This is a genomic window from Streptomyces sp. NPDC005722, from assembly GCF_040630935.1.
In the GTDB taxonomy this organism is placed as follows: Bacteria; Actinomycetota; Actinomycetes; order Streptomycetales; family Streptomycetaceae; genus Actinacidiphila.
The window spans coordinates 1-54,834 of the sequence record NZ_JBEXYN010000044.1; the positions used below are offsets into that span (position 1 = coordinate 1).

The window sequence follows — 54,834 nt, forward strand, 5'->3', positions numbered from 1 at the left end:
GTGGCGGGTGCCGTCTGGTTGTTTCTAGGGCTGAGGGCGGCGCCCCGGCAACGCCGCCGTTCGGGGGCCCCCCCGCCGGGATCCCCGGGGGCGGGCCACCACGCCGTCGTCGAGGTCCCGCCGGTTCAGCCCAGCGAAGCGCCCTGCGACGGCTGGGGGATGCCCAGGGCCGCGGTGTAGGTGGCGACGACCAGCTTGCCGATGGCCGGGTAGGGACCCAGCGCGTCGGCCGCGGAGCAGTCGGCCTCCTTGGCGGCGTCGTGCAGCACCTCGGGGGCGACCTCGGGACCGATCACGTACGGCGCGAGCGCCAGCGTGGTCGAGCCGGAGGAACGCAGCTGCTCGGCGGCCCCGGCGACCGAGTCCTCGATGTCCAGCGCGGCGGCCAGCACCGGCACCGCGAGGCGCGCGGCCAGCAGCAGACCGGTCACCCCGGCGGCCTGGACGGCCTCCTCGCCACCGACGGTGGCCAGGATGATGCCGTCGGCGGCCGTGGCCACCGTGAACAGGCGGGCGCGGTCGGCGCGGGCCAGGCCGGCCTCGGAGAGGCGCACGTGCAGCGCCTCGGCCAGCAGCGGGTGGGGGCCGAGCACGTCGGTGACCTCCGCCGCGGAACGGCTGTCCGCCACCGCCTGGCGCAGCCGGCGCATCACCGAGGCCTCGGGACCGGCCAGCAGCGGCACCACGACTGCCGCGGGCGTCTGGTCGCCACGCTCGGTCGCGGCCTGGGCCAGCACCGACTCCAGGGTCGGGTACTCCTCGCCGTCGCCGTCGACGTAGCCGATGCGCGGGTCGAGCCCGGAGAGCTCGATGCGGGCGATGCTGACGATCTCCTCCGCGAGACTGCGTATCGCGGGGGAGGGAGTGCCGGGCACGGCGAGGACCAGCGCGGGTGCACCCTCGGGCGTGGTCAGCGGCTCCGGCCGCCGGTGCCGCCCGGGCTGGCGGGGGCGGGGCATTCGAACGGGCAGGCCGGGTGCGGGGCCTTCGGCAGTGCTCATGGCGAGGCATGCTAGTGCCTTTGCGCGCTCTGTTGTTCGGGCGGGTCCGTCGCAGGGGTTACCTGTCCGGTTCTGTCCCGATACGGTGCCGGGTCCGCTCGTCCCGGCACCGTATGCGTCCCACGATCAGCCGAGTCCGCGCGAGTCCTGCTTGAGGGCGGTGTCCACGGTGAGCGCGGAGGCGACGACCATGCTCAGCAGGGGGTCCGCCAGTTGCCGGTGGATCTGCAGCACGTAGTTGTCGGCCGTGGTGAACATCGTCTTCGCCAGGCCCTCCCAGGTCTTGGTGATCCGGGCGACCTCGGTGTCGGTGTGGTCGACGATCGCGAAGTTCCAGGCCCGCCAGTTCTCGGCCTTGATCGCGCCGATCTTCTGGCCGTTCACCTCGAAGGAGAAGTTGATCTTCCCGATGGCGTTCTGCTGCACGATCTCGCCGAGGGTCGTGCCGTCGGCGCGCTGCACGATCACCTTGGACTTGATGAACTTCGCCGGCCGGGTCAGCAGCAACTGGGGCTGCCCGTGCGGGTCACGGACCTCCAGGCGCACCGACAGGAACTGGTCGACGCTCGAGACGAAGCGCAGCACCTTGCGCGCGGTGCTCTGACCGACCTGGAGCACCGAGCCGAGCTGGCGCCCGTGCTGGTCGAAGACGCTGTACTCGTTGTTCAGCTCGATGAGCTTGGCCTTCTGGTTGACCACCAGGACGGGCTCGCTGAAGAGCGTCCCCCCACCCGGGCCGGTGGGGGCGACACCCGCCTGCTGATGCACCTGGCGCTGGATGCGCGCGGGGTCGGGACCCCCGTCGACGCCCAGCTCCCAGGGGTTGTCCTTGGGCTGCGGCGGGACCTGCGCCCCGCCCGCGTGGGTGTGCTCCGTCCACTGGGAGCCGTCCCAGTAGCGCAGCAGGTTCTGCGTGCCGTGCGGGTCCGGGTACCAGCCCGCCGGGGTGTTCGAATGCGTCGTCACCCGGGCAGGGTAACGGCTGCCTCCGTCAGGGCAGCCGCCAGTCCACCGGTTCCGCGCCCTGTCGTGCCAGGAGGTCGTTGGCCCGGCTGAACGGACGCGAGCCGAAGAAGCCGCGGTCGGCCGACATGGGGGAGGGGTGGGCGGACTCGACGGCCGGCAGGTTCCCCAGCAGTGGGCGCAGCTTGCGCGCGTCGGAGCCCCACAGGATCGAGACCAGCGGCTTGCCTCGCGCGACGAGCGCCCGCATGGCCTGTTCGGTGACCTCCTCCCAGCCCTTGCCGCGGTGCCCCCCGGGCTTGCGCGGCGCGGTGGTGAGCGCCCTGTTGAGCAGCAGGACGCCCTGCCGGGTCCAGGGGGTCAGGTCCCCGTTGGAGGGCTGGGGGAGGCCGAGGTCGGTGTTCAGCTCCCGGTAGATGTTCTGCAGGCTGCCGGGGAGTGGTCGCACCTCCGGAGCCACCGAGAACGACAGCCCGACGGCGTGCCCCGGGGTGGGATACGGGTCCTGGCCCACGATCAGCACCCGGACGTCGTCGAAGGGCTGCTGGAACGCGCGCAGCACGTTCGCCCCCGACGGCACGTAGGTGCGGCCCGCGGCGATCTCGGCGCGGAGGAAGTCGCCCATCGCGGCGATCCTCCCCGCGACCGGCTCCAGCGCCTTGGCCCAGCCTTCTTCGACGATTTCGTTCAACGGTCTTGCAGCCACGGTGAGTCACTCTAGTGGCTCACACCGACAGTCAGACCACAGCCGCCCGGACGCACAGCACATCCGGCAGGTGCGAGGCCACGAGCCGCCAGGTGTCGCCCTCGTCGGCGCTGGCGTAGACCTCGCCGTTGCGGTTGCCGAAGTACACGCCGGCCGGGTCGGCGTCGTCGGTACGCAGTCCGTCGCGCAGGACCACGCCGTAGTGCTCGTCCGTGGGCAGGCCGGCGGACAGGGCCGTCCACGAGGCGCCGGCGTCCTCGGTGCGGTAGACGCGGCAGCGGTAGTCGGGCTGGTAGCGGTCGCTGCCGTCGTTGACCGGCGAGACGTAGGCGACGCCGCCGCGGCGGGGGTGGACGGCGACGGCGAAGCCGAAGTCCGCGGGCAGGCCCTTGCCGATCTCCGTCCACGACGCGCCGGCGTCGTCACTGCGGTAGACCCCGCCGTGGTTCTGCAGGTAGAGCCGGTCCGGGTCCACCGCGTCCCGGGCGATCTTGTGCACGCACTGGCCGAACTCCGGGTACGGGTCCGGCAGGAACTCCGCCTTGAGCCCGGTGTTGGACGCCTCCCAGCTCGCGCCGCCGTCGCCGGAGCGGTAGACCCCGCCGGAGGAGACGGCCGCGATCACGGCGTCGGCGTCACGCGGATCGGTGACGACCGTGTGCACCGCCTGCCCGCCGAACCCGGCGCCCCACAGCTCCCGCTGGGGGTGCTCCCACAGGCTCCGCACGAACTCGAAGGTCACGCCGCCGTCGTCGGAACGGAAGAGCGCGCCCGGTTCCGTGCCCGCCCACACCAGGTCCGGGGCGTCGGTCCCGGCGGGCTGGATCTGCCAGACGCGCTCCAGCGAGGTGTCCGTGTCCTTGGGGAAGCGCACCGCGGGCCGGGCCGGCTCCTCCCAGCTGCGCCCGAGGTCGTCGGAGCGGAACACCGACGGCCCCCAGTGCGAGCTGTCCGCGCCGACCAGCAGCCGGGGCACCGTCCGGCGGGTGTCGATGCCCACCGAGTACACCGCCTGCATCGGGAAGTGCGGGCCGGTCAGCTCCCACCCCCCGGCGGCTGTCCGCCGTCCGAGGAACAGGCCCTTGCGCGTGCCGATCGCGAGTACGACGTCGTCCATGACGCACCATCTCCGAGCTACGGGAATGTGTCCTGCATCACAGATTCTGCACCGCCCCACCGACAACGGGGGGTCGCGGCGCGCGTTCGCCCCGGCGACGGGTCCCGCCCCGGACCGCGGGACGAGGGGCCCCCGCGCGGACAGCTCGGCGGTGGGGCCGGACCGTCGTGCCGTCAGCCCCGGTGGAGCCCCGCTTCCTCGGCGCCCGAACCGGAACCGCCGGGCAGGTGGTTGAAGAGCAGGTTCAGCGCGATCGCGGTGATGCACCCCGCGCTGATGCCGCTGTCCATCACCGTCTGGAACCAGTCGGGGAAGGCGTCGTACACATGCGGCACGCCCACCGGCAGCAGTCCCACGGCGACCGACACGGCCACCACGGTCAGGTTGCCGTTGCCGTGGAAGTCGACGGTCGACAGGGTCCGTACCCCGCTCGCCGCCACCGTCCCGAACATCACCAGGCCCGCCCCGCCCAGCACGGGTGCCGGGATCGCCGCGACCACCGCGCCCAGCTTGGGCAGCAGCCCCAGGAACACGAGGATGCCGCCCGCGGTCGCCACCACCCAGCGGCTGCGCACCCCGGTCATCCCCACGAGGCCCACGTTCTGCGCGTAGGCGGTGTACGGGAAGGTGTTGAACACCCCGCCGAGCACGGTCGAGACGCCGTCGGCGCGCAGCCCGTCGGCGAGCCGCCGCGGCTCCACATGGCGTCCCGTCAGCTCGCCCACGGCGATGATGTCCCCGGTCGTCTCGGTCATCGTCACCAGGGCCACCACGAGCATGGAGACGATCGCCGCGCCCTGGAAGTCGGGCGTGCCGAAGTGGAACGGCGTGCTGATCCCGAGCCAGCCGGCGTCGCCGACCGCGCCGAAGTCGGTGAAGCCCAGCGGTACGGACGCGAGGGTGCCCACCACGATGCCCGCCAGGACCGCGACGCGCGCGACGACGGGGGGCGCGAAGCGCTGCACCAGCAGGACGACCACCAGCACCGCCGCCGCGAGGCCGATGTTCCGCGGCGCCCCGAAGCCGGCCGACCCCGCCCCTCCCGCGGCCCAGTTGCCGGCGACCGGCAGCAGGCTGAGCCCGATGACCAGGATCACGGTGCCCGTCACCAGCGGGGGGAAGAACCGCAGCAGCCGCCCGAAGACCGGTGCCAGTACGACCATCACCACTCCCGAGGCGATGACGGCGCCGTAGATCGCGGGGAGTCCGCCGCGCTGGCCGATCAGCACCATGGGTGAGACCGCTGCAAAGGTGCAGCCCTGCATGATGGGCAACCGGACGCCGAACCGCCACCATCCCACGCACTGCAGCAGTGTGGCGATGCCGCACACCAGCAGGTCCGCCGTGATCAGGTAGGCGAGGTCGGCGGGCGACAGCCCCAGTGCGTCGCCGACGATGAGCGGCACGGCCACCGCCCCGGCGTACATCGCCAGCACGTGCTGCAGCCCGAACGCCCCCAGCTGGACGGCGGGCAGGACCTCGTCGACGGGATGGACGGCGGAACGGTGCGGCGGCGTCGCCACGGGCGGCTCCTCGAACGCGGCGCGGGTGTGCGGTGGCAGGACGAAGCGGCTGCCCGGGACCTGGTGCTGCCGGGGGACTGTCCCACGGCCTCACCCCGTGGGGCGGGCGGCCGCCAACAGCCCTTCCCAGTCGTGGATCTTCACCGTCGTGCGGTCCAGCGACCGGCCCAGCGCGGCTTCGGCGGCCTCGATGGCCTCCCACCCGGTCCACTCCACCGGGTCCTGGCCGAGCGCGCGCAGCCCCTCCAGCGGATCGGCGGCCGCGGTGTGCCGGGCCAGCAGCAAGGGGGCGTCGGCGACCAGGGCAGCCGCCGTCTGCTTGGCGCAGGGGCGGTTGGTGCCGATCACCCCGGTCGGCCCGCGCTTGATCCACCCGGCGACGTACTCGCCGGGTGAGGGCGCGCCGTCGCGCAGCACACGCCCCTCCTCGTTGGGGACGATGCCGAGCCGGTCGTCGAACGGCAGTCCCTCCAGGGGGACGCCGCGGTAACCGACCGACCGCAGCACGAGCCCGGCCTCGATGTCCTCCAGGACGCCGGTGCCGCGCACCCCGCCCTGCCCGTCCGGCGCGGTCCGCTCGAACCGCACCCCGGTCACCGCGTCCTCACCGAGCACGGCCACCGGCCGCAGGAAGAAGCGCAGATGGATGCGGCGCCGCCGGCCCGCCGGCGGCCGGGCGGCCCAGCCGCGCAGCACCTCCACGTTGCGCCGGGCGACCGGGACGAGCCCCTGCGGGTCGGTGTACGCGGGGTCGAGCGCCAGTTCCGCGGGCCGGACGACGACGTCCGCGTCGGGCAGGTCGCCGAGCTCGCGCAGCTCCTTGGTGGTGAACTTCGCCTGCGAGGGCCCGCGGCGCCCCACCATGTGGACGTCCGTGACCCGGCTGTCCGCCAGGGCCCGCAGCACCTCCTCGGGCACATCGGTGCGACGCAGCTCCCCGGCGCCCCGGGCCAGGACGCGTGCCACGTCGACGGCCACGTTGCCGACCCCGATCACGACGGCGGAGCGGGCGTGCAGGGGGAAGGTGCCGGGAGCCTCGTCGGGGTGGGCGCTGTACCAGGAGACGAAGTGCGTGGCCGCGCAGCTGCCGGGCAGGTCCTCGCCGGGCACCCCCAGGCGGCGGTCGGTCGCGGCGCCGACGCAGTACACGACCGCCTGGTACAGCCCCAGCAGCGCCCGCGGGGACAGCCCGGGAGCGCCGACCGTCACATTGCCCAGGAAGCGGATCCGGGGGTCCTCCAGGACGCGCCGCAGCGTGCCCTGCAGGGACTTGATCTTCTCGTGGTCGGGGGCCACCCCGTACCGGACCAGCCCGTACGGGCAGGGCAGCCGGTCGAGCACGTCGACGGCGACGTCCGGCACCGACTCCTGGCGGGTCAGCGCCTCGGCCGTGTACACCCCGCTGGGACCTGATCCGACCACTGCCACACGCAGCACGGGCGCCTCCCCTTCGGCGAGGGTTGGGTTCACCTCGGCGGCCCGTGCGCCGCCCGGAACGGGCGGGACGGGCGGCCACGTCCAGCATCGCACCGAGGGACCACCGGGGGGAGGGCACCGGCGCGTGTCGCGGCCGGGGATGTCAGCCCATGGCCTGCATCCGGGCGATCTCGGCGCTCTGCTGGGCGATCACGTCGTTCGCCCACTCGCCGACCTGGACGTTGCGGCCGTGGGTGAGCTCGTCGGTGGCCATGGTCACCGCTCCGCGGTGGTGGGTGATCATCAGGTTCAGGAACTGCCGGTCGAACTCCGTGCCGCGCGCCGCGCGCAGCGCCGCCAGTTGCGCCGCGGTGGCCATCCCGGGCATCGAGGAGTGGTCGTGGTCGTGGGCGGCGCCATGGGAGCCGCCGTTGGTCTTGAGCCATGCCTCCATGACGTCGATCTCCGGGCCCTGTGCGGCGTCGATGCGTCCGGCGAGTGCGCGGACCCGCTTGTCCGAGGCGTGGGTGCCGGCGAGGGCCGTCATGACAAGCGCCTGCTGGTGGTGGGCGACCATGTTCGTCACGTAGGTGAGGTCCGCCGCGTTCGGTGAGTCGTCGGGCAGGGCCTCGGCCGCCTCGTCCCGGGACAGGGTGGTGGCCTTCTCACCCGGTGCTCCCGGTGCGATGACCGAGGGCGCGGCGGACGCGGAATCGCCTCCGGAACCGCCGTCGCAGCTGGTCAGGGCGAGGGTTAAAGCGGCGGCGAGGGCCAGCGCGGGCAGCGTCGCAACGCGATACGAAGAAAACACCAGTGCATTGTCATCTTTTGACGCGCGCATGAGAAGGGCCATACTGCCGGGGTCCGCATGAAGTTCAATCGCGAACGGACTCAAGGGAGGAACGCGGTGAAGCGCTTACGTACAGCCCTCGCTCGCCCCGGACGACTGGTGGCCCTGGCGGCCGCAGCCGTCGCGCTGCTCGGACTGGCGGCCCCGGCCCCCGCCACGGCCGACGGGAGCATCCCGGGTGTCGACGAGGTCGTGACGAGCGCCAACGTCGAGCACCTGGTGAACATACCCAAGCAGTCGCTCGGGGGATTCAACACCGACCTGGCGTTCCAGGGGAGATACGCCTTCGCCGGCAACTACGACGGCTTCGTCATCTGGGACATCAGCCGTCCCACCAGCCCCAAGATGGTCAGCCAGGTGCTGTGCCCCGGATCCCAGAACGACATATCGGTCTCCGGGAACCTGCTGGTCCTGTCCACCGACTCCTCGCGCTCCGACAACACCTGCGCGAGCACGAGCCAGTCCGCCACCGAGAAGTCCTCCTGGGAGGGCGTCAAGGTCTTCGACATCAGCGACAAGGCCAACCCGCGCTACGTCGCCGCCGTGGAGACCGCCTGCGGCTCCCACACCCACACCCTTGTACCGGAAAAGCGCGACCTGTTCGTCTACGTGTCCTCCTACTCGCCCAGCGCGAGCTTCCCGGACTGCCAGCCCCCGCACGACGGCATCTCCGTCGTGAAGATCCCGCGCAACCACCCGGAGAAGGCGGCCGTCACGGCCTTCCCCGTCCTCTTCCCCGACGGTGGCAACCCGGGTGTCCCGCCCACCGACACCCAGGCCCGGGTCAGTGAGACCACCGGCTGCCACGACATCACCGCGTTCCCGAAGATGAAGCTCGCCGCCGGTGCCTGCATGGGCGACGGCATCCTGATGGACATCTCCAACCCCGAGCGGCCGAAGGTCCTCGACCGGGTCCAGGACGACGTCAACTTCTCGTTCTGGCACTCGGCCACCTTCAACGAGCGCGGCACCAAGGTCGTCTTCACCGACGAGCTCGGCGGTGGCGGCGGCGCCGAGTGCAACGCCGCGATCGGACCGAATCGAGGCGCCGACGGCATCTACGACATCGTCCGCAAGCACGGCAAGTCCGAACTCGTCTTCCGCAACTACTACAAGATCCCGCGCCACCAGGCCGACACCGAGAACTGCGTCGCCCACAACGGATCGCTCATCCCCGCCAAGGGCCGCGACATCATGGTCCAGGCCTGGTACCAGGGCGGCGTCTCCGTGTGGGACTTCACCGACTCCTCCCGTCCCAAGGAGATCGGCTACTTCGAGCGCGGGCCCATCTCGACCGACACCCTGACCCTGGGCGGCTCCTGGAGCGCCTACTACTACAACGGCTACATCTACTCGAACGACATCGCCAAGGGCTTCGACGTGCTCCGGATCTCCGACCGGCGCACCGACAGCGCCCGCGGCGTCCGGATCGCCGAGCTCAACGTCCAGACCCAGCCCGACTACCGCTGAGCGGTCCCGGGCAGCGGCGTTCCGCCGGGCGGCAGGTCGCCCGGCGGAACGCCGAGTTCCCAGGACAGTCCGTACCGCTGGAACATCTCGGCCCGCAGCCGCGCCAGCGGCATCGCCGCGCCCGGGATCAACTGCGCGAACACCCCGCCCATGAGCTGCGCCCGCAGCATCCGGTAGTCCTGCTCGGGGTCCTGCGAACCCCATGCCCTGACGGCGCCGAGCAGCAGTTCGGCCAGGCGCTGCCGCTCCTCGCACTCGCTGAACCCGGCCGTCTGGAGGATGCCGGCCATGTGCGCCCGCATGACGACCGGGTGGTGCACGGGCAGCGCCAGGACGGCGTCGATCGCCCGGGCCAGCACCTCGCGGCCGTCGGAGGGAGCCGGTTCCCGCCCGAGGGCGGCGGCCACTTCGGTGTGCATCAGACGGTGCGCGGCCGACTGCAGCAGCAACCGCTTGCCGGGGAAGTAGTACGACACCAGACCGCGTGCCGACCCCGCGCGGTCGGCGATGTCCCCGAGGGTCGTGGCCTCGAAGCCGTTCTCCTCCACCAGTTCGACGGTCGCCTGCAGCAGACGCTCCCGAGAACGCCGGCGCATCGCTTCATTGACCGACGGTCGCCGAGGGGACATGCTTTACTCCTGCGTTGACTGGCTCGGAGCCAATATACTCAGGGCCGGCCCGCGGTGAGCGGCATGCTCACGCGGGTCCACGGGGGTGAGGTGCACGTACCCGGCGGCGCGGGGGACCGCCGGGTACCGCACCTCCGAGCAGCTCGCCCGGGCGCCCTCAGATCCCGGTCACGCGGTCAGGAACGTCACGCGGTCAGGTCCAGCACCGGCAGCAGCCCCGACGGCCGCTGTTCCACCGGCAGGTGGTCCACCAGGTGCAGCGTGCAGCCCAGCGCAGCCGCCCCGCCGTCCGCCCGCCGGTCGTCCCCGACCATCACGACCCGCTCCGGCGGCAGCCCCAGTCCCTCGCACGCGACGCGGAACAGCCGCGGATCCGGCTTCTGGACGCCGTGTTCGAAGCTCAGCACGAAGACGTCCACCAGCCCCTCCAGACCGTGCGCCCGGAACACCGGCCGCAGGTCCCACCCGATGTTGCTCACCACCGCCACCGGCACGCCCCGGCGCCGCAGTTCCTCGAGCACCTCCACCGTGTCCGGGTACGGCGACCAGGCGGCGGGCTCCATGTGCCGGTCGTACAGCGCCGTGTGGACGTCCCCCCACGGCAGCTCCACCTCCCGCGCCAGCGCGGTGAACGCCGCACGGTGGTGCTCCGCCGACAGGTCGCGTTCCCGGTACAGCCGCTCCAGCCGGGCCGGCACCCGCTCGGGTGCCGCCCCACCGGGAAGCCCGCCGGCCCGCTCCAGCCGTTCCGCGTACGCCGCCAACTCCTCCTCGCCGGGGGTGATCCCCATCCGCTCCAGAACGGCGCCCAGCCAGCTGCGGGCGGACTCGGCCCGCAGCAGCGTCCCGGAGAAGTCGAACATGCATCCCTTGATGGTCATGCCCGCCATCCTCCCCGCCCCGGCTTCCCGGTCAACACCCGAACCCGGCGCCGGCCGGACCCCGGTCAGGAGGCGTCGAACCAGGGCCTGCCGGCAGCCCAGTGCCCGACCCACCCCGCGAACCCCGCGTCGAACGGGCAGGCGCCCTCGCCGGTGACGCTCCACACGCGGCCACGCTGCGGTCCGGTGACGACCAGGTGCCAGTACATGCCGCAGCCGTCCGTGCCCAGCACGACCGAGCCGTGGTCGAACACCTGGGAGCGGAGCGGCGCGAGTTCCTCCTCGGGCCGGTCGTCGTCCTCCCAGAGCCACGCCGACGTCAGGGGGAAGGGCCGGCCGAGGTCGCGCTCGGGGCGCTCGTCGCCCCAGTCGTCCGGCAATTCCTCCAACCCCACGAGCCCGAAGTCGGGAGGCCCCTGGAAGGAGCCGTCGGTGATCTCGGCGACGAACGTCCGGTAGGGCTCGGGCAGGACCACCCCGTGCCGCGCCTCGAAGGCGTGGACGGCCTCCCATCCGAGCGCCGACTGACCGCCGTCGTCCACGTCGAAGGCCGCGCGGAGCACGGCGAGGTCCTCGGGGGAGGCGTGTTCGGTGTCCATGCCGACCATGGATACCAGCCGGTACCGACAGCTCGGGAGGGCAGCCGGCGGGCGGCCCCGATCTCCCCTGAACCTGCACGACCCCCGGCCCTGACCGGCGGGGTCACGAGGACGTACGGCCCTGCTCCGAGGAGCCCGCGCGCCACGGTTCGCAGAGCGCGGCCGTACCCGTGAGCACGGCCGCCGCGAGCAGCCAGCCCCCCAGGACGTCGGAAGGCCAGTGGACGCCGAGGTAGACACGGGTGAAGCCGACACCGGCGACCGACACGAAGGCGACGGCGCAGGCGGCGACGCACCAGGGGGAACGGGCCGGCACGCGGAGCAGCAGCAGCCACAGCAGGGCGCCGCAGACGAGCGCGGCGGTCGTCGCGTGGCCGGAGGGGAACGCCGCGAAGGCGGCCGAGTCGACGGGGTCGGGCCACCGCGGGCGTTCCCGCCCGACGAGGGCCTTGGCGGCCTGCTGGAGCACCCAGCCGAGGGTGCCGGCCACCACCAGCCACAGGGCCTGGCGGTTCTCGCGCCGTACGACCAGCCACGCCACGGCCGCGAGCAGCAGCAGACGCATCGTCAGCGGGTCCCAGACCCAGTCGGTGAGGACGCGGTTGAGCCGGGTCCAGCCGGAGTGCCGTACGGCGACGGCGTGCAGGTCCACGACGACGGCGCGGTCGGCGGCCAGCAGTGGCCCCCAGCGCGCCGCGACGAGCCCGAGCAGCAGCAGGAAGGCGGCGGAGACCGCGGCGCACTGGCTCAGGCACGCGGTGCGCGGGGCACGGTCGGGGTCCCGGACGTCGGAAGGTGCGGGAGGGGCGTGCATGCAGCCGAGGCTACGTGAGCGCCCCGATTCCGGGGCCGAAGGCCACGAGCAACGGCACGACGGGAATCAGCAGCGCGCACGCCGAGGCATGGGCGCGGCCGAGGCGGGTGAGGCGGGGCGCGGGGTCCAGCAGCCGGTTGACGCGGACCGGGACCTGCGCGTCCGGCGTGGGGCAGGGGCCGAACACGCCGCGGTCCTCGTTGAGTTCGACCAGGGCCAGGGCCGTGGTGAGCCGCCCGAAGCGGCGTGAGGCGATGTCGTCGGCGGCCAGCTCGACGAGCCGGTGCACCTGGTCGCGGAACCCGGCGAACACCGGCACCTGCGGGAAGCCCGAGGCCAGCGCCCCGGCGCAGTGCAGCAGGACGTCGTGCCTGGCCCGCGCGTGGCCCTGCTCGTGGGCGAGGACGGAATCGAGCTGACGGCCCTTCAGTCGCCGCAACGCGGCCGTGGTGATGACCAGCTGCGGCCGGGGACCGGTCAGCCACCAGGCGTCCGGACGCTCGGCCTCCAGGACGACCAGCCGCTCGTCCGGCGCGGCGGCCTCACCGGGCAGCCGGGGCGAGCGGGCCCGCAGTTCGGTGCGGCGCGCCCGCTGCCGGGCCCGGGCCCCGCGGATCTCGCGGGCCAGCATGGCCGCCGTCCAGGCGCCCCCGCAGGCCAGCAGCACCGCCAGGTAACCCGCCCAGGGGCCGTAGCCGGGCAGCTCGTAGGCCTCGACGACGTCATGGGGGGCGAAGGCGAACAACCCCTCGCGCAGCGAGGACCAGGTGGCGGAGGCGCTGAGGGCCATGGCCAGGAACAGGCACAGCAGGACCGCGCCGACCACGCACTGCCACACCCACAGGGCCAGCACCGGTTCCCGCTCGGGCCAGACGGCGCGGGTGAGCAGGCGCGGGGCCATGGCGGCCGCCACCGCACCGAGCAGGAGCAGCGCGAGCGGGACGGTCATGCCGCCAGACTATGAGGGTGCCGCTGCGCACGGGTACGTTCTCCGGCGGGAAAGTGACGCGCCTCACTGCCGTCACAGCGTGAGGAGCATCGCGAACATCCCGATCGCCATGGACACGCGGCACGCCGACGTCAGTTCGGGCGCGTGCGCCACCGGGACGACGCCACCCGCGGGCGCCGGGCCGGCCGCGGTCACGGCGGCTGGGACCGAGACCAGGCGGACGCCCGCCGCCAGGACGTACACCGCGAAGTAGGCCAGCAGCAGCCCGGTCGCCGCGGGCGTGCCCGCCGGGGTGTGACCGGCGTGGGCCGCGCCGCCGGCGGCACCCGCGGCGCCCGCCCCGGCCATGGCCACCGCCATGTAGACCATCGCCCCCGCGCCGACCGCGTGGTGCAGATGGTGCGGGTCGTGCCGCGCCAGCAGCAGCGCGCGCACCGCGGCGGCCCCGAAGACCATGCCGAAGGCCGCGGCGGCCCACCGCGGCGGATCGAGGACCGACACCGGCACCGCCATCACGGCCATGCCCATCCCCATCAGCGCCTCCGCGCGCGCCACCCGGCGTACGTCGGGCCCGGTGCCGGGGCAGCCCCGACGCGTGCGGAACAGGCAGTACGCCCCCGTGGCGGCGCCGAGCGCCACGAGCAGCCAGGCCACCAGCGGCGGTCCGTGCATGAGCGGCCCTCCTTCGGCTCCTTCGCGGAGGATGCCCGCCCGCGGCGGCGCACACTCCAGCGCACGGGCGTACCGGGGGAGCGCGGCACGGCCCGCCGCCGTCTCAGCTGCGGGCCCTCTGGGTGACGGCCACGCACACCAGGACCGCCACCGCCCCGGGCGCGGTCAGCGCGCCCAGGTCCTCGCCGAGCAGCGCGGCCGCCCACACCAGCGTCAGCAACGGCTGGGCGAGCTGCAACTGGCTGGCGCGCGCCACACCGACGACGGCCATGCCCCGGTACCAGACCATCAGCCCGAGGAACTGGGACACCACCGAGACCCAGAGCAGCCCCGCCACCGCCTGCCCGCCCAGGTGCACGGGTTCGAGCGCGAGCGCGACCCCCGCCGCCGGCACCGTCAGGGGCAGCGCACCGACCAGCGCCCACCCGATGACCTGCCAGCCCGGCATGACCGAGGCCAGCCGCCCGCCCTCGACGTAACCGGCCGCGCAGACCAGCAGCGACGCGAAGAGGAAGAGGTCGCCCCTCGTCGGGGCGCCGCCGCCCTGCCACAGGGCGAAGCCCACCACGATCGCCCCGCCCGCGACCGCGGCCGACCAGAACAGCCGCGACGGGCGGGTCCCGACGCGTACGGCGGCCAGGACGGCGGTGACCAGCGGCAACGCGCCCACGACGACGGCGGCGTGCGAGGTGTCGGTGGTGCGCAGCGCCAGGGTGGTCAGCAGGGGGAAACCCAGGACGACGCCGAGCGCCACGACCCCGAGCCCCACCCAGTGCCCGCGGTCGGGCCGCGGCACCCGCGCGACCGTGAGGCAGACGCCCGCCACGGCCGCCGCCAGCACGCCGCGGACGGTCGTGGCCGTCCAGGGGCCGAGCCCCGTGAGGGCCCAGTGCGTCGCGGGGAACGTCAGGGAGAAGGCGGCGACCCCCAACCCGGCGAGGGCGGTGCCCCGTGCACGGCTCCCGACCGCTATCGACGGGGCCGCAGTAGCGCTATTCTGTGCTGTCATGAATGACGGTAGCAGTTCGGGAAACCTCGCGGACACCCTGCGGAACGAGCTCCAGCGCTACTCGCACGGTGAGAAGCTGCCCTCGAGCCGTGTCCTCGTCGAGCGCTTCGGCGTCAGCCCCGTCACGGTCTCCCGCGCCCTGGCCGCCCTCGCCGCCGAGGGCCTCGTGGTCACCCGCCCCGGTGCCGGCGCCTACCGTGCCCACCGTGGCGCGGGCGGGCCCCGCGCCGTCGACACCTCGTGGCAGCAGATGGCCCTCACCGTCGAGGAGCAGCACGGCGAACCCGCCCCCAGGGTCGTCGACGCCTCCGGCGTGACCGCCAGCCTCGCCGTCCCGCCGCCCGGGGTCATCGCCTTCAACGGCGGCTACCTGCACCCCTCGCTCCAGCCCGGACAAGCACTCGGCGCCGCGCTCGCCCGCGCCGCCCGCCGCCCCGGCGCCTGGGACATGCCGCCGCTGGAGGGGCTGACGGCCCTGCGGGCCTGGTTCGCGCGCGAGGCGGGCGGCCCCGGTGGCACCCTCGGCCCCGCCAACGTCCTGGTCACGGCGGGCGGCCAGGCCGCGCTCACCACCGCCCTGCGGGCGCTCGCCCCACCCGGTTCGCCGGTGCTGGTCGAGTCGCCGACGTACCCCGGCGCCATGGCCGTCGCCCGCGCGGCCGGGCTGCGTCCCGTCCCCGTCCCCGTGGACGACGACGGCGTGCGCCCCGACCTGCTCGCCGACGCCTTCGCCGCCACCGGCGCCCGGGTCTTCTTCTGCCAGCCGCTCTTCCAGAACCCCACCGGGGCCGTCCTCGCCGCGGACCGCCGCCGGCGGATCACCGAGATCGCCCACGCCGCCGGGGCCTTCCTGGTCGAGGACGACTTCGCCCGGCGCCTGGGCCACGGCGCCGAAGCCCCGCCGCCCCTGGTCGCCGACGACCCGTACGGCACCGTCGTCCACGTCACCTCGCTGACCAAGCCCACCTCGCCCAGCCTGCGCGTCGGCGCGCTCGTCGCCCGCGGCCCGGTCATGGAGCGGCTGCGCGCCATCCAGGTCGTCGACAGCTTCTTCGTGCCGCGCCCCCTCCAGGAGGCCACCCTCGAACTCGTCGGCGCCCCCGCCTGGCCCCGGCACCTCCGGGCCGTCTCCGCGGGCCTGCGCGAGCGCCGGGACGCCATGCTCGCCGCCCTCCACCGTGACCTGCCGGCGCTCGCGGCCGCCGTCCGCGTCCCCGTCGGCGGCTACCAGCTCTGGCTCCGGCTCCCGGACGGCACGGACGAGTCCGCGCTGGCCGCCGCCTCGCTGCGGGCCGGCACCGCCGTCGCCCCCGGCCGCCCCTACTTCGCCGCCGAGGCCCCGGCGCCGTACGTCCGCCTCAGCTTCGCCGACACCCGGGGCACCGAGGAGATCGCCGAGGGCGTCCGCCGCTTCGCGGCCGCCTGCGCCGAGACCGGCGTGGCCCCGTGACCGGGGCCGGTGCGCGGACGTCGCGCCGCACGGCCCGGTGCGGTCCGGTCCGGCTCGTGACCGCGCGAGCCTACGGCCGGTAGCGCAGCGGATGGTCTTCGGGGACCTCGACCACGCAGATCCGTACGCCGTCGGGATCCTCGATCCACATCTCCACCAGCCCCCAGGGCTCCTGGACGGGCTTGCGCACGATGCGGACCCCACGCCCGGCGAACCGCCGGTGGCACTCCGCCACGTCCTCGACCTGGAGCCACAACTGGAGCCCCGGGGCGGGCGGCTCGTCGGCGTGCCCCGAGACCTCGAGGAAGCCCCCGCCCAGGAAGAAGACGGTGCCGCGCTCCTCCCAGGGCCCGAACTCGCGGTAGACCGCGAGCCCCAGGTCGTCCCGGTAGAAGGCACGGGACCTGGGGAGATCGGTCGGTCGGAGCAGGATCCTGCTGCTCAGTACGTTCGTCACGGGCCCGAAGCTACCCATGCGCCGCCGGGAAAACCGGCTGACACGGCGCCTTCCGCCAGGGGAGGCTGCCTCGCATGGACCACGGCCCGGGCGCGATCGCCCCGCTGTTCAAGACCTGCACCGGCTGCGGCGCCGAAGCCGGCCACCACGCAGGTGTGATCGTCATCGACGGCGCCCTTCACTGGAGCGTGGAGGGTACCTGCGAGGCATGCGGTTCCGGCGAGGTGGAGTGCGGGCGCGGCGAGGTCCCCGAGCACGTCAGGGCCGCCCTGATCGCCGCGCACGGCGAGGTGGTGCTGCGCGCGGAGCCGCTGCCCGGGACCGTGGGCGCGCATGCCTTCAAGACGGTGCGCGAGGTCTTCGGTGTGCCGCTCGCCCGGGTCCGCGGACGGCTGCGCGCGCTCGCCGCGGAGGGCGAGCGGGGCACGGAACCCGAGACGGCGCTGCTCGCCGCCCGCCTGAGGGAGGGCGGGTTCGCCGTCACCCTGGAGGCCGGGGAGCCGCCCACGGGCGAGAAGCGCTTCGTGCCCATCGCCCCCGGCCGCCGCTGGCCCGCCAACCCGGCCGCCCACGGCCTACCGGTCCGCACCGCCGCTCCCGCCCGTGTCGGGCGCGGCAGGGGCCGCGAGGTGCCCCTTGTCCCGGGGAGCCTGCCCGAGGAGTTGCGCGAACCGCTCGCCGACTACCTCGCGGCGGGCCGGGTGCTCGTCGTCGCTGCGGGCCCCGCCCCGGATCCGCCGGCAGAGGGGCCGTACGAGCACGTCCGCGTCGGACGGGCCACCGACGGCACCTGGGCATGGGACCTGGCCTGGGAGCAGTGGGTGCGCCGGCGCGGGTGCGCGCCGCCGGAGGAGTTCCTGCGCCATGTGCGGGCCCGGGGTTTCGTGCCGTCCCCCGATACGACCGGCTAGCCTCGGGACGAGCCGCCGCCGCAGAGAGGACGCCCCCGTCATGGAGACCGCGCAGCCCGTCGCCCGCCCCGTCTTCCGCACCGCCACCCGTGAGGACGTCCCGGCGCTCGTCGCGCTGATCGAGTCGGCGTACCGCGGGGAGTCCAGCCGCGCCGGGTGGACGACGGAGGCGGATCTGCTCGAGGGGCAGCGCACCGACCCCGAGGGCGTGGCGGCCGTCATCGACGGCGAGCACAGCCTGATCCTCGCGGTCGAGTCGGACGGCGCCGTCGTCGCGTGCTGCCAGTTGGAGAACCGCGACGGGCACGCCTACTTCGGGATGTTCGCCGTGCGTCCGGCCCTGCAGGGCGGCGGCATGGGCAAGCTGGTGCTCGCCGAGGCGGAGCGGCTGGCCCGCGCGGAGTGGGCGGCGGACGAGATGCACATGACGGTGATCACGCAGCGCGCCGACCTGATCGCCTGGTACGTGCGCCGGGGCTACGCGCGGACCGGCCGCACCAGCCCCTTCCCGTACGGCGACGCGCGCTTCGGGCTGCCCACCCGTGACGACCTCGCCTTCGAGCTGCTGGTCAAGAAGCTCGGCTGAGCCCGACGCGCCGTCCCGGCTCGCTTCGCCCGCCGGGGCGGGTCACCAGTCGGTGAGGCCGCCCTCGACCGCACGCTTGACCGCCGGCATGTCGGTGACGACGCCGTCCAGGCCGAGGGCCCGTGCCAGCGCGAGGTCGGCCGGGGTGTTCACCGTCCACGCGATCACCGAGATCCCCGCGCGCCGGCACTCCTGCACCAGCGCCAGGCTGATCCGCCGCAGGCTCAGGCTGACGAGCCGCGCCCCGACCGCCTGGGCCCGGGTGACGATCTCCGAGCCCATCGGGCCCTGGGCGACCAGCACGGTGCGCACGTCGGGCACCAGCTCGCGGATCTCGGCGAGTGCCTCGTCGTGGAAGGACAGCACGTCGACGCGCTCGACCAGGTCGCGCTCGCGCATCACGCCGGCCAGGACGCGGGCCGCCGCGACGTCCTTGATCTCGGCCTGGATCGGCTTGGTGACCGCGTCGAGCACCTCCTCGAACACCGGGACCCGCTCGCCGTGGCCCGCGTCGAGCTCGCGCAGCTCGTCCAGGGTGAGGTCGCCGATCAGCCCCGCGCCGTCCGTGGTGCGGTCGACCTTCACGTCGTGCATGACGATCAGCGCGCCGTCCTTGCTGAGGTGCAGGTCGAGCTCGATCTGGTCCATGTCCTCACGCTCGGCGCGGACGAAGGAGCGGAGGGTGTTCTCGGGCTCGACGCCCATGACACCGCGGTGGCCGACGGTGAGAAAGCTCAAGGGGAACCGCTTCCGTGCTGGGTGCTGCGGATGATCGACGGACTACCCGGCAGCCTAGCGGTCCCTTACGGCGCAAGGCCGAACGCGGGATGAACGGCGCGGCCGCCCACAGGAAGATCCACGGTCCCGGGCCGTGTCGGCGGAAGAATCTCCTCCGCCTCCACTTGAACGGGAGAAGCTGCCGTATATACGGTGAGCTGACAAGAGGTTCTTCAGCGAAGGAGGGGTCATGACGGAAATTCTGTCGCCGGTAGCGGCATCGATGGACAGCGCAGCCACCAGCGAGACCGGTGTGTCCGGCGGCGGCATTGTCCGGCACCCGGCCTGGGCGGTCCTGAAGCAGGCGGTGGAGGAGATCCGCCCCTGGCAGACCAAGGACGGCTCGATCGACTTCTCCGCGGAGGGCGCGCCCGAGCCGGCCGCCGCCGAGAGCGCCCTGCACCGGGTGATCAGCGCCGTCGAGGACCTCTCCCCGCTCGTGCCGCACGACAAGGCCTACCACGAGGCCCTGGTCGTGGACCTGCGCCGCTGGGCCGAGGGCGGGTTCGCGGTACCCGACTTCCTCGACTCGCTGCTGGCCTTCCACCCGGCGGCCGACCGCCAGGACGGCCTGGAGCACCTCGTGGTGTTCCCGATGTACACGCAGAACGGCAACCCGGACCGCAACCTCGAGGCCGTCGCGCTGCGCGTCGTGTGGCCGCAGTGGCTGTCGGAGCTGGAGCGCACCCGCTACGACAACCCCCTCTTCGTGCCGATCACCTTCGAGGACTTCACCCCCGGGTACGACACGAACTCCGCCGTGCTCTTCCCCGAGACCGTCGCCGTCCGCGAGGCGCCCGAGCGCTTCACCTGGGGCGGCATCTTCTGCGACCGCGAGGCCGCCCGCTTCCGCGCGGTGAGCCGTGCCGCCGTGGACACCCTCGGCCTCGAGCTCCCCGAGGACGCCGCCGAACTCCTCGGCGACCAGGACCTCAGCCAGCAGACCTTCGTGCTCTGGGACATGATCCACGACCGCACCCACAGCCACGGCGACCTGCCCTTCGACCCCTTCATGATCAAGCAGCGACAGCCGTTCTGGATGTACGGCCTGGAGGAGCTGCGCTGCGACCTCACGACCTTCAAGGAGGCCGTGAAGCTGGAGGGCGAGGGCCACGGCATGGGCCGCTACGTCCAGTACGCGATCCTCTTCGACCGCCTCTTCCGCTTCCCGGTCACCGGCGACCGCGTCCGCAACTACGACGGCCTCGGCGGCCAGCTGCTCTTCGCCTACCTGCACAAGCACGACGCCGTACGCTGGACGGACAACAAGCTCCACATCGACTGGCAGCGCGCCCCGCAGGTGACCACCCAGCTCTGCGGCGAGATCGAGAAGCTGTACCGGGACGGCATCGACCGCCCCAAGCTCGTGCACTGGTTCGCCGCCTACGGTCTCGTCGCGGACTACCTCTCGCCGCACCCCGGTTCGGTCTGGGCCAAGGGGCCCGAGGCCCTCGACCTCGACCAGCCGCCGCGCAAGCTCGTGGACGACGTGCTGCCGGACGAATTCCCGCTCAGCATGTTCTACGAGGCGCTGGCCAAGAAGCTGCGTGATGTGATCGCCTCGACCAAGGGCATCACGGCCCACGGCACCGGCCAGGTGGCCGCGTGACCGATCCAGGCGAGGAGGCGGCGCAGATGACGGAAGCCAACGAGGTGGCCAGGGGACCCCTGGCCGGAGCCGTGATCGCGGTGGCGGGGGCCGGCGGCCCCGCCGGACGCGCGACGTTGCAGCGGCTCGCCCGCGCCGGCGCCTGGGTCATCGCCGCCGACGCCAACCCCGAGCGGCTCGCCGAGGCCGTGGACCTGGCCCGCTTCGACGCCGGCGGCGCCGGGATCACCGGCGACATCGTCGACCTGCTCGACCTGGACGCCACCCGCGAGTGGGCGGGCCGCATCGAGAAGGAGCACGGGCGGATCGACGGCATGGTCCACCTGGTCGGCGGCTGGCGCGGTTCGGCCTCCTTCCAGGAGACCGACCTCGCGGACTGGGACTTCCTGGAGAAGCTGCTGATCCGTACCGTCCAGCACACCTCGCTGGCCTTCCACGACGGCCTGCTCTCCAGCCCCGTCGGCCGCTACGTGCTGATCAGCGCCGCCGGGGCCACGCAGCCCACCGCAGGCAACGCGGCGTACGCCGCGGCCAAGGCGGCCGCCGAGGCGTGGACGCTGGCGATGGGCGACTCCTTCCGCAAGCTTGCGGGGGAGCAAGGCCCGAGCGCCGCCGCCACCGTGCTGGTGATCAAGGCGCTGGTGCACGAGCAGATGCGCAAGGAGCGCCCGAACGCCAAGTTCGCGGGCTTCACCGATGTGACCGACCTGGCCGACGCCATCGCGGACGTGTGGAGCCGGCCCGCCGAGGAAGTGAACGGAACCCGCCAGTGGCTGACACCCCGCCCGTGAGCGCAGCATCCCCGACCGACGCGGTCCGGCACCACGACCCCGAGGTCCGTGGCTTCGCGAGCGACAACTACGCGGGGATCCACCCCGAGGTGCTGGCGGCGATCGCCCTCGCCAACGGCGGCCACCAGGTCGCCTACGGCGGGGACGAGTACACCGCCCACCTCCAGGACGTCTTCCGCGGCCACTTCGGCCCGCGGGCCGAGGCGTTCCCGGTCTTCAACGGCACCGGCGCCAACGTCGTGGCCCTGCAGGCGCTCACCGAGCGCTGGGGCGCGGTCGTCTGCGCCGCCTCCGCCCACATCCACGTGGACGAGGGCGGCGCCCCGGAGCGGATGGGCGGGCTGAAGCTGCTCACCGTGCCCACCGCGGACGGCAAGCTCACCCCCGAGCTGATCGACCGGGAGGCCTGGGGCTTCGACGACGAGCACCGCGCGCAGCCGCAGGTCGTCTCGATCACGCAGTCCACCGAACTGGGCACCTGCTACACGCCGGAAGAGATCCGCGCGATCTGCGACCACGCCCACGAGCGGGGTCTGGCCGTGCACCTCGACGGCTCGCGGATCGCCAACGCCGCGGCCACCCTCGGGGTGCCGCTGCGCGCGTTCACCACCGACGCGGGTGTGGACGTCCTGTCCTTCGGCGGTACGAAGAACGGGCTCCTGCTGGGCGAGTGCGTCGTGGTGCTGAACCCGGAGCGGGTGCGGGCGATGAAGCACCTGCGGAAGCTGTCCATGCAGCTCGCCTCCAAGATGCGCTTCGTCTCGGTGCAGTTCGAGGCGCTGCTCTCCGGTGACCTGTGGCTGCGCAGCGCCGGTCACGCCAACGCGATGGCCCGGCGGCTGGAGTCGGCCGTCCGCGCGGTCGAGGGCGTCACCGTCGTCCGTCCCGTCCAGGCCAACGCGGTCTTCGCGGTGCTTCCGCGGGAGGTCAGCGAACGGCTGCAGAAGCGCTACCGCTTCTACTTCTGGGACGAGTCGACCGGCGAGGTCCGCTGGATGTGCTCGTTCGACACCACCGAGGAGGACGTGGATTCCTTCGCGGCGGCGCTGGCGGAGGAAATGGCCGCCCATTCCGCGTGAATCCGCGGCCGGCGCCGGAAAGGGGCACGGCCGCGGCGTCCCGCCGGACCGCACACAGCCCGAGGGGCGTACGGGATGTCCCGTACGCCCCTCGGCGCGTCGCCCCGCGGCCCCCGTGGGGCCGCCGGATCACGCGTTGACGCAGACGTTGCCGAGCGCGGGGTTGAGCAGCCCGATGGCGTTGATGGTGTTGCCGCACAGGTTGATCGGGACGCTGACCGGGATCTGGATGACGTTGCCGCTGGCGACACCGGGGGAGCCGACGGCGGCGGCCTGCGCCGAGGCACCGCCGTGGTCGTAGCCGCGACCGTGGTCGGTCGCGCCGGCGGCGCCCGCGGCGCCCAGCACGGTGGCGCCGGCGACAGCGGTCAGGGCCGCGGCCTTAGCGATGCGCATCATTCGTTCTCCTTATGGAAGATCGCTCTGTGGACCCTGCTCAACGAACCGCTCCGGCCCCGGGTGTGGGAATCCACCCGTTCGGTCCTTGCGTCAACCGCGTAAACGTCACCGACTCGTACGGGGAGGTGATTCCGGTCTCGTAGAGCAGGCCGACGGTGCCGTCGGCGAGCTCGACGAGGTCGGAGTAAGCCGCGGGAGAGTCGCTGACGGGGGGCCCGGACGTCCACGACGCGCCTTGGTCCCCGCTGACCCGGACGGTCATCAGACGGCGTTTGGCGCGGTCGGCGGGGCCTGAGTACAGCAGGGCCCCGGTGCGGGTGAGCAGCACGCTGCCCTGCACCTCGGGGCCCTCCAGGGCGCCCTGCGGCCGGAAGATGCCGCTGATGCTGAGACCGCCGTCCGGGCTGTAGGCGTCGGCGCGGGTGGGGGCGGAGAACCCGTGGTCGTCACGGCTGTTGACGTAGACCCTGCCGTCGGCGAGTTCGGCCATGGTGCTCTCGTTGAGGTTGAGCCAGTCGCCGGGGAGCGCCTGGACGAAGCCGATGTGCCAGGTCAGGCCGCTGTCGTCGCTGTAGAGCGCGTGGGCGCCGTGCACGGTCCGGCCGGCCAGGACGGACGTGTGGTTGGCGGGCACCAGCAGGCGGCCGGCGTGCGGGCCGCTCGTCAGCGCGATGGCGTGCCCCGGACCGGTCGCGTACCAGCGCCAGTTGCCGGGTTTGACCGTGGCGGTGATGTCGCGGGGCGGGGACCAGCTCAGGCCGCCCGAGTCGCTGTGCAGTTCGTAGACGAGCCGTTCCGGACCGGTGTCGCGGCAGACCAGCAGCACGACGCGCCCGGTGCGGGGATCCACCACGGGGGCGGGGTTGCCGAAGGTCTGGGTGCCGGCGTCGGCGATCACCTGGAGGGGTTCCCAGGTGCAGCCGCCGTCGTAGGAGCGCCGCAGCACGACGTCGATGTCGCCGTCGTCCGCCGCCGAGTTGCGGCGTCCCTCGGCGAAGGCGAGGAGGGCGGCGCCCCCGATGCGCACGACCGCCGGGATCCGGAAGGTGTGGTAGCCCTCCGTCCCGGAGCGGAAGGGCACCGACGTCGTGCAGGACGCCGGGAGCGGCGTGGTCGCCGCGCCCGCGGACGCCTGCCACCCGGCGGCGCCGGTGAACAGCAGGGCGAGGCCGGCCAGTGTGCGTACGCCCCTGGCGGCGGCGAATGTCATGGGGCGGTTCCTCCGGGACGGCGTGCGGTCGGCCAGCGGCGCCACATTCTCATCGGTCCGCCCGAGTCGCCGTATGACACTCCGTTCGATGCTTTTCCGGTAGTTCAATATGAGGAATTAGGCCGAAACGGCGAGGATATGCTTGACGGTTCTCCGGCTCCCGCCTTTCTCTGTGTCAGAGGTATCGACCAATGAATGTGCCCGGATCCTTTCGGGGGTGCTGGTCGAAAGGCGCGCGTGGAGCGATAGTTGTGCACCTGTCGTCCATGCTCATGACAGGGGGACACCGCCATGACCCGACCGACCCCGCGTCGTACGGTGCTGGCCGCCGCCATTGCGGCGGCCGCCGCGGCGACGACCGCCCCGCGGGCCTTCGCCGCGTCCGACGCGGACGCGTGCGACCTCGCCGGCGAGGTGGTGGGCACGCCGGGCGCCCACGACGGCGACCCGGCCGCCGTGGACTACCGGGCCTGGACACGGTGGGCCGACTGGCACCGCGGCCGGACCTACGGCACCGGGGTCGTGCCCGGTCCGCGCCCGGGCGTGGCGATCCTGCGTCCGACCGGCACCATGGAGTACACCGACCCGCACACCCACTCCACCGCCGCGTGGGAGACGGCCACCTGGACCTCCCCCGAGCACACACCGCGGCACCCTGCGACCGAGATCGTCGCCTCCTGGAACGCCCGTACGCCGCCCGGCACCTGGATCCAGGTCGAGCTGCGCGCCACCTACACCGACGGCAGTCTCTCCCCGTGGTACGTGATGGGCCGCTGGGCCTCCGGCGACGCGGACATCAGGCGCACCTCCGTCGACGACCAGAGCGACGGCAGGAGCAGTGTCTGGACCGACACCCTCTCCGTCGACGACGCCGCCTCGGGCCTGCGCCTCGCCGCGTACCGGCTGCGGCTCACGCTGCTGCGCACCCCCGGCTCGCGCGTCACCCCCACCGTCTGGCGGCTCGGCGCCATGGCCTCCGACGTACCGGACCGCTTCACGGTGCCGGCGTCGGTGCCGGGCGTGGGACGCGGGGTCGAACTGCCCGTGCCGCGCTACTCGCAGGAGATCCACAAGGGCCAGTACCCGCAGTACGACAACGGCGGCGAGGCCTGGTGCAGCCCGACGGGCTCCCAGATGGTCATCGAGTACTGGGGCCGCGAGCCGACCGCCGCCGACCTGGCCTGGGTCGACCCCTCGTACGCCGACCCGCAGGTCGACCACGCCGCCCGGTACACCTACGACAGCCAGTACGAGGGCTGCGGCAACTGGCCGTTCAACGCGGCCTACGCGGCCACCTACCGCGACATGGTGGGCGTCGTCACCCGGCTGCGCGGCCTGGGCGACGTCGAACTGCTGATCAGGGCGGGCATCCCGGTGATAACGTCCCAGTCCTTCCTCGCCACCGAGCTGGACGGCGCGGGCTACGGTACCTCCGGGCACCTGATGTGCGTCATCGGCTTCACCGCCGACGGCGACGTCATCGCCAACGATCCCGCGAGCCCCGACGACGCCTCGGTGCGCCGGGTCTACAAACGGGCGCAGTTCGAGACGATCTGGCTCAGGACGAAGCGCTACACCGCCGACGGGCAGCTGCGCACCGGCACGGGCGGCGTCTGCTACCTGTACTGGCCGCTGCGGCCCTCCGGCCGCCAGACCCGGGCACTGCAGCGGATCGGGGTCCTGTAGGGCGGCAGGTGTTCAGCGGGGCGTCGCAGGCGCGATCGGGCGCAGCGAGAAGTCGGGCACGGGCGGCAGGCTCGGGACGTAGGCCGGGAAGGAGGGGCGGTACGGGGGGAAGGCCGTCCGCCAGTCCGGCGTCGGGTAGCCGGGCGCGCCGGGTATGCCCGGACCGCACTGGAGGACGCCGCCCACGACACGGCAGAGCGTCGCAATGGGCGAGGGGGCCGGCGTCGTGTCGTCGCCGCCCCCGGCCGTCCCCACGATGACGCCGACGAGGACGGCGGCGCCCATGGTCATCAGCGCGACACGGGTCTGGCGCTTCCGCTGCTCCTCCGCGTCGGGGTCGGCCACGAACGTGAACTGCCGCCCCTGGAACGACGGTTCCTTCGTGCCGTCCGCCGGCTCCTCCAGCCACGGATTCGCCGGGTCGGGCGGCCCCGAGCGGTCGGGGTCCACGTCCAGGAGCGTGAGGTGGAGCCGCAGCCGGTCGAGGACGGGCGGCTCGGAGAGCGCCTCCGCGACGAGCGCCCGCAGTCCGTCGTCGGCCAGGCCGTCGCACACGAAGCGGGTGCCGCCGCCCCAGAGCGGGACCCAGGAGGCCCGCCCCTCCCTGAGCAGGGTGTGGCCCACCAGTGCGTACAGCGCCTCCGAGAGGTCCTCACGGGTGCCGTCGAACTCCCGGACCAGCGGCGCCGGTCCCTCGTCGGCGAGCAGTCGCAGGACGGTGTCCAGCCCCGGCAGCCGCTCCCCGGTCGCGCGCGACGCGGCACGCAGCAGGTCCCAGGCGCGCGTGCCGGCGGCGCGGTTGGCGGAGAGCTCGATCCAGCGTTCCCAGGGCAGGGTCGTCAGGCTGTGGGCCAGCGGACCGCGCAGCTCGGTCAGCACCCGGCCCAGGTTCCCGGGCAGCAACCGGAGCGCCCCCGTGCCGTCGTCCTCCCCGGGCGGGACGTCGAGTTCCTCCAGGCGGCGCAGCCGCAGGCCGAGCGGGGGGTGGGAGTCGCGCCGGTGCGGACGGGTGCGGTCGTCGTCCACCGGTTCGCGACGGACGCCCAGCTCGCCGAGGAGCGAACGGAACGCCAGATACGGGTTGTCCGGGTGCAGCCCCGCCAGGGCGGACGGATCGAGCCACTCCTGCCGGAACCTCCGCCAGGCCGTCGCGGTGCCGTGCGTCGCGCGCAGCGCGGACACCGTCACCTCCCGTCCGGCCAGGCTCGCCGCCGTGCGGTCGGCCTCCAGTTCCTGCCGGCGTCGTACGGCGAAGGTGAGCCGGTGGAAGGCCAGCGCGTACAGCCGGACGGAGCCGCGCACCACGAGATGGGGGAGCGAGAACCACTTCCTGCCGGTGTTCCACTGACCGAGCGTCGTGGCCAGTGCCACGTCGCACCGGTACGCGACGGCGCCGAAACGCGTGTGGCGGTGGGAGAAGTGGCCGAACTCGTGCGCCAGCACGGCCCGCAGCTCCGCGTGGGTGAGGCTCGCCAGCAGGGGCAGGCCCAGATGGAGCCGCCGCTGCCCGGACAGCAGGCCCAGCGCGGCCCCGTCCTCCGCCACCGAGGCGTTGACGTCCCCGGTGAGCAGCAGCACGTCCGGCGGGCGCGCCCCGACCCGCCAGGCGATGCCGGTGGCCAACTCCCACAGCGCGGGGGCCTCTTCGCGGGACACCGGCACCGCGTCGGCGCGCGGGGGCGCCGACCGGGTGATCGCGCCCAGCCCCTGGACCATGGTCAGCAGCAGGGGGACGGCCGCCGCCGCGAAGAGGACACCGCGCATGGCGATGTCCGTCTGGCCGTCGCGGGCCGCGAGCAGGAAGAGGGCGAGCATCGCGAGGACGCCGATCCCGAGCCCGCCGATCAGCACGACCAGCCCCACCAGCAGCACGATCGCCAGCAGCGCCCGTAACGACGCCCACACCGTGCTCATCGCCCACCCCCTCGCGTGCCCGCGTCCCCCGTGTCCCGCGTCCCTCGATGATGCCCGCTCGCGGACGCCGTGGACCACTTGTCCACAGGCTCCTCAGCCGGCCGGCACGCGGGCGTAGCGGCCGACCACGCGCAGGTCGCCGCCGATGCGCGCGGCGGCCTCCAGCAGCGGGGGCAGCAGTTCGGAGCGCGACTGCTCCACGGAGCGGCGGCTGGCGTGCATGGAGACGTTGATCGCCGCGACCACCCGGCCGCCGCGGTCGTGGACGGGCACGGCGATGGACCGAAGTCCCTCCTCGAGCTCCTCGCTGACCAGGGCGTGCCCCTCGGTGGCGACCCGGTCCAGGACCCGGGCCAGGTGCGGCGCGTCGGTGACGGTGTACGGGGTCAGCCGCGTGAAGTCGGTGCGCCCGAGGTGCGCCGCGCGTTCCCGCTCGGGGAGCCCCGCCAGCAGGACGCGACCCATCGCGGTCGCGTAGGCGGGGAAGCGGGTGCCGAGCGTGATGTTGACGCTCATGATGCGCACGGTGGGGACGCGGGCCACGTACTGGATGTCCTCGCCGGAGAGCACCGCCATCGACGCGGAGTCGTGCACGGCCTCGACGAGCCCGACCAGGTGGGGCTGGGCGATCTCGGGCAGCGTCAGCCGCGACAGATGGGCGCAGCCCAGCTCCAGCACGTGCGGGGTGAGCCGGAAGAGGCGGCCCTCGGAGGCGACGTAGCCCAGGTGCTCCAGGGTGATCAGGGAGCGCCGCGCGGTGGCGCGGGCCAGTCCGGTGGCCTCGGCGACGGCGGTGAGGGGCAGTTCGCCCTGCCCCTCGCCGAAGGCGGTGAGCACGGCGAGGCCGCGGGCCAGGGACTCCACGAACTCCGGTCCCAGTTCCTGCTTGGAGGCCCGCGTCCAGGTGGCGGGGGACGCGCCGGCGGGCGCGGGGGCCGGGCCGTCCGCGGGCCGTGCGAGGGCTTCCTCCATGGCGGTGACGGTCTCCCGCAGCCGGGGCAGCACGGCCTCGCGCAGCGACCCGGCGCTGTGCCTGCTGGTGTGGCTGACCACGCTCACCGCGCACACCGGCCGCCCGTCGCCGTCCCGTACGGGGACGGCGACGGCGATCAGGCCCGGCTCGATCAGCTGGTCGTCGGCCGACCAGCCGTAAGCACCCGCGGCGGCGACCCGCTCCCGGAAGGAGGCGGCGGCGTCCCCGTGCCCCCGCGGGAGCGCGGGGAAGCCGGCGTCCAGCGGGTCCTCCTCGCGGCGGCGGCGCCAGCGTGCCCAGTCGGCGTCGTCCCAGCCGCCGGCGAAGAGCGCCCCGGGGGCGCCGCGTTCGGCGGGCAGCTGGTCGCCGATGCGGAACGTCAGGGACATCGCGCGGCGCCGGGTCGCCTGGTGGACGAAGCGGACCCCGTCGCCGTCCGGCACCGCGATGGACACGGACTCGTCCAGGCCGTCGGCGAGGGCGTCGGCGAGCGGTCCGAGCAGGTCGGGGAAGCGGCTGGCGGCGAGGTAGGCGTTGCCGAGTTCCATCAGCCGGGGGGCGAGGACGGCGTCGCGGCCCTCGACGCGCAGGTAGCCGGTGCGGACGAGGGTGCTGACCACCCGGTCCACCGTGGAGCGCGCCAGGCCGGTGGCGCGCACGAGGTCGCCGACCGAGCGGCGGCCGCCGGCCGTGGCCAGCTCGCGCAGCACCGCGAGTCCCCGCACGAGGGGGCCGACGGCCTCCTGCGGCGGGGGAGCGGTCGCGGTGGTCAGCGGTGTCATCAGCACTCCAGCGTGGCGAAAGGTCGTCGAAACCGTACCGCCCCGGAACGTTGACAGAGCGGGCGACCGAGGATCAGACTCGGGCACGAACAATTGTGAACTTAAGTTCACTGGACGAACAAGAAGGTGGGCGCAGGATGGACAAGGTGGTCGCCTCGGCCGCTGAGGCCGTAGCGGACGTCCAGGACGGCGCGTCGCTGGCGGTGGGCGGCTTCGGCCTGAGCGGCGTGCCGAACGCGCTGATCCAGGCCGTGTACGAAGCCGGGGTCGGCGGCCTCGCCGTCGTCTCCAACAACTGCGGCGCCCTGGACTCGGGCCTCGCCGTCCTGCTGGCCGCGCGCCGCATCGCCCGCGTCACCGGCAGCTACATCGGGGCCAACAAGGAGTTCGCCCGCCAGTACCTGGCCGGCGAGCTGGAGCTCGAACTGATCCCGCAGGGCACCCTGGCCGAGCGCCTGCGCGCGGGCGGCTGCGGCATCCCCGCCTTCTACACCCCGGCCGGCGTCGGCACCCAGGTCGCCGAGGGCGGCCTGCCCTGGCGCTACGACGGGGACGGCCGAGTGGCGCTCGCCTCGCCGCCCAAGGAGGTGCGTTCCTTCGACGGCACCGAGTACGTCCTGGAGCGCGGCATCACCACCGACTTCGCCCTCGTGCGCGCCGCCAAGGGCGACCGCCACGGCAACCTGGTCTTCAACAAGTCCGCCCGCAACTTCAACCCGCTCGCCGCGATGGCCGGCCGGATCACCGTCGCCGAGGTCGAGGAGCTCGTCGAGCCCGGCGAGCTCGACCCCGACCAGGTGCACCTGCCCGGCATCTTCGTCCAGCGCGTGGTCGCGCTCACGCCCGAGCAGGCCGCCGACAAGAAGATCGAATTCCGTACCGTCACCGCCAGGGAGGTGCGGGCCTGATGGCCTGGACACGCGACGAGATGGCCGCCCGCGCCGCCCGCGAACTGCGCGACGGCGAGTACGTCAACCTCGGCATCGGCCTGCCGACGCTGATCCCCAACCACCTCCCCGAGGGCGTCGAGGTCGTCCTCGAGTCCGAGAACGGCATCCTCGGCACCGGCCCCTTCCCGTACGAGGAGGAGGCCGACCCCGACCTGATCAACGCCGGCAAGGAGACCGTCACCGTGCTGCCCGGCGCGGCCTTCTTCGACTCCGCGCTGTCCTTCGGGATGATCCGCGGCGGCCACATCGACACCGCGGTGCTCGGCGCCATGCAGGTCTCGGCCCGCGGCGACCTGGCCAACTGGGCCATCCCCGGCAAGCTCGTCACCGGCATCGGCGGCGCCATGGACCTGGTGCACGGCGCCCGGCGGGTCATCGTCACCATGACTCACACCGCCAAGGACGGCAGTCCCAAGATCCTCCGGGAGTGCGCCCTGCCGCTCACCGGGAAGGCCTGTGTGGACCGGATCATCACCGACCTGGGCGTCCTGGACGTCACCGACGGGGGACTCGTCCTCGTGGAGACCGCCCCCGGCGTCACCGCGGAGGAGATCCTGGAGAAGACCGCGGCCCCGGTGCACGTCGCCGTCGCCGCAGAAGGGAGCGCCCGATGAGCGGGCAGCTGCGTGAGGTGTACATCGTCGACGCCGTCCGTACCCCGGTCGGCAAGTACGGCGGCGCCCTGTCGGGGGTGCGCCCCGACGACCTGGCGGCGCACGTCGTGGCCTCGCTGACGGCCCGCACGCCCGGACTCGACCCGGCCAGGATCGACGACGTCTTTTTCGGCGACGCCAACGGCGCCGGCGAGGACAACCGCAACGTCGCCCGGATGGCGGCACTGCTGGCCGGGCTGCCCGTCACCGTGCCCGGCACCACGGTCAACCGGCTCTGCGGCTCCGGCATGGAGGCCGTGATCCAGGCCGCCCGCGCCGTGGCCGTCGGCGACGTCTCCGTCGCCGTCGCGGGCGGCGTGGAGTCCATGAGCCGCGCTCCCTGGGTGCTGCCCAAGCCCGGACGCGCCTTCCCCGCGGGCTCCCAGGAGCTGTACTCCACCACCCTCGGCTGGCGCATGGTCAACCCGGCGATGGACCCGCGGTGGACCATCCCGCTGGGCGAGAGCGCCGAGCTGATCGCCGACCGGTACGGCATCACCAGGGAGCAGCAGGACGCCTACGCGGTGGCCAGCCACGAGAAGGCGGCCCGCGCCTGGAAGGACGGCCTGTACGAGGCCGAGGTCGTCCCGGTCGACGGCGTGGACCTGCCCCGTGACGAGACGGTCCGCGACAACACCTCCATGGAGGCGCTCGCCCGGCTCAAGCCCGCCTTCCGCAAGGACGGCGGCACCGTCACGGCGGGCAACTCCTCGCCCCTCAACGACGGGGCGGCGGCGCTGCTCATCGTGGACGAGGAGGGGCTGAAGGCCACCGGCCGCGAGCCGCTCGCCCGCATCCGCGCCTCCGCCGTCACCGGCATCGAGCCCGACTACTTCGGCCTCGCCCCCGTCGAGGCCGTGCGCAAGGCGCTCGCCAAGGCCGGCAAGGGCTTCGGCGACCTGGACACCGTCGAGCTGAACGAGGCCTTCGCCGCGCAGGTGCTGGGCTGCCTCGCCGGATGGCCCGAGCTCGACCCCTCCGTCGTCAATCCGCGCGGCGGCGCCATCGCCGTCGGGCACCCGCTGGGCGCCTCCGGTGCCCGCATCGCCGGGGCCGTCGCCCACCAGCTCGCGGCCGCGGGTTCGGGTACCGGCCTCGCCGCCCTGTGCATCGGCGTCGGGCAGGGCATCGCCCTCGTCCTCGAGAGGTAGGAGCCCGCATGAGCAGCCCCCTCACCCAGGGTGAGGTCTCCGCGGAGATCGCCGACGAGCGCGCGGCCTACGCCGAGCGCCTCGCCGGCGGCGGCGTCGCGCAGGACCACCCGGACCGGGGCTACGCCCCCTACCGCAGCAGTGTGCTGCGGCACCCCAAACGGCCGCTGGTGGCCGCGGGGGCGGCGGCCGGCGACCCCGAGGCGGTCGAACTCTCCGGGCCGGTCTTCGGCGTCACCGACGTCACCGCCCTCGACCACGACCTGACGCGGCAGCACCGGGCCGAGCCGCTGGGCGAGCGCATCAAGGTGACCGGGCGCGTCCTGGACCGCGCGGGCCGCCCCGTACGCGGGCAGCTCGTCGAGATCTGGCAGGCCAACGCCTCCGGCCGCTACGCCCACCAGCGCGACGACCACCCCGCCCCGCTGGACCCCAACTTCACGGGCGTCGGCCGCACCCTGACCGGGGACGACGGCTCCTACGAGTTCGTCACCGTCAAACCCGGCGCCTACCCCTGGCGCAACCACCTGAACGCCTGGCGCCCGGCCCACATCCACTTCTCGCTGTTCGGCCCGGCGTTCACCCAACGCCTGGTCACCCAGATGTACTTCCCCGGGGACCCGCTCTTCCCGTACGACCCGATCCTGCAGTCCGTCACCGACGACGCGGCCCGCCGACGGCTCGTCGCGACGTACGACCACGACCTGTCCACCCCCGAATGGTCGCTCGGCTACCGCTGGGACATCGTCCTGGACGGCCCGGCCGCCACCTGGATCGAGGAGGGCCGATGAGCGGCGAGCCGGCGGCCCCCACGCCGTCGCAGACCGTCGGCCCCTTCTACGGCTACGCGCTGCCCTTCCCCAAGGGCGGCGACCTCGCCCCCGCCGGGCACCCGGACACGATCACCGTCCACGGCTGGGTCTACGACGGCGCCGGCCTGCCCGTACCCGACGCGCTCATCGAGGTCTGGCAGCCCGCACCCGACGGCTCCCGCCACGGCGCCCCCGGCTCGCTGCGCCGCGACCCGGTCACCGGCGCGGTCCTCGGGCGCGACGGACTGACGTTCACGGGCTTCGGGCGCGTCGCCACCGACGCGGACGGGCACTGGCTGATCCGTACGCTGCCGCCCGGCGGCGTGCCCTATCTGTCGCTGATCGTCTTCGCCCGCGGTCTGCTCCACCACCTGCACACCCGGGTCTACCTCGGCGACGCCGAGGGCGACCCGCTGCTCGGCTCCCTGGAGCCGGAACGGCGCGCCACCCTGGTCGCCACTCCGGAGGGCGGGCGCGTCCACCGCTTCGACGTCCGGCTCCAGTACGACGGAGTGCATGAGGAGACGGTTTTCCTTGCCTTCGACTGACCCCGCCGCGGACGTCGGCCTGCTCTCCCCGGTCCGGGCCGGATCGGCCGTCGAGGAGGCGACCGGGGACGCCGCCTATGTGCGGGCCATGCTCGACGCCGAGGCCGCGCTGACCCGGGCGCAGTCCACGCTGGGGCTCGCACCGGCCTCCGCGGCGGCCGCGGTGACCGCCGCCGCGGCCGAGTCCGGCCGGTTCGACGCGCGCGACCTGGCGCTGCGCGCCCGGTCCGGCGGCAATCCGGTGATCCCGCTGGTGGCCGACCTGACCGCGGCCGTGGGGGAGCGGGACGCGACGGCCGCCACCTATGTGCACCGCGGCGCCACCAGCCAGGATGTCCTGGACACCGCGGCCATGCTCGCCGCATATCGTGCGCTGCGCCCCGTCCTGGACGACCTCGCCGCCGCGGCGGAAGCGTTCGGGAGGCTCGCCGCGGAACACCGCGACACCCCGATGGCGGGACGCACCCTGACGCAGCACGCCGTCCCCACCACCTTCGGACTCAAGGCGGCCGGCTGGCGCGCCCTGGTCCTCGACGCGCACGACCGCCTGACGGCCGTCCGCGGCGCCCTGCCCGCACAACTGGGTGGCGCCGCGGGCACGCTCGCCGCGTTCGGCGCCTTCGCCGAGGCGGACTCCGCAGCCCCTGGCGCCGGCGACGCACCGGACGTGAGCGACGCCGCCGGTCCGGGACTGCTCGCCGCCTACGCCGCCGAGACGGGACTCGCGGAGCCCGCACTGCCCTGGCACACCCTGCGGACCCCCGTCGCCGACCTCGCCGGGGCCCTCGCCTTCACGGCGGGCGCGCTGGGCAAGGCCGCCGCCGATGTGCTGGTGCTGTCGCGGACCGAGACCGGCGAGGTCACCGAGGGTTCCGGCGGCGGCTCCTCGGCCATGCCCCACAAGGCCAACCCCGTCCGCGCCGCGCTCATCGCCGCCGCGGCCCGCCAGGTGCCCGCGCTCGCCGCCGTGCTGTACGGCTCGCTGGCCGCCGAGGACGAGCGTCCGGCGGGCGCCTGGCACGCCGAGTGGCAGCCGCTGCGCGAGGCCCTGCGCCTCGTCGGCGGCGCCGCCCGGGACGCCGCGGCACTCGCCGCGGGCCTGCGCGTCCACCCGCACCGCATGCGAGAGAACCTCGACGCGACCGGGGGGCTGGTGGTCACCGAACGCCTGGCCGCCGCCCTGACCGCCGTCATGGGCCGTGGCGAGGCCAAGTCCGCCCTCGCGCACGCCTCCAGGCGCGTCGCCGAGGACGGGATCACGCTCGAGGCCGCCCTCGCGCAGGACCCGGCCCTCGGCGGCCTGCTCCCCGGGGAGCGCCTCCGGGAACTCACCGACCCCACCCGCTACACCGGTCGCGCCGGCGCGCTCGTCGACCGCGCCCTGCGCCGCACCGGTCCCCCGGGGACGTCCGCATGACCGCCCACGCCCCCTTCCGCGAGCGGGGCCGATCGGGGTACCCCATGTCGGGGGGCCCTCGGACCCGGGCGGCCGCCGCCCCGGCCGCCGGGTCCGGAAAGGACGCCGTGACGACGCCGCACGCACCCGGCACCATCCGCGAGGAGCCCGCATGAGCACGCCGCACGAGGCCGTGGAACCGCGACTGCCGCACCACCGGGTGGACGGCGCCCCCGGCCTGCCCCCGCTGATCCTCGGCCCGAGCCTGGGCACCTCGCTCGCCGTGTGGGACCCGCAGGTCCCGGCCCTCGCCCGCGGCCACCGCGTCATCCGCTGGGACCTGCCCGGCCACGGCGGCTCCCCCGCCTCGCTGCTCCCCGGGGGCGGCACGGTCGCGGACCTGGGCCGCTCGGTGCTGGCGCTCGCCGACGCGCTCGGCGCGGGGCGCTTCGCCTACGCCGGCATCTCCCTCGGCGGCGCCGTGGGGACCTGGCTCGCGATCCACCACCCCGAACGGGTCGCCGCGCTCGCGATCGTGTGCTCCTCCGCCGACTTCGGCGACCCGGACGGCTGGCGGGAACGCGCCGCCCTGGTCAGGGACAAGGGCACGGGACCCGTCGCCGACGCCGCGGCCGGCCGCTGGTTCACCCCCGCCTTCGCCGGCGCCCCCGCCGCCGGCGCCCTCCTGGACGACCTGCGCGCCGCCGACCCGGAGGCGTACGCCACCCTCTGCGAGGCCCTCGCGGCCTTCGACGTACGTGCCGAACTGCCGCGGATCACCGCGCCCACCCTCGTCGTCGCCGGTCGCGGCGACCCGGCGACCCCGGTCGCGGACGCCCGCGTCCTCGCGGACGGCATCCCGGACGCGAGCCTCACCGAGGTCGCGCACGCCGCCCACCTGGCCGGCGTCGAGCGTCCCGCCCCCGTCCTGGCGGCGCTCCTGCAGCACTTCGCCACCGAGCCGGCCGCCGACGACGGCGCCCGCCACACCGCGGGCACGGCCGTCCGCCGCGCCGTGCTCGGGGACGCGCACGTCGACCGGGCGGTCGCCCGCACCACCGCCTTCACCGCCCCCTTCCAGGACTTCATCACCCGCTACGCGTGGGGTGAGATCTGGACGAGGCCGGGGCTGAGCCGCAGCACCCGCAGCTGCATCACCCTGACCGCGCTGGTGGCCCGCGGCCACCTCGACGAACTGGCGATGCACGTGCGCGCCGCCCGCAACAACGGCCTGACCCGGGAGGAGATCCAGGAGGTCCTGCTCCAGTCCGCCGTCTACTGCGGCGTCCCCGCGGCCAACGCCGCGTTCGCCGTCGCGAACCGCGTCCTCGAGGAAGAAGAGGAGTAGGAGAACACATGCAGCACCACACCACCGTCGGCATCATCGGCGCCGGCCCCGCCGGCCTCCTGCTGGCCCGCCTGCTCCACGCCTCCGGCATCGACTGCGTCGTCCTGGAGAGCCGTGAACGCGACTACGTCGAGCAGCGCCAGCGCGCCGGGATCCTGGAGCAGGGCACGGTCGACGTGCTGCGCTCCTCCGGCGCGGGCGAGCGGCTGGACCGCGAGGGCCTGGTCCACGACGGCATCGAGTTGCGCTGGAACCGCCGTTCCCACCGGCTGGACTTCCCCACGCTCACCGGGGGCCGGCGTGTGTGGGTCTACGCCCAGACCGAGGTGGTCAAGGACCTGATCGCCCTCCAGCTGAAGGACGGGGCGCCGCTGCTGTTCGGCGCCCACGCGCACTCCGTCGAGGGCGCCGACACCGACCGCCCGGTGGTCCACTACCGCCACGGGGGCCGGGAGAAGACCCTCACCTGCGACTACGTCATCGGCTGCGACGGCTTCCACGGCGTGACGCGGGCGGCGGTCCCGGAGCACGCCCGGCAGACGTACGAGCGGGTGTACCCCTTCTCGTGGCTGGGCATCCTGGCCGACGTCCCGCCGTCCTGCGAGGAGTTGATCTACGCGCACTCGCCCCGCGGGTTCGCGCTGCACAGCATGCGCTCCGCCGAGGTCGGCCGGCTCTACCTGCAGGTGCCGAACGGCACCGATCCCGCGGACTGGTCCGACGCGCGGATCTGGGACGAACTGGACGCCCGTTTCGCCGTCGACGGGGACTGGAAGCTGGAACGCGGCCCGATCACCTCGAAGGCCGTGCTGCCGATGCGGAGCTACGTGACCGAGCCGATGCGCTGGGGCCGGGTCCTGCTCGCCGGGGACGCCGCGCACATCGTGCCGCCGACCGGCGCCAAGGGGCTCAACCTGGCGGCCGCCGACGTCATCGTGCTGGCCCGCGCGCTCGCCCACCTGAAGGAGACCGGCTCCACCGCCCTGCTCGACGCCTACTCGGACACCTGCCTGCGCAGGGTGTGGCGCGCCGAGCACTTCTCCTGGTTCATGACCACGACCCTGCACACCGACCCGGCGCAGAGCGACTTCGACACCCGGCTGCAGATCTCCCAGCTCGACCGGATCGCCGCCTCCCCGCACGCGGCGGCCGAACTCGCGGAGAACTACGCGGGCCTGGAGATCGGCTAGGCCAGGGCGAGTTCGTGCCGGACGAGCCGGGCGAGCTCGGAGGGCCGGGACAGGAAGGGGGAGTGCGAACTCGCCAGGCGCAGTGTCCGGTCGGCGCGCCGGGCGAAGACCTCCTGGACGGGGGGCGGGAGGGCGTGGTCCGCCTCGCAGACGACGTAGGTGCTGGGAATCGTCCGCCAGGCGACCGAGGTCAGCTCCTGGGTGTTGGCGACGTAGGACTGGTAACCCATGGCCGCTGCCGCCTCCTCGGCGAGGCCCCGGTCCACGTCCGTGTAGAACACGTCGACCGGGTCCGCGACGGTGAGGAAGTCGCCGGTTCCTTCCTGCCGGTGGAACTCCCACCACGAGGCGGGTTCGCCACCCACGCTCGACAGCAGGGAGTCGCCCGTGTCGAGCTGGAACCCGGCGAGGTAGACGATGCTCTTGACCCGGGCCGCCCCGGCGAGCGCCTGGGTGGTGGGGATGCCGCCGTAGGAGTGCGCGACGACGACCACGGGCCCGTCGACGGCTTCGACCGCGGCCCTGACGGCGGCCGCGTCGGAGTACATGTCGCCCAGCGCAGCGGGGTCGTCGCCGCACGAGGTGAGGGCCACGGTGCGGACGTCGACGTCGGGCAACTCGTCGACGAGGAGTCGCAGGTGCTCGGGCTTGTGCCAGGCTCCGGGCACCAGCAGCAGCGACGGCAGGGTCATGCGGACCTCACTTCACGTGGCGCCTCATCTGGGGTGGGTCGTTCGCCGGGCGCGTCCTGATCGCGTTCCCATCTAAAGGGTGTGCGGTCCGCGCGGCGACTGATCCTCGCGGCGTGTCCCATGCGCTGGGCCTGGCGTTGGACGCGTGCGCGATTCTTAGATTATGTTAGCCATCTAAATTCCGTGCGTGACCAGGAAAGAGGGATGACCATGTCCACACCGAATGCCGGGACGGCGCTCGTCACCGGAGCGACCGCGGGTCTGGGCGCCGCCTATGCCGAGGAGCTGGCGTCGAGGGGCCGCGACCTGGTGCTCGTCGCCCGCGACCAGGCGCGGCTGGAGTCCGCCGCGGCCGGCCTGGCGGAGCGCTACGGTGTGGAGGTCTCGGTGCTGAGCGCCGACCTGGCCACCCCGAAGGGCATGCGGAGCGTCGAGGACCTCCTGGCGGCCGACTCCTCCATCGACATGCTGGTGAACAACGCCGGCAGCGCCCTGTTCGGCCCCCTGTCCGCGGCGGACCCGGACCGGCTGGAGTCGCTGATCACGTTCAACCTGACCTCCGCCACCAGGCTCGCGGCCGGCGCGGCGAAGGCCTTCGCCGGCCGGGGCACCGGCACGATCGTCAACGTCTCGTCCGCCCTCGCCCTCAACATCCTGCCGGTGAGCGCGGTCTACAGCGGGACCAAGGCGTACATGATCGCGTTCACCGAGGCCCTGGCGCAGGAGTTCGCGGACTCCGGCGTCCGGGTGCAGCTCCTGGTGCCGGGAGCGCTGGAGACGGCGATCTGGGACGGCTCGGGCATCGAACTGGACCAGCTGCCCAAGGAGGCCGTCATGACGCCCCGCGACGCCGCGCGGGCCGGGCTCGCCGGTCTCGACGCGGGCGAGTCGGTCACGATCCCCTCGCTGGCGGAGCTCGCCAGGTGGGAGGAGTACGAGAACGCCCGCCGGGAACTCGTCCCCGGTCTGTCGCTCACGCACCCCGCCGGGCGCTACGCCGGCTGACACCGGCGTCGGGCATCCCCGTCTCCAGGGGCCGGGGGCAACCGCCTCCGGCCCTTCGGCGTTGCATATGTGCCGCCCTGCGGGGGCGGCCGGACGTCAGCCGGCCGCCGGCCGAGTGCCGTCGGCGGTGTTCGCCGCCGCTGTGTGCGCGGCGTTGAGAATCCGTTCCGACAGAGGCGTGCCCGCGGTGGCGCGGGCGAGGAGGATGCCGCCGACGAGGGTGGCGTAGGCGGCCAGGCCGGCCTCGCCGGGCGCTATCCACGCCGCGACTTCCTCGACGCCTTCCGCGTAGGTCTTCCGGTGCTCGGGCCGGCGGGCGACGTCGCCGGCGAAACCGGCCCCGGGGCAGCCGTCGCCGGGGTCGTCCCGGTGCTCGACGGAGCAGTAGGTGTCGAGCAGCGACCTCAACGCCGCCTGGTGTCCGCCGTTCTCCTCTTCCAGGGCCTCGAGGTCCCGCAGGTTGTCGGCGAAGGCCTTGGCGGTCGCCTCGTCGACGAGCGCGGCTTTGGAGTCGAACTGCTTGTAGAAGCCGCCTTGTGTGAGCCCGATGGCCTTCATGACGTCCGCGATGCCGACCGAGGCCACACCGTTCTCACGGAAGAGCCGGGCGGCTGCCGCCACCACCCGTTCCCGGTTGGCCTTTGCCTCCGCCTGCGATACGCGACTCATCCTGCGCCTTCCGTAGTGCCGCCCGCCGTCCGGCGCGTCCACCGGTCGTGATGACGGCCGGTGGACGGAAACCGGACACTTAAGATTATGCCTGACGTCTATCGGTCGCGCAGGTGCCGGACCTATTACGCCCTCCTTACGCAGCGCCCCGGCGCACCGCAACCGTGCCGCACGGGATTACCGTGAGGGGCATGGAAGACAAGGGCACGCCGGTCGGCCGGCGCGTGGTGCTCGGGATGCTCGGGCTGGGCGCCCTGGGGGTGGCGTTCGGCAGCCGCGCGCAGGACGGCCTGGACTCGGCGCTCTCCCAGGTGGCGGGGAAGGACCCGACCGGGCTCAGCGGACTGCTCCCCGGGGGCGGCGGCTTCCGCATCTACAACGTGGCGAACTCCGTCCCCCACCGGGACGCGACCGACTACCGCCTCACCGTCTCCGGCCTCGTCGACCGGGAGGCCACCCACACCCTCGCCGACCTGCGGGCGATGCCGCAGACCCGGCTGGTGCGCGACGTGCAGTGCGTGACCGGGTGGCGTGTGCCCGGCACGCCCTTCGAGGGGGTGCGGCTGTCCCACCTCCTCGACCTCGCGGGGGTGCGGGACGGTGCCGGGGCCGTCCGCTTCGCCTGCTTCGACGGGGTGTACAGCGAGAGCCTCACCCTCGAACAGGCCCGCAGGGACGACGTCCTGGTCGCGCTGAGGATGCAGGACAGGCCGGTCACCACGGCCCACGGCGGCCCCGTGCGGCTCTACGTGGCGCCGATGTACTTCTACAAGTCCGCCAAGTGGCTCTCGGGCATCGAGGTCACCCCGGACGTGCGCCCCGGCTACTGGGAGCGCTACGGCTACGACGTCGACGCCTGGGTCGGCCGATCGAACGGACGCAGCGATGACCCGACGTCCTGAGCGGGTGCGCCGGTTCACGCCCGGCGAGCGCCGGGTGCACCGGGCGACGGCCGCGCTGATGCTCGTCTGCCTCGTCACGGCCGCGGCCCTCTACCTGCCGCCGCTCGCCGAACTCGTCGGCCGCCGGCGGCTGGTGGTCACCGTCCACGAGTGGTCCGGCATCGCCCTGCCGCTGCCCGCCCTCCTGGGTCTCGCCTCGCGTGCCTTCCGGCGCGACCTGCGGCTGCTCAACCGGTTCGCCTCGTACGACGGGGGCTGGTTGCGCGACGCACTGCGCCGCGTGCCCCGCGACCGGCGTACGGCGGGCAAGTTCAACGCGGGGCAGAAGCTGTACGCGTCCTTCGCCGCGGGTGCGGTGCTCGTCATGCTCGGCACCGGGCTGCTGATGATGTTCCCGCACCTGAGCGGCGTGGTGTGGCGTACCGGAGCGACCTTCGTCCACGACTGGCTGGCCCTGGCGGTGGCGACCGTGGTGGCGGGCCACCTGTGGATGGCGGCGGGCGACCCCGAGGCGCGGCTGGGGATGCGCACCGGGTTCGTCACCCCGGAGTGGGCCCGCCGTCATCATCCGCGCTGGGAGCACCCGGAGCCGGTGGAGCCGGGCCCGCCTGACGCCCCGTAGGGGAAGCGTGCAGGCCGTGGGGCCCGCGGGGAACTGAACCAGACCACGGTTTCAGCCTCTTGACGTGCCGTCGACGATCGCCGTCGGCGGCGCGTCGTCATGTTCATGCAAGTTTTGCCATCCGGCGTCTACTCGCATAGACCGCCGCGGCTCCATCCTGGCTTCGCACACCAGTACCACCCGTTCGATTCCGCATCCGGTTGCACCCCCATGCCCGCGCGTCACAACGCGCCCGTCAGTGACTGGAGTCCCCATGCGCCGAATCACGACCGGCTTCGCCGCCACCGCGGTCGCCGCCGTCGCCACCGTCGTCCTCGCCGTCCCCGCCCAGGCCGCCCCCGCCGACAAGGCCCAGGTGCTGGCCAGTTGGACCCAGACCAGCGCCTCCAGCTACAACACCTGGTGGTCGGCCCGCGGCAACCAGGGTGCCTGGGCCGCCTACGGCTTCGACTGGTCCACCGACTACTGCAGCAGCTCCCCGGACAACCCGTTCGGCTTCCCGTTCCAGAACTCCTGCGCCCGGCACGACTTCGGCTACCGCAACTACAAGGCGATGGGTGCCTTCTCCGCCAACAAGAGCCGTCTCGACAGCGCCTTCTACGAGGACCTCAAGCGCATCTGCGCGAACTACGGCGGCGCCACCGCGACCGCCTGCAACAGCACCGCGTGGACCTACTACCAGGCGGTCAAGGCCTTCGGCTGACCCGCGGAACACGGCGGCCCGGCACCGGGAGCTCCGGTGCCGGGCCGCTACCGTGGGACAGGGTCAGGCGACCGTGCCGGACTTGGCGATCTCGATGCGGGCGCTGGTGGCGCCGGTGCGCGAGCCGAGCGACTCGACCTTCTTGACGACGTCCATGCCCTCGACGACCTCGCCGAAGACCACGTGCTTGCCGTCGAGCCAGTCGGTGACGATCGTGGTGATGAAGAACTGCGAGCCGTTGGTGTTCGGGCCCGCGTTGGCCATGGAGAGCTGGCCGGGCTTGGTGTGCTTGAGCTGGAAGTTCTCGTCGGCGAACTTCTCGCCGTAGATGCTCTTGCCGCCGGTGCCGTTGCCGGCGGTGAAGTCGCCTCCCTGGAGCATGAAGTCGGGGATCACGCGGTGGAAGTGCGAGCCCTCGAAGCCGAAACCGTGCTCGCCGGTCGCGAGCTCACGGAAGTTCCGCGCGGTCTTGGGGACCACGTCGTCGAACAGGGTGAACACGATCCGTCCGGCGGGCTCGCCGTCGATCGTGATGTCGAAGAACACGTCGTTGCTGTTCATGCCCCCATTTTCGCATCCTGGGACCCGGGCCTCCGACACGCCCCGCGGAAACGCGCTTGACGGGCGGCCCGGCCGGACAGCACGATCCGGGGCATGCCCGAACCCGTGATCTTGGAAGGCAGGCACGTCCGCCTGGAACCGCTGAGCGGAACCCACACGGACGGGCTGCTGCGCGCCGCCGGCGAATCCCGCGACACCTACGCCTTCACCAAGGTGCCGGACGACCGTGAGGCGATGGCGCGCTACATCGAGGAGGCCCTCCAGGAGCAGGCGACCGGGGCCTCGCTCCCCTTCGCCGTACGGGACGTCCGGCGCGACGCGTTGATCGGCTCCACCCGCTTCCTCGACCTCGACTACTGGACGGCCACCCCCGCCTGGCCCGCGGGCCGCTCCGTGCCCCGCACCGGCGCGGTGCCCACGGTCGCCGAGATCGGCAGCACCTGGCTCGCCGCGTCCGCCCAGCGCACCCCCTGCAACACCGAGGCGAAGCTGCTGCTGCTCACCCACGCCTTCGACGTGTGGGGTGTGCTCCGCGTCACCTTGAAGACGGACGCGCGCAACGCACGCTCCCGGGCCGCCATCGAGCGCATCGGCGGCCGCTTCGAGGGCATCCGCCGGGCCCACACCCTCGCCGTGGACGGCACCGTCCGCGACAGCGCGTACTACTCGATCCTCGCCGGGGAGTGGCCCGGCGTGCGCGCCGCACTGGAGGCCCGGCTCGGCTGACCCGGCACCGACGCGCAGGGGCCGGCTCCCGCCGGAGCCGGCCCCTGCGCGCGGAGAGCCGCCGTCACGGGATGCGGACGCCCGCCTCGGCCGAGAGGCGGTCGATCTCGGCCAGCTCGTCGGCGCCGAGCGGGCCCGCGTCGAGCGCGGCGAGGTTCTGGTCGAGCTGGGCGACGCTGCTCGCGCCGATCAGTACGGAGACGACCCGCGGGTCGCGCAGCACCCAGGTCAGCGCGAGCTGGGCCAGCGTCTGGCCGCGCTCCCCGGCGAGCTTGTTGAGGGCGTGCAGGAGGCCGAGCTTCCGCTCGGTCAGGGCGTCGCGCTTGAGGAAGTGGCCGAGCGCCATCCGGGAGTCCGCCGGCACACCGTCAAGGTAGCGGTCGGTGAGCTGGCCTTGGGCGAGCGGCGAGTACGCGATGAGGGCGGTGCCGGTGTCGCCGACGGCGTCGAGGACACCGTCCTCCGGGTCACGCTGGAGGATGCTGTAGGCCGCCTGGTGGATGAGCAGCGGGGTGCCCAGTCCGCGCAGGATCTCGGTGGCGCGGCGGTGCGCCTCCGCGGGGTAGTTGGAGATGCCGGCGTAGAGGGCCTTGCCCTGGCGGACCGCGGAGTCCAGGGCGCCCATGGTCTCCTCCAGGGGCGTGTCCGGGTCGAAGCGGTGCGAGTAGAAGACGTCCACGTGGTCCAGGCCCATGCGGCCCAGGGACTGGTCGAGCGAGGACAGCAGGTACTTGCGGCTGCCCCATTCGCCGTAGGGGCCCGGCCACATGTCGTACCCGGCCTTGGTGGCGATGAAGAGCTCGTCGCGGTAGGGCCGGAAGTCCTGGGCGAAGAGCGTGCCGAAGTTGGCCTCGGCCGAGCCGGCGGGCGGGCCGTAGTTGTTGGCGAGGTCGATGTGGACCACGCCGCGGTCGACGGCGCGGCGAAGCACCGCGCGCTGGTTCTCCAGCGGCGAGGTGTCGCCGAAGTTGTGCCACAGGCCCAGGGACACGACGGGCAGCAGGACCCCGCTGCGCCCGGTCCTGCGGTATTCCATCGAGGCGTAGCGGTCGTCGGCGGCGAGGTAGGGCACGCGAGGGCTCCTGGGCGATGTAAGAAAATGTGCGGGATTGGGAGGCTACCGTCGGCGAATCGGCGCTGTCACGTGAGTTCATCGGACGCGGCCCGCCGTCCGCCCGCTGTTGTCGCCCCGCCGCGGGGGCGGTTGTGGCGCACACCACACCAACGGCGGCGCGTGAACCGCGCATCCGGGAATCGCCGGCCGCCCCCGTCGGTTGGACGGGGGGTGCCCGTTCGGGCGGGCGGTCAGGGCGGCGCGGTCGGGGGCGGGTTGAACCACAACAGGTCCCGCCTTATCCGGCATTTAAGTGTCTAACCGGACATATGCGCCCACAGTGCATGCGTAGGCAATCGGTACGTGATGGGTGTCACGTGCCGGTCACGCAACGGAAACCGCGGGCGACGCATCGTCCACTTTTCCCGCTGAATTTCACCGGGCGATATCGGCTGATTACCGTCGGCCAAATTTTCGCCTACGCAGAGCGGACACTTCTCACGTAAAGTCACGGATGCGAATGATCGACTTGCGGTCCGCCGGGGGGCGTGATTCCGCTCCTTGCTCCGGAACGATTCCGTCGTTTAGCTTCCAGATCTCGCAGGACAAATGCCTGCGAGATTCTTCCGGGCGGAACGCCTAGTCCTGCCGCCGCCCGGACGCCGGATGACAAGACCGCACGGCAGGAGCGGGGGACCCAGGTAGTTTGCCGTTCCCGTTGGTCTCGGGACGGCTAGGGGTGAAGTCGCAGCGACATGCCTTCATGTGGCGTGCCATTTTGCGGCCGGGCATCTCCAGCCCGAACCCGACAGCTTACCTCGCAGGCGTCGGAGAGGAATTCGGCATGCCCGGTAAGGGAAAGCACCGTCGTCCGCGGAACACCCGTATCACCCGAATCAGCGCGCTGGCCGGCACCACCGGTGCGGCCGTGGCGCTCCCGATCGTCGGTGCCACCGGTGCCCACGCCGCTCCCGTGAGCGTCTGGGACAAGGTCGCGGCCTGCGAGAGCACCAACAACTGGTCCATCAACACCGGTAACGGCTTCTACGGCGGCCTGCAGTTCACCCAGAGCACCTGGGCCGGCTTCGGCGGCACGAAGTACGCGCCGCGCGCCGACCTCGCGACCAAGGCGCAGCAGATCGCCGTCGCGGAGAAGGTCCTGGCGACCCAGGGCCCGCAGGCCTGGCCCGTGTGCGGCCCCAAGGCCGGTCTGACCAAGGCGATGGCCGACCCGTCGGCCACCCCGGAGAGCGTCTCCGGCACCGCGGCGAAGCCCGCCGCCAAGCCGGCCGCTCCCGCCGCGAAGGCCGAGGCGCCGAAGTCCTCCACCAGCGCGCCGAAGAGCGCGGGCGGCTCCTACAAGGTCGCCGGCGGCGACACCCTGTCCAAGATCGCCGGCGCGCAGTCGGTCGAGGGCGGCTGGAAGCAGCTCTACGCGGACAACGAGTCGGTCATCGGCGGCAACCCGAACCTGATCTACCCGGGCCAGGTCCTGTCGCTGGGCGAGAAGGCCGCCACCAAGGCCGCGCCGAAGGCCGCGAAGGCGGCCCCGGCCGCCAAGCCGGCCGCCGTCAAGGCGGCCAGCGCCTCCGGCTACACCACCCCGCTCGACCGCGTCACGCTGGGAACCGCCTACCACCAGGCCGGTGCCATGTGGTCCAAGGGCTACCACACCGGTGTCGACTTCATCGCCTCGACCGGCACCAAGGTGAAGTCGATCGCCTCCGGCACCGTGGTCTCCGCGGGCTGGGGCGGCTCGTACGGCAACCAGGTCGTCGTCAAGCACGCCGACGGCCGGTACTCGCAGTACGCACACCTCTCCTCGCTGTCGGTCTCGGCCGGCCAGTCGGTCTCCGCCGGCCAGCAGCTGGGTCTGTCGGGCGCCACCGGCAACGTGACCGGTCCGCACCTGCACTTCGAGGTCCGCACCACCCCCGACTTCGGCTCCGACATGGACCCGCTGGCGTACCTGCGCGCCCACGGCGTCAACGTCTGATCGAACCGATCCACCGTCATCCGGCGGTAAGCGTGTGCCCTGTTCCCCTCTTGTCGGGAGCAGGGCACATGCCTTTGGTCTGTGACCGAAAACGGATCGAATATTTCCATTTCTTGTTCTTCTCGAACGGTCGGTCAGTAGCCTCTGACGCACGTGGTCGTGTCCACGACCACTCGTCCCGATCGCCGACCACGAGCTGGAGCCGTTGATGGAGCGTCCCGCCTGGGCCCCCCATGGCATCGATCTTTCCGTGCCGAGCGTGTCCCGGATCTACGACTACTACCTGGGCGGCTCGCACAACTTCGAGGTCGACCGGGAGGCCGGACGGCGGGCCATCGAGGCCTTCCCCGGGCTGCCGAAGATCATGCAGGCCAACCGCGCCTTCATGCGCAGGGCGGTGCGCTTCGCCGTCGGCCAGGGCATCACGCAGTTCCTCGACATCGGCTCCGGCATCCCCACCTTCGGCAACGTCCACGAGGTCGCCCAGGCCGCCAGTCCCGGCGCCCACGTCGTCTACGTCGACCACGACCCGGTCGCCGTCGCCCACAGCCGCGCGGTGCTGGAGGGCAGCGACGCCGCCGCCATCGTCGCCGCCGACCTGCGCTCGCCCCGCGACATCCTGGACAGCCCCGAGGTGCGCGGGCTCATCGACCTGGAGCGCCCCGTCGCGCTGCTGCTCGTCGCGGTCCTGCACTTCCTCGAGGACGCCGACGAACCGGCCAAGGCCGTGGCGGAGCTGCGCGACGCCCTCGCCCCCGGGAGCCTGCTGGTCGTCACCCACGCCTCCGTCGAGGGAGGCCCGCGCGCACCCGAGGAGGGGGAGCGGGTCGAGAACGTCTACCGCAGCGCGAGCTCGCCGCTGATCATGCGCTCGCGGGCCGAGGTGGAGCGCTTCTTCGACGGCTTCGACCTCGTCGAACCCGGCCTGGTCTCCCCGCCGTTGTGGCGCCCCGACGGCACGGACGACGACGAGCTCGACCCGGTCGTCTTCAGCGGGTTCGCGGGCGTCGGCCGCAAGGCGTGACGGTGACGAGAGCCCCCGGCCCGGAGCCGGAGCCCGCCGACAGCCTGCGGCGCTTCGCGATCATCTGGAGCCGGGCGATCTACCCGGCCACCGCCACCTCCATGACGCGCGGCGAGTTCGAGGAGTACCTGCTCCCGCTCGCCGCGCGTCTCAACGCCGCCCTGCGCGCGCAGCCCTTCGACCCCCGACCGGCCGCGGAGGTGGGCGCCGCGCTGGTGGCGGCGCACTGCACCGACCCCCAGGCGCTGGCGCGGATCCTCGACGTCGTCGACGCCTACCTGCTCCTGTACTGCCCGCCCGGCCCCGCCCTCCCGCCGGAGGAGAGCCGCACCCGCTGCAACCGCCTGCAGCACTGGGTGGCCGCGGGATACGCCCGCGCCCTGCAGGAACGCACGCGGACGGAGCAGGAGGCGCTGTCCCGCGCGGCGCTCGCCGCCCGGGCCGCCACCGAACATGCCCTGTACGAGAGCGAGGTCCGCTTCCGCGCGGTCTTCCAGGACGCCTCCATAGGCATCGGCATCGCCGACATGGACGGCCGCGTCCTGGACGTCAACGCCGCCCTCACCACCATGTTCGGCGGCCTGGAACGCCACATCCGCAGCAGGAACGTCTACGACTGGGTGCACCCCGACGACGCCCCCGAGGTCTGGGAGATGCAGCGCCAGCTCAACCGCGGCGAACGCGACCACTACCGCATCGAGAAGGCCTACTACCGGCCCGACGGCACCGCCCTGTGGACCAACCTGACGGTCTCCCTGCTGCGCGACGCCGGCGGCACCCCGCAGTACATGCTCGCGCTGATGGAGGACATCACCGAGGAGCGCCTGCTCAGCGAGCGGCTGCGGCACGAGGCCACCCACGACGCGCTCACCGGACTGGCCAACCGCAACCTCTTCTTCGAGCGCCTGGAGCAGACGCTGAACGGCCCCGACGGCGTCGGCGTCGGCGTCTGCTACCTCGACCTGGACGGCTTCAAGGACGTCAACGACAGCCTCGGCCACGCCGTCGGCGACCGCCTCCTGGTCGCCGTCGCCGAACGCCTCGAGGCCTGCGTCACCTCACCCGACCAGCTCGTCGCCCGCATCGGCGGCGACGAGTTCGCCGCACTGGTCGTCAACCCCGCCAGCCGCGCGGACATCACCGGCCTCGCCGACCTGATCCTGGCCGCGCTCGCCGACCCGATCCGGGTGGAGGGCCGCGACCTGTCCGTGCGCTGCAGCATCGGCATCGTCGAGGGCCGGGCCGGCTCCCTGGGCCCCGCCGAGGTGCTGCGCAGCGCCGACATCACGATGTACCGGGCCAAGGCCGCGGGCGGCAACCGCTTCGAACTGGCCGACCCGGACTCCGACGCGCGCGCCATCACCCGGCACGGGCTGACCAACCGGCTGCCGACCGCCCTGGAGCGCGGCGAGTTCTTCATCGAGTACCAGCCACTGGTACGGCTCGGGGACGGCAGCGTCCGCGGGGCGGAGGCCCTGGTGCGCTGGTGCCACCCGGTGCACGGGATCCTCGGCCCCGACCAGTTCATCCCGCTCGCCGAGAGCACCGGGCTGATCGTGCCGCTCGGCCACTGGGTGCTGCAGCAGGCCGCCTGGCAGGCCCGGGACTGGCAGTTCCCGCGCAGCGACGGCCATCCGCTGCGCATCAACGTCAACCTCTCGCCGGCCCAGCTCGGCCACCCCGGCCTCGTCCCGGAGACCCTCGCGGTGATCAAGGACGCCGGGCTGGAGCCGGCCGCGCTGTGCCTGGAGGTCACCGAGAGCGCCTTCATCGGCGCCGACGAGGAACTGATGCGCCCGCTGCGGGAGTTCGCCGAACTCGGGATGGCCATCGCCCTCGACGACTTCGGCACCGGCTATTCCAACCTGGCCTCGCTGCGCCGGCTGCCCATCACCACGCTCAAGCTCGACCGGTCCTTCACGCGCGGCATGCAGCAGCAGCCGGCCGATCCGGTGGACGTGAAGATCGTGGAGATCGTCGTCGACCTGGCGCACACCCTCGGGCTGTCGGTGACGGTGGAGGGCGTCGAGACCGGCGCCCAGGCCGAACACCTGCGGGCGCTGGGCTGCGACACCGCGCAGGGCTGGTACTACGCCCGGCCCGGCCCGCCCGACCGCCTCCACTCGCTCTCGCTGGTCGACACCACGACCTAGGCACACGTACCGAGGAACCCCAGCAGCGCGGCGTCGAACGCGTCGGGGCGCTCCAGGTTCGGCAGGTGCCCGGCGCCCTCGACGACCACGAGCCGCGAACCGCGCACGGCGGCGTGCATCGCCTCGGCCTCGGCGACCGGGGTGTACACGTCGTCCCGGCCCACCACGATCAGCGTGGGCACCCGGACCGCGGCCAGCACGGCCCCGTAGTCGGGTCGCAGGGCCCGGCCGCGCAGGGCGGCCGCCGCGCCCTCGGGGGAGGTGCCGCGCATCATCCGCAGCACGTGCGCGGCCACGCCGGGGAGCGCGGTGACGTTGCGGGGCGCGATCATCCGGTCCAGCACGTAGTCGGCGTAGCCGGACATCCCCTCCGCCACCAGCCGCTCCGCCATCGCCTCCCGGGCCCGCCGTCCCTCCTCCGTCTCGGCGCCCGGGAAGGTGTCGGCGAGCAGGAGCCCGGTCGTCCGCCCGGGGAACAGCCGTTGGAACTCCATGACGATCTGACCGCCCATCGACAGCCCGCCGACCACGGCCTCCGCGACGCCCAGGTGGTCCATGAGGGCGGCGAGGTCGCGCGCGAAGGTCTCCAGCAGGGTGATGCCCGGGACCACCTCGCTCGCGCCGTAGCCGCGCAGGTCCGGTACGACCACCCGGCGGCCGGCCGCGGCGGCGGCCACCTGCGGCGCCCACATCGAACGGTCGAAGGGATGGCCGTGCACGAGCACCAGAGGCGTGCCGGGACCTTCCCCCTCGTCGTCGTACGCCAACGTCACACCGTTGACCACAGCTGTTGCCACGGGGATCTCCTCGCCTCGAACGTGCCCGCTCCCGAAGGGGAGTTGGCCGCGATGCTAGGTTCCCCTGCCTGCTCGGTGCAATAGGATCTTTGCTCTCGGTGCAATGCAGGGATCGCCTCGAAGGAGGAACCGATGGACGACTACCGCACGGCCGCGGACGCCGTCGCCGCCGACATCGCCGCCGGACGCCTGCGTCCCGGCGACCGGCTCCCACCGCAGCGGACGTTCGCGCGGCGGCACGGCATCGCCAACTCCACGGCGATCCGCGTCTACACCGAACTCGCCCGCCGCGGGCTGGTCGTGGGGGAGGTGGGGCGCGGCACCTTCGTCCGTGCCGCACCGCCCGCCACGGGGCCCGCCCTCGCCGAGCCCTCGGCCCAGCGGATCGACCTGGAGCTGAACCACCCCGTCGCCGAGGGCCAGTCACGGCTGCTCGCCCCGGGCCTCGCCGCGCTGCAGCGCCCCGACGTCCTCGACGCCGCCCTGCGCCCGCTGACCGCCGCCGGCACCCCGGCCGCACGCGACACCTTCGCCGCGCTGCTCGCCCGCACCGGCCCGCGCCCCGACCCCGGCCGCCTGCTCTTCGCGGGCAACGGACGGCAGGCCATCGCCGCCGCCTTGGCCGCGCTCGTCCCGCCCGGCGGCCGGCTGGCCGTGGAGGCCTTCACCTACCCCGTGGTCAAGGCGCTCGCCGCACGGCTTCGGATCACCCTCGTGCCCGTCCCCGGCGACGAGCACGGGATACGCCCGGACGCCCTCGCCGAACTCCACCGCGACGCCCCGCTGCACGCCCTCTACACCCAGCCCACCCTGCACAACCCGCTCGGCGTCACCATGCCGGAGCCGCGCCGGGCCGAACTCGCCGGCACCCTCGGCCGGCTGGACCTGCCCGCCGTCGAGGACGCCGTCTGGGCCTTCCTCGCCCCGGACGCCCCGCCGCCGCTCGCGGCGTTCGCCCCCGACCGTGTGGTCCTGGTCGACAGCCTCTCCAAGCGGCTCGCCCCCGGGCTCACCGCAGGCGTCGCGCTCACCCCGCCGGAGCTGACCGCCCCGGTTTCCGCGGCCCTGCGTTCGGCGGGCGCGACCGCCTCCGGCTTCGCGCTCGCCGCCGCCTGCCGCTGGATCGGCGACGGCGCCGTGGACACGGTGGTGGCGGCCAAACGGCACGACGCGACGGCCCGGGCCCGCATCGCCGCCGAACGCCTCGCGGGGTTCTCCGTCACGGCCGATCCGCGCGCCTGCTTCTGCTGGTGGCGGCTGCCCGGACGCTGGCGCGCCGACACCTTCGTCGCGGCCGCCGCCCGGGAGGGCATCGCCGTCACCCCGGCCGCCGCCTTCGCGGTGGGCCGCGGCAGCGCGCCGCACGCCGTACGGATCGGTCTCGCCTCGCCGTCGCCGCAGGTCCTGGGCGAGGCGCTGGACGTCCTCGCCCGGATCGCCGGGGGCGGACCCGAGGACAATTGCGCCGACTGATCACAAGCGGCGGCGAATCCTAGCGAGTCGCCCGCACATGCCTCTGGAAAATGCCCCAACTCACCTTTTTCGCGTACGGGATGAGTAACGTTCCGTGCTGTTCCGTATACCAGAAGTCGCGGCGAAGGGGTGCGCGTGCCCGGCATAGACGAGTGCCTGTCCGAGGCGCTGGCGATTCCCGGTGTGCTCGGGGCGAGCGTGGTCGACTGGAGCAGCGGCCTCCTCCTCGGGGCGGTCGGGCAGGAACCGGGACACGGTTACGAGGCGGCGGCCGCGGACACCACCGAGGCGGCGCGGGCGGTCGTGGAGGGCGGCACCTTCACCGCGAAGGAATCCGGAAGGGTGCCGGTCGAGGACATCATCATCACCGCCCCGGGGAGCTACCACCTCATCCGCTTCCTCGACACCTCCTTCGACAGCGACGTCATCCTCTACCTGTGGCTGGACCGTTCGATGGCCAACCTGGCCGTCGCCCGGCTGGGGCTGCAGGCCATCGCCGAGCGGCTGGTGCTCGTATGACGGGCACGGAGGCCGGCAGGCCGACGCTGGCCGTGCGCGGTCTGCCCCGGCGCACTCCGGCGCGCGGCGGCGCGCCGGCCCAGGTCCGCGCCGGAGTGGTGGGCGCGTACGCCTTCACCGCCGCGCTGGCCCGGCTCGCCGAGGCGCGGGCCAGCGGGGCGCTGTACGGATCGGCGGGGGCGGTCTACCTGCGCGACGGGGCGATCGTGCACGCCGAGAGCCCCTGCGCCCCGGACCTCGGGGTGCGGCTCATGGCCTGCGGGCTGCTCTCCCCGGACCAGTGGCGCGAGGCGGTCACCACCGCGAGCGCCGAGCGCGGCGTCGGCGGGCACCTCGTCGACACCGGACGGGTGGCCCGCGGGGAACTGGAGCTGTGCCACCTGCTGGCGCTCTTCGACGCCGCCTACTTCACGCTCCTGCCCGACTCCGAGCCCGACCGGTTCCAGCCGGGCGCCACCTCCCGGCTGGGCCCCATCTCCCGGCCGGTCCCCGCCCAGCGGGTGGCCAGGGAGACACAGCGGCGCCGCGCGCAACTGGAGCGGGCCTGGCCCTGGGACGACACCGACGCCGGCCCCGTCGTCCCCCGCTCCGAGCGCGAGGTGCGCGGCGGCCGGGCCAGGGCCCCCACGCCCGCCCAGCTGGCGGTGCTGGCGGCGGCGGACGGTTCCCGTACGCCCGTGCAGATCGCCTGGCACCTGGGGCGTTCCGCCTTCGCGACCCTGCTGGACGTACGCCGGCTGGCAGCGAACGGCCGGATCAGCATGCCGGTCCGCGCCCAGGCGCCCCCGGCCCCGGCCCCGCTCCCGGCGCCGCCCGCGGCCCCGCCGCTGCCGCCCCCGCCGGCGCCCCCCGAGCCGCCACCGGCCCCGGCGCCGCCCCCGCCCTTCGCCCACGGTGGACCGCAGCCGGCGGTCCTGCCGTCCTCCGACCCCTCAGTCGCCCTGTTGCTACGACTTCGTGCCGCCCTGGAGGCCCGCCTGTGAGCGCCCTGCCGACCCGCCCGGCGCCCGCCGAACGACCGTGGAGGAAGGCTCTGCGGCAGCTCGCCGGAAGGAGACAGCTGGTGGCACTCGAAGCCGACGTACTGGCCGAACTCCGGAGCCTGCGGGCGAGGGTGCCGCACCTGACGGGAGGGCTCGTCGCCAGCGTCGACGGCCTGGTCGTCGCGCACGACCTGAGCGGGCCGGAGCCGGAGGGGGTCGCCGCGCTGACCGCGGCGGCGCTGGGCGTGGCGGCCCGGATCACGGAGGCCACCGAACGCGGCGGTTTCCGGGAACTGCTGGTCAGGGGGGACGGCGGCTACATCGCCGCCTACGCCGCCGGCGGCGCCATGGCCCTCGCCCTGGTGGCGGGACCCGCCTCCAACGTGGGCCGCATCCACCTGGAGGCCCGTCGATCCAGTCGACGGATCGAGGATCTCGTCGACCTCGCGCTCCAACGTCAGGAGCGGAAATGACCGTACGACCCAGCTCACCAGCCGACAAGCCGCCGGGCACCGTACGCGGCCGCGCCGCCACCGGACCCAGGCATTCGTCACGTCAGAGAACCCAACGACAAGGAAGCGAGACCGCAATGGCCAACACCGAGACCGCGCTGAAGGATGTAATGACGTCGATCGAGGGCGTCCTGGGCGTCGCTCTCGTGGACTACGGCAGCGGCATGGCCCTGGGCACCCTCGGGGGCTCCAAGGACCTCGACCTGACCGTCGCGGCCGCGGGCAACACCGACGTCGTCCGCGCCAAGATGCGCACGATGGAGATGCTCAACCTCAAGGAGCACATCGAGGACATCCTGATCACGCTCAACACCCAGATCCACATGATCCGGCTGCTGACCGGGCGTTCGGGCAAGGGCCTGTTCCTCTACGTCGCGCTGGACAAGGACCGCGCGAACCTGGCGATGGCCCGCCACCAGCTCAGGCGCATCGAAGCCGACCTGGAGGTCTGACCCGCTCCTCGCGAACCCGCGGCCGACGGCGGCCCGGCACATCAGGCGCAGGCCGACGTGTGCCGGGCCTCGCCCTCGCGGGACCGGCTACCGGCTCGTGGAGGACGCGGACGCGGACGCGGACGCCGAGGGGTCGGGAGCCGAGGGGTCGGGGGCCGAGGGCGACGCGGCGGAGTGGCCGTGGTGCGCGCCCTCCTCGACCCTGCCGCCCAGCTTCTCGCGGACCGGCTCCAGCGCCTCGGGGTCGGCCTCCACCACCCAGCGCTCCCCGATCAGGTAGGAACCGCCGTACGGCTCCGCCTCCTCCAGCCACGACTTCTGGCCGGCGGCGCTGGCGAACGTGAGCATCACATAGGCACCGCGTGCCGTCGTGCACGCGCCCTGGCGCAGCTCCTCCACGTCGGTCTGCAGCTGCGGGGTGCAGCCGGCGGCCTCCCCGATCCGCTCCAGGGCGACGGGTCCGCCCGTCGCATCCGTGTCCTGGCCGCCGCAGCCCGTCACCGCCAGCGCGACGACCGCCACCGCGGCCACCTTCGGGCCCCACGCAGGGAACACGGACACCGGCATCACCTTTCGTCGACTCCTGACGCGGTTCGCTCACGTCCCGCACGCGCACCGCGCGCGTCGACGTTAACCCGAACGGCCCCATGACCCGTACAGCCTTGCGAAAAGCCGCCCCGCAGGTGTCCGGTGTGGAAAAATCCGCCGTCGCACGCTCCG

At 73.4% G+C, this 54,834-nt stretch carries 55 protein-coding genes and 1 riboswitch; of the genes, 29 read left to right on the forward strand and 26 right to left on the reverse strand.

The annotated features are described in order from the left end of the window. Positions 1-125 precede the first annotated feature (125 nt). From ABZ479_RS33660 to ABZ479_RS33690, 7 genes are all read right to left on the reverse strand, one after another. On the reverse strand, positions 126-1,001 hold the full coding sequence (locus ABZ479_RS33660; protein ID WP_500465099.1) for a sirohydrochlorin chelatase: 876 nt from the start codon (positions 999-1,001) through the stop codon (positions 126-128). Between the two features lie 126 nt (positions 1,002-1,127). Then, on the reverse strand, positions 1,128-1,967 hold the full coding sequence (locus ABZ479_RS33665) for an LURP-one-related family protein (RefSeq protein ID WP_500465100.1): 840 nt from the start codon (positions 1,965-1,967) through the stop codon (positions 1,128-1,130). Positions 1,968-1,992: 25 nt separating this feature from the next. Further along, on the reverse strand, positions 1,993-2,670 hold the full coding sequence (locus ABZ479_RS33670; RefSeq protein WP_499603096.1) for a uracil-DNA glycosylase: 678 nt from the start codon (positions 2,668-2,670) through the stop codon (positions 1,993-1,995). A gap of 31 nt (positions 2,671-2,701) precedes the next feature. Further along, positions 2,702-3,787 (reverse strand): WD40/YVTN/BNR-like repeat-containing protein, encoded by a 1,086-nt coding sequence (locus tag ABZ479_RS33675; protein ID WP_500465101.1) that lies wholly within the window; start codon positions 3,785-3,787, stop codon positions 2,702-2,704. A gap of 173 nt (positions 3,788-3,960) precedes the next feature. Beyond that, positions 3,961-5,310 (reverse strand): nucleobase:cation symporter-2 family protein, encoded by a 1,350-nt coding sequence (locus ABZ479_RS33680; protein WP_500465102.1) that lies wholly within the window; start codon positions 5,308-5,310, stop codon positions 3,961-3,963. 90 nt (positions 5,311-5,400) lie between these two features. After that, a complete protein-coding gene (locus ABZ479_RS33685; protein ID WP_500465103.1) occupies positions 5,401-6,747 on the reverse strand; it encodes an FAD-dependent oxidoreductase in 1,347 nt (448 codons plus the stop codon). Between the two features lie 142 nt (positions 6,748-6,889). Further along, positions 6,890-7,567 carry a DUF305 domain-containing protein gene (locus ABZ479_RS33690; protein WP_500465104.1) on the reverse strand — a complete coding sequence of 226 codons (678 nt, stop codon included), beginning with the start codon at positions 7,565-7,567 and terminating at the stop codon, positions 6,890-6,892. Between the two features lie 27 nt (positions 7,568-7,594). Between ABZ479_RS33690 and ABZ479_RS33695 the strand changes: the two genes are divergently transcribed. Beyond that, positions 7,595-9,046 (forward strand): LVIVD repeat-containing protein, encoded by a 1,452-nt coding sequence (locus ABZ479_RS33695; protein ID WP_500465105.1) that lies wholly within the window; start codon positions 7,595-7,597, stop codon positions 9,044-9,046. Here the strand turns inward: ABZ479_RS33695 and ABZ479_RS33700 are convergent. From ABZ479_RS33700 to ABZ479_RS33730, 7 genes are all read right to left on the reverse strand, one after another. Beyond that, entirely contained in the window at positions 9,037-9,675 is a 639-nt protein-coding gene (locus ABZ479_RS33700; protein WP_500465106.1) for a TetR/AcrR family transcriptional regulator, read from the reverse strand. The genes ABZ479_RS33695 and ABZ479_RS33700 overlap by 10 nt on opposite strands. Before the next feature lie 185 nt (positions 9,676-9,860). After that, positions 9,861-10,556 (reverse strand): HAD family hydrolase, encoded by a 696-nt coding sequence (locus ABZ479_RS33705; protein ID WP_500465107.1) that lies wholly within the window; start codon positions 10,554-10,556, stop codon positions 9,861-9,863. 65 nt (positions 10,557-10,621) lie between these two features. After that, positions 10,622-11,155, reverse strand: coding sequence for an SMI1/KNR4 family protein (locus tag ABZ479_RS33710; protein ID WP_500465108.1), 534 nt, complete (start codon positions 11,153-11,155; stop codon positions 10,622-10,624). Positions 11,156-11,258: 103 nt separating this feature from the next. Then, complete coding sequence (locus tag ABZ479_RS33715; protein ID WP_500465109.1) at positions 11,259-11,969, reverse strand: phosphatase PAP2 family protein; 711 nt, start codon at positions 11,967-11,969, stop codon at positions 11,259-11,261. A 10-nt stretch (positions 11,970-11,979) separates the two neighbouring features. Next, the gene (locus tag ABZ479_RS33720) at positions 11,980-12,918 is read right to left on the reverse strand and encodes a M56 family metallopeptidase (RefSeq protein ID WP_500465110.1); all 939 of its coding nucleotides are present in this window, start codon (positions 12,916-12,918) and stop codon (positions 11,980-11,982) included. Positions 12,919-12,990: 72 nt separating this feature from the next. Further along, positions 12,991-13,590 carry a DUF5134 domain-containing protein gene (locus ABZ479_RS33725; protein WP_500465112.1) on the reverse strand — a complete coding sequence of 200 codons (600 nt, stop codon included), beginning with the start codon at positions 13,588-13,590 and terminating at the stop codon, positions 12,991-12,993. Between the two features lie 103 nt (positions 13,591-13,693). Beyond that, positions 13,694-14,599, reverse strand: a complete 906-nt coding sequence (locus ABZ479_RS33730; RefSeq protein ID WP_500465113.1) for a DMT family transporter — start codon at positions 14,597-14,599, stop codon at positions 13,694-13,696. Between ABZ479_RS33730 and ABZ479_RS33735 the strand changes: the two genes are divergently transcribed. Beyond that, the gene (locus ABZ479_RS33735) at positions 14,598-16,049 is read left to right on the forward strand and encodes an aminotransferase-like domain-containing protein (protein WP_500465114.1); all 1,452 of its coding nucleotides are present in this window, start codon (positions 14,598-14,600) and stop codon (positions 16,047-16,049) included. The two genes, ABZ479_RS33730 and ABZ479_RS33735, sit on opposite strands and share 2 nt — an antisense overlap. A gap of 70 nt (positions 16,050-16,119) precedes the next feature. Here ABZ479_RS33735 and ABZ479_RS33740 read toward each other — a convergent pair whose 3' ends face one another. Then, entirely contained in the window at positions 16,120-16,506 is a 387-nt protein-coding gene (locus ABZ479_RS33740) for a VOC family protein (protein ID WP_500465115.1), read from the reverse strand. Positions 16,507-16,580: 74 nt separating this feature from the next. Here ABZ479_RS33740 and ABZ479_RS33745 point away from each other — a divergent pair, with 74 nt between their 5' ends. Next, positions 16,581-17,417, forward strand: coding sequence for a hypothetical protein (locus ABZ479_RS33745; protein ID WP_500465116.1), 837 nt, complete (start codon positions 16,581-16,583; stop codon positions 17,415-17,417). Positions 17,418-17,457: 40 nt separating this feature from the next. After that, entirely contained in the window at positions 17,458-18,003 is a 546-nt protein-coding gene (locus tag ABZ479_RS33750) for a GNAT family N-acetyltransferase (RefSeq protein WP_500465117.1), read from the forward strand. Positions 18,004-18,045: 42 nt separating this feature from the next. On the opposite strand, the gene ABZ479_RS33755 is transcribed toward ABZ479_RS33750, so the two are convergent. Next, positions 18,046-18,741, reverse strand: coding sequence for a glycerophosphodiester phosphodiesterase (locus tag ABZ479_RS33755; RefSeq protein ID WP_500465118.1), 696 nt, complete (start codon positions 18,739-18,741; stop codon positions 18,046-18,048). A 229-nt stretch (positions 18,742-18,970) separates the two neighbouring features. On the opposite strand from ABZ479_RS33755, the gene ABZ479_RS33760 reads away from it, so the two are divergent. Genes ABZ479_RS33760 through ABZ479_RS33770 form a run of 3 tightly spaced genes read left to right on the forward strand, consistent with a single transcriptional unit; the run spans position 18,971 to position 22,259 of the window. Further along, positions 18,971-20,389 (forward strand): DUF6421 family protein, encoded by a 1,419-nt coding sequence (locus ABZ479_RS33760; protein ID WP_500465119.1) that lies wholly within the window; start codon positions 18,971-18,973, stop codon positions 20,387-20,389. Between the two features lie 26 nt (positions 20,390-20,415). After that, the gene (locus tag ABZ479_RS33765) at positions 20,416-21,180 is read left to right on the forward strand and encodes an SDR family oxidoreductase (RefSeq protein ID WP_499603292.1); all 765 of its coding nucleotides are present in this window, start codon (positions 20,416-20,418) and stop codon (positions 21,178-21,180) included. Then, positions 21,177-22,259, forward strand: coding sequence for a threonine aldolase family protein (locus ABZ479_RS33770; protein ID WP_500465120.1), 1,083 nt, complete (start codon positions 21,177-21,179; stop codon positions 22,257-22,259). The genes ABZ479_RS33765 and ABZ479_RS33770 overlap by 4 nt, the downstream gene beginning before the upstream one ends. A 129-nt stretch (positions 22,260-22,388) precedes the next feature. Here ABZ479_RS33770 and ABZ479_RS33775 read toward each other — a convergent pair whose 3' ends face one another. After that, positions 22,389-22,658: a chaplin gene (locus tag ABZ479_RS33775; RefSeq protein ID WP_499603076.1), complete on the reverse strand. Its 270-nt coding sequence runs from the start codon at positions 22,656-22,658 to the stop codon at positions 22,389-22,391. A gap of 37 nt (positions 22,659-22,695) precedes the next feature. Further along, a complete protein-coding gene (locus tag ABZ479_RS33780) occupies positions 22,696-23,868 on the reverse strand; it encodes a sialidase family protein (RefSeq protein WP_500465122.1) in 1,173 nt (390 codons plus the stop codon). Between the two features lie 291 nt (positions 23,869-24,159). On the opposite strand from ABZ479_RS33780, the gene ABZ479_RS33785 reads away from it, so the two are divergent. After that, the gene (locus ABZ479_RS33785; RefSeq protein WP_500465123.1) at positions 24,160-25,554 is read left to right on the forward strand and encodes a C39 family peptidase; all 1,395 of its coding nucleotides are present in this window, start codon (positions 24,160-24,162) and stop codon (positions 25,552-25,554) included. Positions 25,555-25,566: 12 nt separating this feature from the next. On the opposite strand, the gene ABZ479_RS33790 is transcribed toward ABZ479_RS33785, so the two are convergent. Then, positions 25,567-27,468, reverse strand: coding sequence for a M48 family metallopeptidase (locus ABZ479_RS33790; RefSeq protein WP_500465124.1), 1,902 nt, complete (start codon positions 27,466-27,468; stop codon positions 25,567-25,569). A 93-nt stretch (positions 27,469-27,561) separates the two neighbouring features. Beyond that, positions 27,562-29,223 (reverse strand): IclR family transcriptional regulator domain-containing protein, encoded by a 1,662-nt coding sequence (locus tag ABZ479_RS33795; protein WP_500465125.1) that lies wholly within the window; start codon positions 29,221-29,223, stop codon positions 27,562-27,564. Between the two features lie 137 nt (positions 29,224-29,360). Between ABZ479_RS33795 and ABZ479_RS33800 the strand changes: the two genes are divergently transcribed. From ABZ479_RS33800 to ABZ479_RS33835, 8 genes are all read left to right on the forward strand, one after another. Continuing rightward, positions 29,361-30,131 (forward strand): CoA transferase subunit A, encoded by a 771-nt coding sequence (locus ABZ479_RS33800; protein WP_500465126.1) that lies wholly within the window; start codon positions 29,361-29,363, stop codon positions 30,129-30,131. Further along, positions 30,131-30,787, forward strand: a complete 657-nt coding sequence (locus tag ABZ479_RS33805) for a CoA transferase subunit B (protein ID WP_499603070.1) — start codon at positions 30,131-30,133, stop codon at positions 30,785-30,787. The genes ABZ479_RS33800 and ABZ479_RS33805 overlap by 1 nt, the downstream gene beginning before the upstream one ends. Continuing rightward, positions 30,784-31,977: a thiolase family protein gene (locus ABZ479_RS33810; protein ID WP_500465127.1), complete on the forward strand. Its 1,194-nt coding sequence runs from the start codon at positions 30,784-30,786 to the stop codon at positions 31,975-31,977. Before ABZ479_RS33805 ends, ABZ479_RS33810 begins: the two co-directional genes overlap by 4 nt. Positions 31,978-31,985: 8 nt before the next feature. Beyond that, positions 31,986-32,768 carry a protocatechuate 3,4-dioxygenase subunit beta gene (pcaH, locus tag ABZ479_RS33815; RefSeq protein ID WP_500465128.1) on the forward strand — a complete coding sequence of 261 codons (783 nt, stop codon included), beginning with the start codon at positions 31,986-31,988 and terminating at the stop codon, positions 32,766-32,768. Then, a complete protein-coding gene (pcaG, locus tag ABZ479_RS33820) occupies positions 32,765-33,337 on the forward strand; it encodes a protocatechuate 3,4-dioxygenase subunit alpha (protein ID WP_500465129.1) in 573 nt (190 codons plus the stop codon). Before pcaH ends, pcaG begins: the two co-directional genes overlap by 4 nt. Continuing rightward, positions 33,306-34,754, forward strand: coding sequence for a 3-carboxy-cis,cis-muconate cycloisomerase (gene pcaB / locus ABZ479_RS33825; RefSeq protein WP_500465130.1), 1,449 nt, complete (start codon positions 33,306-33,308; stop codon positions 34,752-34,754). The genes pcaG and pcaB overlap by 32 nt, the downstream gene beginning before the upstream one ends. Before the next feature lie 151 nt (positions 34,755-34,905). Beyond that, positions 34,906-36,081, forward strand: a complete 1,176-nt coding sequence (gene pcaDC, locus ABZ479_RS33830) for a bifunctional 3-oxoadipate enol-lactonase/4-carboxymuconolactone decarboxylase PcaDC (RefSeq protein WP_500465131.1) — start codon at positions 34,906-34,908, stop codon at positions 36,079-36,081. A gap of 8 nt (positions 36,082-36,089) precedes the next feature. Then, on the forward strand, positions 36,090-37,271 hold the full coding sequence (locus ABZ479_RS33835) for a 4-hydroxybenzoate 3-monooxygenase (protein WP_500465132.1): 1,182 nt from the start codon (positions 36,090-36,092) through the stop codon (positions 37,269-37,271). Here ABZ479_RS33835 and ABZ479_RS33840 read toward each other — a convergent pair. Then, on the reverse strand, positions 37,268-37,963 hold the full coding sequence (locus ABZ479_RS33840) for an alpha/beta hydrolase (RefSeq protein ID WP_500465133.1): 696 nt from the start codon (positions 37,961-37,963) through the stop codon (positions 37,268-37,270). The genes ABZ479_RS33835 and ABZ479_RS33840 overlap by 4 nt on opposite strands. A 210-nt stretch (positions 37,964-38,173) precedes the next feature. Here ABZ479_RS33840 and ABZ479_RS33845 point away from each other — a divergent pair, with 210 nt between their 5' ends. Next, positions 38,174-38,968 (forward strand): SDR family NAD(P)-dependent oxidoreductase, encoded by a 795-nt coding sequence (locus ABZ479_RS33845; protein ID WP_500465134.1) that lies wholly within the window; start codon positions 38,174-38,176, stop codon positions 38,966-38,968. A gap of 96 nt (positions 38,969-39,064) precedes the next feature. Here the strand turns inward: ABZ479_RS33845 and ABZ479_RS33850 are convergent, their stop codons facing one another. Next, entirely contained in the window at positions 39,065-39,637 is a 573-nt protein-coding gene (locus tag ABZ479_RS33850) for a TetR/AcrR family transcriptional regulator (protein ID WP_500465135.1), read from the reverse strand. A 191-nt stretch (positions 39,638-39,828) separates the two neighbouring features. Between ABZ479_RS33850 and ABZ479_RS33855 the strand changes: the two genes are divergently transcribed. The 3 genes from ABZ479_RS33855 to ABZ479_RS33865 all read left to right on the forward strand — a co-directional run bounded on the left by ABZ479_RS33855 (position 39,829) and on the right by ABZ479_RS33865 (position 41,864). Next, positions 39,829-40,539, forward strand: coding sequence for a molybdopterin-dependent oxidoreductase (locus tag ABZ479_RS33855; protein WP_500465136.1), 711 nt, complete (start codon positions 39,829-39,831; stop codon positions 40,537-40,539). Beyond that, positions 40,523-41,161 (forward strand): cytochrome b/b6 domain-containing protein, encoded by a 639-nt coding sequence (locus ABZ479_RS33860; RefSeq protein WP_500465137.1) that lies wholly within the window; start codon positions 40,523-40,525, stop codon positions 41,159-41,161. The genes ABZ479_RS33855 and ABZ479_RS33860 overlap by 17 nt, the downstream gene beginning before the upstream one ends. 253 nt (positions 41,162-41,414) lie before the next feature. Further along, positions 41,415-41,864: a phospholipase gene (locus ABZ479_RS33865; protein WP_500465138.1), complete on the forward strand. Its 450-nt coding sequence runs from the start codon at positions 41,415-41,417 to the stop codon at positions 41,862-41,864. Positions 41,865-41,927: 63 nt separating this feature from the next. On the opposite strand, the gene ABZ479_RS33870 is transcribed toward ABZ479_RS33865, so the two are convergent. Then, a complete protein-coding gene (locus ABZ479_RS33870) occupies positions 41,928-42,425 on the reverse strand; it encodes a peptidylprolyl isomerase (RefSeq protein WP_018562386.1) in 498 nt (165 codons plus the stop codon). A gap of 93 nt (positions 42,426-42,518) precedes the next feature. On the opposite strand from ABZ479_RS33870, the gene ABZ479_RS33875 reads away from it, so the two are divergent. After that, positions 42,519-43,151 (forward strand): GNAT family N-acetyltransferase, encoded by a 633-nt coding sequence (locus tag ABZ479_RS33875; protein ID WP_500465139.1) that lies wholly within the window; start codon positions 42,519-42,521, stop codon positions 43,149-43,151. A gap of 64 nt (positions 43,152-43,215) precedes the next feature. On the opposite strand, the gene ABZ479_RS33880 is transcribed toward ABZ479_RS33875, so the two are convergent. Further along, the gene (locus ABZ479_RS33880) at positions 43,216-44,223 is read right to left on the reverse strand and encodes an aldo/keto reductase (RefSeq protein ID WP_499603056.1); all 1,008 of its coding nucleotides are present in this window, start codon (positions 44,221-44,223) and stop codon (positions 43,216-43,218) included. A gap of 632 nt (positions 44,224-44,855) precedes the next feature. Then, positions 44,856-45,047: riboswitch (cyclic di-AMP (ydaO/yuaA leader) on the forward strand. A gap of 2 nt (positions 45,048-45,049) precedes the next feature. On the opposite strand from ABZ479_RS33880, the gene ABZ479_RS33885 reads away from it, so the two are divergent. The 3 genes from ABZ479_RS33885 (at position 45,050) to ABZ479_RS33895 (ending at position 49,378) form a co-directional block, all read left to right on the forward strand. Next, the gene (locus ABZ479_RS33885; protein WP_500465140.1) at positions 45,050-46,201 is read left to right on the forward strand and encodes a transglycosylase family protein; all 1,152 of its coding nucleotides are present in this window, start codon (positions 45,050-45,052) and stop codon (positions 46,199-46,201) included. A gap of 208 nt (positions 46,202-46,409) precedes the next feature. Then, complete coding sequence (locus tag ABZ479_RS33890) at positions 46,410-47,225, forward strand: SAM-dependent methyltransferase (protein ID WP_500465141.1); 816 nt, start codon at positions 46,410-46,412, stop codon at positions 47,223-47,225. Beyond that, a complete protein-coding gene (locus ABZ479_RS33895) occupies positions 47,222-49,378 on the forward strand; it encodes a putative bifunctional diguanylate cyclase/phosphodiesterase (RefSeq protein WP_500465142.1) in 2,157 nt (718 codons plus the stop codon). Before ABZ479_RS33890 ends, ABZ479_RS33895 begins: the two co-directional genes overlap by 4 nt. Here the strand turns inward: ABZ479_RS33895 and ABZ479_RS33900 are convergent. Further along, positions 49,375-50,175: an alpha/beta fold hydrolase gene (locus ABZ479_RS33900; protein ID WP_500465143.1), complete on the reverse strand. Its 801-nt coding sequence runs from the start codon at positions 50,173-50,175 to the stop codon at positions 49,375-49,377. The two genes, ABZ479_RS33895 and ABZ479_RS33900, sit on opposite strands and share 4 nt — an antisense overlap. A 132-nt stretch (positions 50,176-50,307) precedes the next feature. On the opposite strand from ABZ479_RS33900, the gene ABZ479_RS33905 reads away from it, so the two are divergent. The 5 genes from ABZ479_RS33905 (at position 50,308) to ABZ479_RS33925 (ending at position 54,114) form a co-directional block, all read left to right on the forward strand. Continuing rightward, on the forward strand, positions 50,308-51,648 hold the full coding sequence (locus ABZ479_RS33905) for an aminotransferase-like domain-containing protein (RefSeq protein WP_500465144.1): 1,341 nt from the start codon (positions 50,308-50,310) through the stop codon (positions 51,646-51,648). Between the two features lie 135 nt (positions 51,649-51,783). Beyond that, positions 51,784-52,167: a hypothetical protein gene (locus ABZ479_RS33910; protein WP_499603050.1), complete on the forward strand. Its 384-nt coding sequence runs from the start codon at positions 51,784-51,786 to the stop codon at positions 52,165-52,167. Beyond that, the gene (locus ABZ479_RS33915; protein WP_500465145.1) at positions 52,164-53,150 is read left to right on the forward strand and encodes a transcriptional regulator; all 987 of its coding nucleotides are present in this window, start codon (positions 52,164-52,166) and stop codon (positions 53,148-53,150) included. Before ABZ479_RS33910 ends, ABZ479_RS33915 begins: the two co-directional genes overlap by 4 nt. An 80-nt stretch (positions 53,151-53,230) precedes the next feature. Then, on the forward strand, positions 53,231-53,623 hold the full coding sequence (locus tag ABZ479_RS33920; RefSeq protein ID WP_500465146.1) for a roadblock/LC7 domain-containing protein: 393 nt from the start codon (positions 53,231-53,233) through the stop codon (positions 53,621-53,623). Between the two features lie 116 nt (positions 53,624-53,739). After that, positions 53,740-54,114: a hypothetical protein gene (locus ABZ479_RS33925; RefSeq protein WP_089223338.1), complete on the forward strand. Its 375-nt coding sequence runs from the start codon at positions 53,740-53,742 to the stop codon at positions 54,112-54,114. Between the two features lie 87 nt (positions 54,115-54,201). Here ABZ479_RS33925 and ABZ479_RS33930 read toward each other — a convergent pair whose 3' ends face one another. Then, positions 54,202-54,675, reverse strand: coding sequence for a hypothetical protein (locus ABZ479_RS33930; protein WP_500465147.1), 474 nt, complete (start codon positions 54,673-54,675; stop codon positions 54,202-54,204). Between the last annotated feature and the right edge of the window lie 159 nt (positions 54,676-54,834).

Excerpts from the sequence above, each read along its gene's own strand:
- ABZ479_RS33660 (WP_500465099.1), bottom strand. The coding sequence starts at position 1,001 with ATGAGCACTGCCGAAGGCCCCGCACCCGGCCTGCCCGTTCGAATGCCC.
- ABZ479_RS33675 (WP_500465101.1), bottom strand. The coding sequence starts at position 3,787 with ATGGACGACGTCGTACTCGCGATCGGCACGCGCAAGGGCCTGTTCCTC.
- ABZ479_RS33690 (WP_500465104.1), bottom strand. The coding sequence starts at position 7,567 with ATGCGCGCGTCAAAAGATGACAATGCACTGGTGTTTTCTTCGTATCGC.
- ABZ479_RS33695 (WP_500465105.1), top strand. The coding sequence starts at position 7,595 with ATGAAGTTCAATCGCGAACGGACTCAAGGGAGGAACGCGGTGAAGCGC.
- ABZ479_RS33700 (WP_500465106.1), bottom strand. The coding sequence starts at position 9,675 with ATGTCCCCTCGGCGACCGTCGGTCAATGAAGCGATGCGCCGGCGTTCT.
- ABZ479_RS33705 (WP_500465107.1), bottom strand. The coding sequence starts at position 10,556 with ATGACCATCAAGGGATGCATGTTCGACTTCTCCGGGACGCTGCTGCGG.
- ABZ479_RS33710 (WP_500465108.1), bottom strand. The coding sequence starts at position 11,155 with ATGGACACCGAACACGCCTCCCCCGAGGACCTCGCCGTGCTCCGCGCG.
- ABZ479_RS33715 (WP_500465109.1), bottom strand. The coding sequence starts at position 11,969 with ATGCACGCCCCTCCCGCACCTTCCGACGTCCGGGACCCCGACCGTGCC.
- ABZ479_RS33720 (WP_500465110.1), bottom strand. The coding sequence starts at position 12,918 with ATGACCGTCCCGCTCGCGCTGCTCCTGCTCGGTGCGGTGGCGGCCGCC.
- ABZ479_RS33725 (WP_500465112.1), bottom strand. The coding sequence starts at position 13,590 with ATGCACGGACCGCCGCTGGTGGCCTGGCTGCTCGTGGCGCTCGGCGCC.
- ABZ479_RS33735 (WP_500465114.1), top strand. The coding sequence starts at position 14,598 with ATGAATGACGGTAGCAGTTCGGGAAACCTCGCGGACACCCTGCGGAAC.
- ABZ479_RS33730 (WP_500465113.1), bottom strand. The coding sequence starts at position 14,599 with ATGACAGCACAGAATAGCGCTACTGCGGCCCCGTCGATAGCGGTCGGG.
- ABZ479_RS33745 (WP_500465116.1), top strand. The coding sequence starts at position 16,581 with ATGGACCACGGCCCGGGCGCGATCGCCCCGCTGTTCAAGACCTGCACC.
- ABZ479_RS33750 (WP_500465117.1), top strand. The coding sequence starts at position 17,458 with ATGGAGACCGCGCAGCCCGTCGCCCGCCCCGTCTTCCGCACCGCCACC.
- ABZ479_RS33760 (WP_500465119.1), top strand. The coding sequence starts at position 18,971 with ATGACGGAAATTCTGTCGCCGGTAGCGGCATCGATGGACAGCGCAGCC.
- ABZ479_RS33765 (WP_499603292.1), top strand. The coding sequence starts at position 20,416 with ATGACGGAAGCCAACGAGGTGGCCAGGGGACCCCTGGCCGGAGCCGTG.
- ABZ479_RS33775 (WP_499603076.1), bottom strand. The coding sequence starts at position 22,658 with ATGATGCGCATCGCTAAGGCCGCGGCCCTGACCGCTGTCGCCGGCGCC.
- ABZ479_RS33780 (WP_500465122.1), bottom strand. The coding sequence starts at position 23,868 with ATGACATTCGCCGCCGCCAGGGGCGTACGCACACTGGCCGGCCTCGCC.
- ABZ479_RS33785 (WP_500465123.1), top strand. The coding sequence starts at position 24,160 with ATGACCCGACCGACCCCGCGTCGTACGGTGCTGGCCGCCGCCATTGCG.
- ABZ479_RS33790 (WP_500465124.1), bottom strand. The coding sequence starts at position 27,468 with ATGAGCACGGTGTGGGCGTCGTTACGGGCGCTGCTGGCGATCGTGCTG.
- ABZ479_RS33795 (WP_500465125.1), bottom strand. The coding sequence starts at position 29,223 with ATGACACCGCTGACCACCGCGACCGCTCCCCCGCCGCAGGAGGCCGTC.
- ABZ479_RS33800 (WP_500465126.1), top strand. The coding sequence starts at position 29,361 with ATGGACAAGGTGGTCGCCTCGGCCGCTGAGGCCGTAGCGGACGTCCAG.
- ABZ479_RS33805 (WP_499603070.1), top strand. The coding sequence starts at position 30,131 with ATGGCCTGGACACGCGACGAGATGGCCGCCCGCGCCGCCCGCGAACTG.
- ABZ479_RS33810 (WP_500465127.1), top strand. The coding sequence starts at position 30,784 with ATGAGCGGGCAGCTGCGTGAGGTGTACATCGTCGACGCCGTCCGTACC.
- pcaH (WP_500465128.1), top strand. The coding sequence starts at position 31,986 with ATGAGCAGCCCCCTCACCCAGGGTGAGGTCTCCGCGGAGATCGCCGAC.
- pcaG (WP_500465129.1), top strand. The coding sequence starts at position 32,765 with ATGAGCGGCGAGCCGGCGGCCCCCACGCCGTCGCAGACCGTCGGCCCC.
- pcaB (WP_500465130.1), top strand. The coding sequence starts at position 33,306 with ATGAGGAGACGGTTTTCCTTGCCTTCGACTGACCCCGCCGCGGACGTC.
- pcaDC (WP_500465131.1), top strand. The coding sequence starts at position 34,906 with ATGAGCACGCCGCACGAGGCCGTGGAACCGCGACTGCCGCACCACCGG.
- ABZ479_RS33835 (WP_500465132.1), top strand. The coding sequence starts at position 36,090 with ATGCAGCACCACACCACCGTCGGCATCATCGGCGCCGGCCCCGCCGGC.
- ABZ479_RS33840 (WP_500465133.1), bottom strand. The coding sequence starts at position 37,963 with ATGACCCTGCCGTCGCTGCTGCTGGTGCCCGGAGCCTGGCACAAGCCC.
- ABZ479_RS33845 (WP_500465134.1), top strand. The coding sequence starts at position 38,174 with ATGTCCACACCGAATGCCGGGACGGCGCTCGTCACCGGAGCGACCGCG.
- ABZ479_RS33850 (WP_500465135.1), bottom strand. The coding sequence starts at position 39,637 with ATGAGTCGCGTATCGCAGGCGGAGGCAAAGGCCAACCGGGAACGGGTG.
- ABZ479_RS33855 (WP_500465136.1), top strand. The coding sequence starts at position 39,829 with ATGGAAGACAAGGGCACGCCGGTCGGCCGGCGCGTGGTGCTCGGGATG.
- ABZ479_RS33860 (WP_500465137.1), top strand. The coding sequence starts at position 40,523 with ATGACCCGACGTCCTGAGCGGGTGCGCCGGTTCACGCCCGGCGAGCGC.
- ABZ479_RS33865 (WP_500465138.1), top strand. The coding sequence starts at position 41,415 with ATGCGCCGAATCACGACCGGCTTCGCCGCCACCGCGGTCGCCGCCGTC.
- ABZ479_RS33870 (WP_018562386.1), bottom strand. The coding sequence starts at position 42,425 with ATGAACAGCAACGACGTGTTCTTCGACATCACGATCGACGGCGAGCCC.
- ABZ479_RS33875 (WP_500465139.1), top strand. The coding sequence starts at position 42,519 with ATGCCCGAACCCGTGATCTTGGAAGGCAGGCACGTCCGCCTGGAACCG.
- ABZ479_RS33885 (WP_500465140.1), top strand. The coding sequence starts at position 45,050 with ATGCCCGGTAAGGGAAAGCACCGTCGTCCGCGGAACACCCGTATCACC.
- ABZ479_RS33890 (WP_500465141.1), top strand. The coding sequence starts at position 46,410 with ATGGAGCGTCCCGCCTGGGCCCCCCATGGCATCGATCTTTCCGTGCCG.
- ABZ479_RS33905 (WP_500465144.1), top strand. The coding sequence starts at position 50,308 with ATGGACGACTACCGCACGGCCGCGGACGCCGTCGCCGCCGACATCGCC.
- ABZ479_RS33915 (WP_500465145.1), top strand. The coding sequence starts at position 52,164 with ATGACGGGCACGGAGGCCGGCAGGCCGACGCTGGCCGTGCGCGGTCTG.
- ABZ479_RS33925 (WP_089223338.1), top strand. The coding sequence starts at position 53,740 with ATGGCCAACACCGAGACCGCGCTGAAGGATGTAATGACGTCGATCGAG.